Origin of the sequence: Brachybacterium hainanense (assembly GCF_042434575.1) — a bacterium.
Taxonomy (GTDB): Bacteria; Actinomycetota; Actinomycetes; order Actinomycetales; family Dermabacteraceae; genus Brachybacterium; species Brachybacterium hainanense.
On the sequence record NZ_JBHLSV010000005.1, the window covers coordinates 1 to 56078 of the forward strand.

51 protein-coding genes and 3 tRNA genes (1 of these 54 running past the window's edge) are annotated in these 56078 nt (G+C 72.2%); 20 read left to right on the top strand and 34 right to left on the bottom strand.

Annotated features, from left to right (window positions below; all coding sequences use genetic code 11):
* Positions 1 to 652 precede the first annotated feature (652 nt).
* From ACFFF6_RS04995 to ACFFF6_RS05015, 5 genes are read left to right on the top strand one after another with little or no spacing between them, the layout of a single operon-like run.
* The gene (locus ACFFF6_RS04995) at positions 653 to 2209 is read left to right on the top strand and encodes a cytochrome ubiquinol oxidase subunit I (RefSeq protein WP_376978790.1); all 1557 of its coding nucleotides are present in this window, start codon (positions 653 to 655) and stop codon (positions 2207 to 2209) included.
* Between the two features lie 15 nt (positions 2210 to 2224).
* Entirely contained in the window at positions 2225 to 3307 is a 1083-nt protein-coding gene (cydB, locus tag ACFFF6_RS05000; protein ID WP_376978791.1) for a cytochrome d ubiquinol oxidase subunit II, read from the top strand.
* Between the two features lies 1 nt (position 3308).
* Positions 3309 to 4997: a thiol reductant ABC exporter subunit CydD gene (gene cydD / locus ACFFF6_RS05005; protein WP_376978793.1), complete on the top strand. Its 1689-nt coding sequence runs from the start codon at positions 3309 to 3311 to the stop codon at positions 4995 to 4997.
* Positions 4994 to 6703, top strand: a complete 1710-nt coding sequence (cydC, locus tag ACFFF6_RS05010; RefSeq protein ID WP_376978795.1) for a thiol reductant ABC exporter subunit CydC — start codon at positions 4994 to 4996, stop codon at positions 6701 to 6703. Before cydD ends, cydC begins: the two co-directional genes overlap by 4 nt.
* Complete coding sequence (locus ACFFF6_RS05015; RefSeq protein WP_376978797.1) at positions 6700 to 7920, top strand: sensor histidine kinase; 1221 nt, start codon at positions 6700 to 6702, stop codon at positions 7918 to 7920. Before cydC ends, ACFFF6_RS05015 begins: the two co-directional genes overlap by 4 nt.
* A gap of 66 nt (positions 7921 to 7986) precedes the next feature.
* On the opposite strand, the gene ACFFF6_RS05020 is transcribed toward ACFFF6_RS05015, so the two are convergent.
* The 8 genes from ACFFF6_RS05020 to ACFFF6_RS05055 all read right to left on the bottom strand — a co-directional run bounded on the left by ACFFF6_RS05020 (position 7987) and on the right by ACFFF6_RS05055 (position 15658).
* The gene (locus ACFFF6_RS05020) at positions 7987 to 8574 is read right to left on the bottom strand and encodes a response regulator transcription factor (RefSeq protein WP_376979320.1); all 588 of its coding nucleotides are present in this window, start codon (positions 8572 to 8574) and stop codon (positions 7987 to 7989) included.
* Between the two features lie 196 nt (positions 8575 to 8770).
* Positions 8771 to 11116 (bottom strand): outer membrane protein assembly factor BamB family protein, encoded by a 2346-nt coding sequence (locus ACFFF6_RS05025; protein WP_376978798.1) that lies wholly within the window; start codon positions 11114 to 11116, stop codon positions 8771 to 8773.
* 122 nt (positions 11117 to 11238) lie between these two features.
* A complete protein-coding gene (mutM, locus tag ACFFF6_RS05030) occupies positions 11239 to 12222 on the bottom strand; it encodes a bifunctional DNA-formamidopyrimidine glycosylase/DNA-(apurinic or apyrimidinic site) lyase (RefSeq protein WP_376978800.1) in 984 nt (327 codons plus the stop codon).
* Positions 12223 to 12225: 3 nt separating this feature from the next.
* Positions 12226 to 12978 carry a ribonuclease III gene (gene rnc / locus ACFFF6_RS05035; protein WP_376978801.1) on the bottom strand — a complete coding sequence of 251 codons (753 nt, stop codon included), beginning with the start codon at positions 12976 to 12978 and terminating at the stop codon, positions 12226 to 12228.
* 1 nt (position 12979) lies between these two features.
* Complete coding sequence (locus ACFFF6_RS05040; protein ID WP_376978802.1) at positions 12980 to 13552, bottom strand: YceD family protein; 573 nt, start codon at positions 13550 to 13552, stop codon at positions 12980 to 12982.
* A 64-nt stretch (positions 13553 to 13616) separates the two neighbouring features.
* Positions 13617 to 14108 carry a pantetheine-phosphate adenylyltransferase gene (gene coaD / locus ACFFF6_RS05045; protein WP_376978804.1) on the bottom strand — a complete coding sequence of 164 codons (492 nt, stop codon included), beginning with the start codon at positions 14106 to 14108 and terminating at the stop codon, positions 13617 to 13619.
* A gap of 9 nt (positions 14109 to 14117) precedes the next feature.
* Positions 14118 to 14783 (bottom strand): GNAT family N-acetyltransferase, encoded by a 666-nt coding sequence (locus ACFFF6_RS05050; RefSeq protein WP_376978805.1) that lies wholly within the window; start codon positions 14781 to 14783, stop codon positions 14118 to 14120.
* Positions 14780 to 15658 carry an AraC family transcriptional regulator gene (locus ACFFF6_RS05055; protein WP_376978806.1) on the bottom strand — a complete coding sequence of 293 codons (879 nt, stop codon included), beginning with the start codon at positions 15656 to 15658 and terminating at the stop codon, positions 14780 to 14782. Before ACFFF6_RS05055 ends, ACFFF6_RS05050 begins: the two co-directional genes overlap by 4 nt.
* An 18-nt stretch (positions 15659 to 15676) precedes the next feature.
* Here ACFFF6_RS05055 and ACFFF6_RS05060 point away from each other — a divergent pair, with 18 nt between their 5' ends.
* Positions 15677 to 16084 carry a VOC family protein gene (locus tag ACFFF6_RS05060; protein ID WP_376978807.1) on the top strand — a complete coding sequence of 136 codons (408 nt, stop codon included), beginning with the start codon at positions 15677 to 15679 and terminating at the stop codon, positions 16082 to 16084.
* A gap of 12 nt (positions 16085 to 16096) precedes the next feature.
* Here the strand turns inward: ACFFF6_RS05060 and rsmD are convergent, their stop codons facing one another.
* A complete protein-coding gene (gene rsmD, locus ACFFF6_RS05065; RefSeq protein WP_376978809.1) occupies positions 16097 to 16663 on the bottom strand; it encodes a 16S rRNA (guanine(966)-N(2))-methyltransferase RsmD in 567 nt (188 codons plus the stop codon).
* 1 nt (position 16664) lies between these two features.
* Positions 16665 to 18890 carry an ATP-dependent DNA helicase RecG gene (locus tag ACFFF6_RS05070; protein WP_376978810.1) on the bottom strand — a complete coding sequence of 742 codons (2226 nt, stop codon included), beginning with the start codon at positions 18888 to 18890 and terminating at the stop codon, positions 16665 to 16667.
* 271 nt (positions 18891 to 19161) lie between these two features.
* Between ACFFF6_RS05070 and rpmB the strand changes: the two genes are divergently transcribed.
* Both rpmB and ACFFF6_RS05080 read left to right on the top strand, forming a co-directional pair.
* Positions 19162 to 19356: a 50S ribosomal protein L28 gene (gene rpmB, locus ACFFF6_RS05075; protein ID WP_376978812.1), complete on the top strand. Its 195-nt coding sequence runs from the start codon at positions 19162 to 19164 to the stop codon at positions 19354 to 19356.
* A 153-nt stretch (positions 19357 to 19509) separates the two neighbouring features.
* Positions 19510 to 20559, top strand: a complete 1050-nt coding sequence (locus ACFFF6_RS05080) for a GNAT family N-acetyltransferase (protein WP_376978814.1) — start codon at positions 19510 to 19512, stop codon at positions 20557 to 20559.
* A gap of 15 nt (positions 20560 to 20574) precedes the next feature.
* Here ACFFF6_RS05080 and ACFFF6_RS05085 read toward each other — a convergent pair whose 3' ends face one another.
* The 3 genes from ACFFF6_RS05085 to thiL form a co-directional block, all read right to left on the bottom strand.
* On the bottom strand, positions 20575 to 21858 hold the full coding sequence (locus ACFFF6_RS05085; RefSeq protein WP_376978816.1) for a glycosyltransferase: 1284 nt from the start codon (positions 21856 to 21858) through the stop codon (positions 20575 to 20577).
* Positions 21859 to 21900: 42 nt separating this feature from the next.
* Positions 21901 to 22983 carry an NAD(P)-dependent alcohol dehydrogenase gene (locus tag ACFFF6_RS05090; protein WP_376978818.1) on the bottom strand — a complete coding sequence of 361 codons (1083 nt, stop codon included), beginning with the start codon at positions 22981 to 22983 and terminating at the stop codon, positions 21901 to 21903.
* Positions 22984 to 23198: 215 nt separating this feature from the next.
* Complete coding sequence (gene thiL / locus ACFFF6_RS05095) at positions 23199 to 24155, bottom strand: thiamine-phosphate kinase (protein ID WP_376978820.1); 957 nt, start codon at positions 24153 to 24155, stop codon at positions 23199 to 23201.
* Between the two features lie 49 nt (positions 24156 to 24204).
* On the opposite strand from thiL, the gene ACFFF6_RS05100 reads away from it, so the two are divergent.
* Both ACFFF6_RS05100 and ACFFF6_RS05105 read left to right on the top strand, forming a co-directional pair.
* Positions 24205 to 24729: a DUF3515 family protein gene (locus ACFFF6_RS05100; RefSeq protein ID WP_376978821.1), complete on the top strand. Its 525-nt coding sequence runs from the start codon at positions 24205 to 24207 to the stop codon at positions 24727 to 24729.
* Positions 24726 to 25439: a hypothetical protein gene (locus tag ACFFF6_RS05105; RefSeq protein WP_376978823.1), complete on the top strand. Its 714-nt coding sequence runs from the start codon at positions 24726 to 24728 to the stop codon at positions 25437 to 25439. Before ACFFF6_RS05100 ends, ACFFF6_RS05105 begins: the two co-directional genes overlap by 4 nt.
* 21 nt (positions 25440 to 25460) lie before the next feature.
* Here the strand turns inward: ACFFF6_RS05105 and ACFFF6_RS05110 are convergent, their stop codons facing one another.
* The 7 genes from ACFFF6_RS05110 to leuC all read right to left on the bottom strand — a co-directional run bounded on the left by ACFFF6_RS05110 (position 25461) and on the right by leuC (position 32489).
* Complete coding sequence (locus ACFFF6_RS05110; RefSeq protein WP_376978825.1) at positions 25461 to 26576, bottom strand: D-alanine--D-alanine ligase family protein; 1116 nt, start codon at positions 26574 to 26576, stop codon at positions 25461 to 25463.
* A 13-nt stretch (positions 26577 to 26589) separates the two neighbouring features.
* A complete protein-coding gene (locus tag ACFFF6_RS05115) occupies positions 26590 to 27600 on the bottom strand; it encodes an NAD(P)H-dependent glycerol-3-phosphate dehydrogenase (RefSeq protein ID WP_376978827.1) in 1011 nt (336 codons plus the stop codon).
* Positions 27597 to 28337: a lysophospholipid acyltransferase family protein gene (locus tag ACFFF6_RS05120; protein ID WP_376978829.1), complete on the bottom strand. Its 741-nt coding sequence runs from the start codon at positions 28335 to 28337 to the stop codon at positions 27597 to 27599. The genes ACFFF6_RS05115 and ACFFF6_RS05120 overlap by 4 nt, the downstream gene beginning before the upstream one ends.
* A gap of 2 nt (positions 28338 to 28339) precedes the next feature.
* Positions 28340 to 28960 carry a DUF2867 domain-containing protein gene (locus ACFFF6_RS05125; RefSeq protein ID WP_376978831.1) on the bottom strand — a complete coding sequence of 207 codons (621 nt, stop codon included), beginning with the start codon at positions 28958 to 28960 and terminating at the stop codon, positions 28340 to 28342.
* 5 nt (positions 28961 to 28965) lie between these two features.
* On the bottom strand, positions 28966 to 30282 hold the full coding sequence (gene murA / locus ACFFF6_RS05130) for a UDP-N-acetylglucosamine 1-carboxyvinyltransferase (protein ID WP_376978833.1): 1317 nt from the start codon (positions 30280 to 30282) through the stop codon (positions 28966 to 28968).
* Between the two features lie 164 nt (positions 30283 to 30446).
* Positions 30447 to 31052 carry a 3-isopropylmalate dehydratase small subunit gene (gene leuD, locus ACFFF6_RS05135; protein ID WP_376978835.1) on the bottom strand — a complete coding sequence of 202 codons (606 nt, stop codon included), beginning with the start codon at positions 31050 to 31052 and terminating at the stop codon, positions 30447 to 30449.
* Between the two features lie 24 nt (positions 31053 to 31076).
* Positions 31077 to 32489, bottom strand: coding sequence for a 3-isopropylmalate dehydratase large subunit (gene leuC, locus ACFFF6_RS05140; protein WP_376978837.1), 1413 nt, complete (start codon positions 32487 to 32489; stop codon positions 31077 to 31079).
* Positions 32490 to 32688: 199 nt separating this feature from the next.
* Here leuC and ACFFF6_RS05145 point away from each other — a divergent pair, with 199 nt between their 5' ends.
* Both ACFFF6_RS05145 and cls read left to right on the top strand, forming a co-directional pair.
* Positions 32689 to 33441 carry an IclR family transcriptional regulator gene (locus ACFFF6_RS05145; RefSeq protein WP_376978839.1) on the top strand — a complete coding sequence of 251 codons (753 nt, stop codon included), beginning with the start codon at positions 32689 to 32691 and terminating at the stop codon, positions 33439 to 33441.
* 62 nt (positions 33442 to 33503) lie between these two features.
* Complete coding sequence (gene cls / locus ACFFF6_RS05150) at positions 33504 to 34937, top strand: cardiolipin synthase (RefSeq protein ID WP_376978841.1); 1434 nt, start codon at positions 33504 to 33506, stop codon at positions 34935 to 34937.
* Positions 34938 to 34996: 59 nt separating this feature from the next.
* Here the strand turns inward: cls and ACFFF6_RS05155 are convergent.
* The 5 genes from ACFFF6_RS05155 to ACFFF6_RS05175 form a co-directional block, all read right to left on the bottom strand.
* A tRNA-Glu gene (locus ACFFF6_RS05155) sits at positions 34997 to 35069 on the bottom strand.
* Positions 35070 to 35123: 54 nt separating this feature from the next.
* Positions 35124 to 35196 (bottom strand) — tRNA-Glu (locus ACFFF6_RS05160).
* A 43-nt stretch (positions 35197 to 35239) separates the two neighbouring features.
* Positions 35240 to 35311, bottom strand: a tRNA-Gln gene (locus ACFFF6_RS05165).
* Positions 35312 to 35632: 321 nt separating this feature from the next.
* Positions 35633 to 37156, bottom strand: a complete 1524-nt coding sequence (gene gltX, locus ACFFF6_RS05170) for a glutamate--tRNA ligase (RefSeq protein WP_376978842.1) — start codon at positions 37154 to 37156, stop codon at positions 35633 to 35635.
* Between the two features lie 55 nt (positions 37157 to 37211).
* Positions 37212 to 37988 carry a fumarylacetoacetate hydrolase family protein gene (locus ACFFF6_RS05175; RefSeq protein ID WP_376978844.1) on the bottom strand — a complete coding sequence of 259 codons (777 nt, stop codon included), beginning with the start codon at positions 37986 to 37988 and terminating at the stop codon, positions 37212 to 37214.
* A 137-nt stretch (positions 37989 to 38125) separates the two neighbouring features.
* Between ACFFF6_RS05175 and ACFFF6_RS05180 the strand changes: the two genes are divergently transcribed.
* The 5 genes from ACFFF6_RS05180 (at position 38126) to ACFFF6_RS05200 (ending at position 43419) form a co-directional block, all read left to right on the top strand.
* Positions 38126 to 38359: a hypothetical protein gene (locus ACFFF6_RS05180; RefSeq protein WP_376978846.1), complete on the top strand. Its 234-nt coding sequence runs from the start codon at positions 38126 to 38128 to the stop codon at positions 38357 to 38359.
* 56 nt (positions 38360 to 38415) lie between these two features.
* On the top strand, positions 38416 to 39381 hold the full coding sequence (locus tag ACFFF6_RS05185; RefSeq protein WP_376978848.1) for a 3-methyladenine DNA glycosylase: 966 nt from the start codon (positions 38416 to 38418) through the stop codon (positions 39379 to 39381).
* A 363-nt stretch (positions 39382 to 39744) separates the two neighbouring features.
* Positions 39745 to 40260: a hypothetical protein gene (locus ACFFF6_RS05190; protein WP_376978850.1), complete on the top strand. Its 516-nt coding sequence runs from the start codon at positions 39745 to 39747 to the stop codon at positions 40258 to 40260.
* Between the two features lie 40 nt (positions 40261 to 40300).
* Positions 40301 to 40816: a hypothetical protein gene (locus ACFFF6_RS05195; protein WP_376978852.1), complete on the top strand. Its 516-nt coding sequence runs from the start codon at positions 40301 to 40303 to the stop codon at positions 40814 to 40816.
* Between the two features lie 38 nt (positions 40817 to 40854).
* On the top strand, positions 40855 to 43419 hold the full coding sequence (locus ACFFF6_RS05200) for a DEAD/DEAH box helicase (RefSeq protein WP_376978853.1): 2565 nt from the start codon (positions 40855 to 40857) through the stop codon (positions 43417 to 43419).
* A 42-nt stretch (positions 43420 to 43461) separates the two neighbouring features.
* On the opposite strand, the gene ACFFF6_RS05205 is transcribed toward ACFFF6_RS05200, so the two are convergent.
* Entirely contained in the window at positions 43462 to 44025 is a 564-nt protein-coding gene (locus tag ACFFF6_RS05205; protein ID WP_376978854.1) for a glycine cleavage system transcriptional repressor, read from the bottom strand.
* Positions 44026 to 44127: 102 nt separating this feature from the next.
* Between ACFFF6_RS05205 and ACFFF6_RS05210 the strand changes: the two genes are divergently transcribed.
* Positions 44128 to 44445 carry a putative quinol monooxygenase gene (locus ACFFF6_RS05210; protein WP_376978856.1) on the top strand — a complete coding sequence of 106 codons (318 nt, stop codon included), beginning with the start codon at positions 44128 to 44130 and terminating at the stop codon, positions 44443 to 44445.
* A 541-nt stretch (positions 44446 to 44986) separates the two neighbouring features.
* On the opposite strand, the gene cimA is transcribed toward ACFFF6_RS05210, so the two are convergent.
* The 5 genes from cimA to ACFFF6_RS05235 all read right to left on the bottom strand — a co-directional run bounded on the left by cimA (position 44987) and on the right by ACFFF6_RS05235 (position 51617).
* Positions 44987 to 46621, bottom strand: a complete 1635-nt coding sequence (cimA, locus tag ACFFF6_RS05215; protein WP_376978858.1) for a citramalate synthase — start codon at positions 46619 to 46621, stop codon at positions 44987 to 44989.
* A 28-nt stretch (positions 46622 to 46649) separates the two neighbouring features.
* Entirely contained in the window at positions 46650 to 47744 is a 1095-nt protein-coding gene (locus ACFFF6_RS05220) for a branched-chain amino acid aminotransferase (protein ID WP_376978859.1), read from the bottom strand.
* Between the two features lie 135 nt (positions 47745 to 47879).
* On the bottom strand, positions 47880 to 48941 hold the full coding sequence (locus tag ACFFF6_RS05225) for a 3-isopropylmalate dehydrogenase (protein WP_376978861.1): 1062 nt from the start codon (positions 48939 to 48941) through the stop codon (positions 47880 to 47882).
* Positions 48942 to 48961: 20 nt separating this feature from the next.
* Positions 48962 to 50566, bottom strand: coding sequence for a phosphoglycerate dehydrogenase (serA, locus tag ACFFF6_RS05230; RefSeq protein ID WP_376978863.1), 1605 nt, complete (start codon positions 50564 to 50566; stop codon positions 48962 to 48964).
* A gap of 91 nt (positions 50567 to 50657) precedes the next feature.
* A complete protein-coding gene (locus ACFFF6_RS05235) occupies positions 50658 to 51617 on the bottom strand; it encodes a TetR/AcrR family transcriptional regulator (RefSeq protein WP_376978865.1) in 960 nt (319 codons plus the stop codon).
* Between the two features lie 147 nt (positions 51618 to 51764).
* Between ACFFF6_RS05235 and ACFFF6_RS05240 the strand changes: the two genes are divergently transcribed.
* Both ACFFF6_RS05240 and ACFFF6_RS05245 read left to right on the top strand, forming a co-directional pair.
* Entirely contained in the window at positions 51765 to 52634 is an 870-nt protein-coding gene (locus ACFFF6_RS05240) for an ABC transporter ATP-binding protein (RefSeq protein ID WP_376978867.1), read from the top strand.
* On the top strand, positions 52631 to 53422 hold the full coding sequence (locus tag ACFFF6_RS05245; RefSeq protein ID WP_376978869.1) for an ABC transporter permease: 792 nt from the start codon (positions 52631 to 52633) through the stop codon (positions 53420 to 53422). Before ACFFF6_RS05240 ends, ACFFF6_RS05245 begins: the two co-directional genes overlap by 4 nt.
* Before the next feature lie 66 nt (positions 53423 to 53488).
* Here ACFFF6_RS05245 and ilvC read toward each other — a convergent pair whose 3' ends face one another.
* From ilvC to ACFFF6_RS05260, 3 genes are all read right to left on the bottom strand, one after another.
* A complete protein-coding gene (gene ilvC / locus ACFFF6_RS05250; protein ID WP_376978871.1) occupies positions 53489 to 54520 on the bottom strand; it encodes a ketol-acid reductoisomerase in 1032 nt (343 codons plus the stop codon).
* A 134-nt stretch (positions 54521 to 54654) separates the two neighbouring features.
* Complete coding sequence (ilvN, locus tag ACFFF6_RS05255) at positions 54655 to 55188, bottom strand: acetolactate synthase small subunit (protein WP_376978872.1); 534 nt, start codon at positions 55186 to 55188, stop codon at positions 54655 to 54657.
* A 2-nt stretch (positions 55189 to 55190) separates the two neighbouring features.
* A protein-coding gene (locus tag ACFFF6_RS05260) for an acetolactate synthase large subunit (protein WP_376978874.1) crosses the window boundary here: on the bottom strand, positions 55191 to 56078 show its 3' portion. It continues 870 nt past the right edge of the window; 888 of the gene's 1758 nt are visible here — the last part of the coding sequence; its start codon lies off the right edge, out of view; the stop codon is at positions 55191 to 55193.

The window sequence follows — 56078 nt, forward strand, 5'->3', positions numbered from 1 at the left end:
GCGGCGACGCTCGTGAGCGGGGCGCGGGGAGCGGTCTCCTCCGCGGGGGCGGCGGGGGCGGGGGCCCCGGCCGGGGCTCCGGCCCGGCGGCGGGTCCTGCGCCGCGGTGCGGTGCTCTCCTCCGAACCGGTGTCCGCAGAATCGGGGGTGCTGGTGCTCTCAGCCATAGGGGCTGCTCCTTCTGCGGAACCCAGCGCACCCTGCTCCCGCGTGTCATCGTCCCTGGGGACGGAAGTCGTCTGCCCTCGCCGTCGCGCTGCTCCCCGGTCATCCGGGAAGCGCAGCGATGCTGTCTGCTCGAAGCCGTCTCGGTCGCGAATGACGCGCAGCCGGTGCTCGGCGGGACAGCGCCGGGAGGTTCCTCCGCCCGGTACGGGGTGGAGAAGCGCTGTCGACAGTATCGCACAGCCCCGCCCCGGGAGCGCAGGAACGCCCCGGCTCCGCGCGCCCCGCCGCACGGCGCGCCGTCCGCGGGAGACGGCGCTCCCGCACGCCCTCGCCCCGGGAGGGCAGCGACACCCGCATGTGACGCGCCCTACAGTGGAGACTGCGCGGTGGGTCCTCCCCGTCCGGCACGGGACCTTGGTCCCCGATCCCGGGCTCGCCGGAGGCCTACGTTCTTCCCAGCGCCCCGATCTCTGGAGGAAGTCCCGTGGAAGCCCTGGACCTGGCCCGGTGGCAGTTCGGCATCACCACCGTCTACCACTTCATCTTCGTACCGCTGACGATCGGCATGTCCCTGCTCGTCGCGATCCTGCAGACGCTCGCGCATCGGGCGAAGGACGTGGAGCGGCGGGACGCATGGACGCGGCTGACGAAGTTCTTCGGCGCGCTGCTCATCATCAACTTCGGCATCGGCATCGCCACCGGCATCGTGCAGGAGTTCCAGTTCGGCATGAACTGGTCCGAGTACGCCCGCTACGTCGGCGACGTGTTCGGGGCGCCGCTCGCCCTCGAGGGCCTTGCCGCCTTCTTCCTCGAGTCCGTGTTCCTGGGGCTGTGGATCTTCGGCTGGGACCGTCTGCCGGCGCGGATCCACCTCGCCTGCATCTGGGCCGTCGCGATCGGCACGACCCTGTCGGCCTACTTCATCATCGCCGCGAACTCGTTCATGCAGCATCCCGTCGGGGCGATGCTGAACGAGCAGACCGGCCGAGCCGAGCTGGACCCCTCCCAGGGCTCCCTGTGGGCGGTGCTCACGAACATCACGACCCTCGCCGCCTTCCCGCACGTCATCGCGGGCGCCTGGCTCGTCGCCGCCGCGTTCCTCACGGGCGTCTGCGCCTGGCACATGGTCCGCCACCACAACACGGCCCGCGAGAAGGGCCTGGAGACCCCCGAGGGCGCCGCTCATGACCGTCAGGCCCGCGTGATCTTCCGTCCCGCCCTGCGGCTCGGCGTGGTCGCGATGTTCGTCTCCGGCCTGATCCTCGCGGTCACCGGCGACCTCCAGGCCCAGATCATGTTCCAGCAGCAGCCGATGAAGATGGCCTCCGCCGAGGCGCTGTGCGAGACGGAGACCGGCGCGGCCTTCTCGGTCCTCACCGTCGGCGGACCGGACGCCTTCGCCCAGGACTGCTCCAACGTCACCCACCTCATCGAGATCCCCTACCTCACCTCCTTCCTCGCCACGCACACCTTCGACGCCGAGCTGCAGGGCGTCGACGACCTCAACGCCCAGTACAAGGAGCAGTTCGGCGACACGGTCACCGACATCCACGGACAGCAGCACGAGGCCGACTACCGCCCGAACCTCTTCGTCACCTACTGGTCCTTCCGGCTCATGATCGGCCTGGCGGCCTTCAGCGCGATCCTCGCCTTCTGGGCGCTGTGGATCACCCGCGGCCGCGGCGAGAACGCCCGCACCAGCGGCTCCCGCCTGTTCGCCTGGTTCGCGGTCCTGTCGATCCCCATGCCGTTCTTCGCCAACTCCGCCGGCTGGGTGTTCACCGAGATGGGCCGCCAGCCCTGGGTCGTGGTCCCCAACCCCGACGACCCGACGGTGCGGCTGATGACCATGCAGGGCGTCTCCGCGCACCCGCCGTGGATGGTCGTCACCTCGCTGGTCGTCTTCACCCTCCTGTACGGGGCGCTGGCCGTGGTCTGGTTCCACCTCATGCGGACGCATGCGCTGAGGGGAATCCCGCTGCCCCGGCGCGACGAGGAGACCGACGAGCTCGACACCCCCGCCCTGACCTTCGGCTACTGAGGAAGGACCCGCGACATGGACGCCCTCACCGATCCCACCGGTCTGCAGACCCTCTGGTTCCTGCTCATCGCCGTGCTCTTCACCGGCTACTTCGTGCTCGAAGGCTTCGACTTCGGGGTCGAGATGAACGTGCTCGCGCTGGGCCGCGGCGACGAGCGGCGGCGCGGCACGATCCTGACCACCATCGGCCCCGTCTGGGACGGCAACGAGGTCTGGCTGCTCGTGGGCGGCGGCGCCATGTTCGCGGCCTTCCCCGAGTGGTACGCGAGCCTGTTCAGCGGCTTCTACCTGCCGCTGCTCCTCATCCTCGTCGCGCTGATCGTGCGGGTGTGCGCTTTCAAGTACCGCGAGAAGAGCGAGAACCCGCGCTGGAAGCAGACCTGGGACGCCGTGCATGTGGTCGGCGGCCTGCTGCCCGCGTTGCTGTGGGGCGTCGCCTTCGCCAACATCGTCGCGGGCGTGGCCCTGGACGAGAACCGCTGGGTCACCTCCTCGCTGCTGGACCTCCTGAACCCCTTCGCGCTGCTGGGCGGCGTCGTGTTCGTGCTGCTGTTCTGGCTGCACGGCACCGTCTACCTGACGCTGCGCACCGAGGGCCCGCTGCGCGAGGATGCCCACCGCCTCGCCGCCCGCCTGATCTGGCCGACGATCCTCGCCGGCGCCGCCTTCCTGCTGTGGCACCAGCTGGCCCACTCCGGCCGGGCGCTGACCTGGATCCCTCTGGTCCTCGCGGCCCTCGCCCTGGTCGCCGTGGTCCCCGCGGTGCGAGCGCGCCGGGACGGCCTCGCCTTCGCTGCGACCGCCGCCGCGATCACCCTGGCCTCCGCGCAGCTGTTCGGCGGCCTGTTCCCGAACGTGCTGCCGGCCAGCAACGACCCGGCGCTCTCCCTGACCGTCATGAACGCGGCCTCGAGCGAGCACACCCTGCTGATCATGACCGTCGCGACGCTCATCCTGCTGCCCCTCGTCCTCGCCTACCAGGCCTGGTCCTACTGGGTGTTCCGGCATCGGATCACCGGGGAGGACTCCCCCGCCCCCGGCGCCGGGCTGGTCCGCGGCGCCCGCGACCGGTACCGCGCCGCCTTCGAGCAGGACTGACATGACCCGACGGGAGCGCCGCGGCCCGCTGGACGCCCGCCTGGCCGTCCAGGTCCGGGCCGCCCGGGGCCATCTGGTCCTCTCCACGATGCTCGGGCTCGTGCAGACCGCCTGCGTGATCGCGACGGCGCTGACGCTCGCGCGCCTCGGCGCGGACCTGCTCGTGAAGCGGATCCCACCCACCGACTCCCCCACCCTGCTCGCGATCCTCACGCTCGCCCTCGTGCTGCGGGCCGCGGCCGTCCTCGTCCAGCAGCGCACGGGCCATCGGGCGGCGACCCGCACGATCGCGGAGCTGCGCTCGCGCCTCGTCGCCCACGGGTCCCGGCTCGGGCCGCGGGCCGGGGCCGGCCGCTCCGCAGACCTCGCAGCGCTCGCGACCACCGGCATCGAGGCGCTGCGCCCGTACCTCGTGGGCTATGTGCCCCAGCTCCTGCTCGCCGCGACCCTCACCCCGCTGTGCCTGCTCGTCATCGGCTGGCTCGACCTGACCAGCGCGGTCATCGCCGTGGTGACGCTGCCCCTGGTGCCGGTCTTCATGGTGCTCATCGGCCGTCTCACGGAGGGCCGCTCCCAGCGGCGGCTCGCGGACATGCGAGCGCTGTGGACGCAGCTGCTGGACCTCGTCGAGGGGCTGCCCACCCTGCGCGCCCTGGGCCGCGAGAAGGGCCCGGAGCGGTCGGTGCAGGAGATCGGTCGGCGCCACCACGCCTCGACCATGGGCTCCCTGCGCTACGCCTTCCTGTCCTCCATGGTCCTCGAGCTGCTGGCGACGCTGTGCGTGGCGCTCGTCGCGGTGAGCATCGGCATGCGCCTCGTCTACGGGCAGATGGACCTCGCCCCCGCCCTCGCCGTGCTCATCCTCGCCCCCGAGGTGTACCTGCCGCTGCGCAACGTGGGCCAGCAGTTCCATGCCTCGACCGACGGCCTCGCCGCGGCCGATGCGACCTTCTCCGTCCTCGCCGAGCCCCTCCCGCCGTCCGGCACGGCCCCGGCGCCGGACCTCTCGCGCACCGCGCTGGTCGCCACCGGGATCGGCGTGGCCTCGCGCACCGGCGGCGATGCCCCGCACCGGGCCGAGCTGTGGATCGAGCCCGGCCGCATCACCGCCCTCACCGGTCCCAGCGGTGCCGGCAAGACCACCCTCGTCCTGGTGGCGCTGGGCCTGCTGGTCCCCGACCGCGGCGAGGTCACGCTCCGGGCGCCGGGCACCGCCCCGATCCGGCTCGCCGAGGTCGACCCCGCGACCCTGTGGAGCCAGGTGGCCTATCTCCCCCAGCGCCCGGTCCTGTCCCCGGGGACGATCCGCTCGACCCTGCTCGCCGCACGCCCGGACGCCCGGGAGGAGGAGGTCGCCGCGGCCACGGCGGCCGTCGGCCTCGCCCCGGTGATCGCCGCCCGGGGCTGGGACGCGGAGATCGGCCGCTCCGGGCAGGGGCTGTCCCTCGGGGAGCGGCAGCGCCTGGCGCTGGCCCGGGCCCTCCTGTCCCCCGCGCCGCTCGTCGTCCTCGACGAGCCGACCGCCCATCTGGACGGAGCCGCCGAGCAGATGATCCTGCGCACCCTCGAGCGCTTCCGCGCACAGGGCCGGACCGTCCTCCTCGTCGCCCACCGCGAGGAGCTGATCGAGCTGGCCGACGCCGTCTGCGAGGTCCGGTCCGAGATCCGCGAGGAGGTTCCCGCCCGATGAGCACCCCCTCCCCGCTCGTCCGGATCATGCCGCTGCTGGAGATCCCCCGCGGCCGGCTGCTCGCCGCCGTGCTCGCCGCCGCGACCACGCTCGGCTCCGCCTTCGCTCTCGCGGCTGTGTCCGCATGGCTCGTCACCACGGCCTGGACGATGCCGGCCGTGCTCGACCTGACCGTGGCCGTGGTCGGGGTACGGGCCCTGGGCGTGAGCCGCGGCGTGTTCCGCTGGCTGGACCGCATGCTCACCCACGATGTCGCGCTGCGCGGCGTCGTGGACCTGCGCACGAACCTGTTCACGGCGCTCGCCTCCCGCCCGGCCGATGCGATCAGCCGCATGCGCCGCGGCGAGCTGCTCTCCCGCCTGGGCGATGACGCCCAGGAGATGGCGGACCACGTGATCAGCGCCGTCGTCCCCGCGCTCGTCGCCGTCGTCATGGCCGTCGCGGTGGTCGCGACGATCCTGCCGCTGTCGGTCCCGGCGGCGCTGGCGATGCTGCTCTCCCTCGCGCTCGCGAGCCTACTCGCGCCCTGGGCGGCGCAGCGGGCGGCCCGCACGACCCAGCAGGTGCTGCTCGGGGCGCGCGGCGAGCTGTCCGCGGCGACCCTCGAGACCCTGGACGACGCGACCGCCCTGCGAGTCGCCGGCCGTCTCGAGGAGTCCGAGCGGCGTCTCGCGCAGGCGCAGGCGGCGCATGACGCAGCCCTGGACCGGGCCGCCTGGCCGGCGGCGATCGCGGGTGCGGCCGTGCCGCTGGCGATGATCCCCGCCGTGCTGGGCTCGCTGCTCGCGGCGGGTGGGATCTGGCTCGCGGGAGGGGCGAGCGCCGGGGTGATCGGCATGCTCGTGCTGCTGCCGCTGTCGAGCTTCGAGGCGGCGACGGCGCTTCCCGCCGCGGCGGCTCAGCGCGCCCGCTCCCGAGCGGCCGCGGAGAGGCTCGTGGGGGCCATCGGCTCCGAGCCCGCGGCATCGACCGTCCCGGCGGCGCCGCGGGACGCCCGCACGGACGCTCCCCCGCTGCAGGTCCGCGACCTCGACGCGGGCTGGATGCCGGGCGGCGCCGGGGTCCGGGGTCTCGAGCTGGAGCTCCCGCCCGGGACGCGACTGGCGATCACGGGCACCTCGGGCATCGGCAAGTCGACGCTGCTGCTGACCCTCGCCGGACTGCTGGCACCGCTGCGCGGGGAGGTGCTCGCCGGTGGCGCCGCACCGGATCCGCGCACGGGCGAGGTGCTCCTGTTCGCGGAGGACACCCACGTGTTCGCGACGAGCGTGCGGGAGAACATGAAGGTGGTGCGCGGCGACCTGAGCGATGCGGAGATCCTCGGGGCGCTCGCCGCGGTGGGGCTCGAGTCGTGGGCGGCCGGTCTCCCGCAGGGACTCACCACGATGCTCGGACCCGATGGAGCCACCGTCTCGGGCGGCGAGCGGCGGCGGCTCCTGCTGGCCCGCGCCCTGCTGCGCGCCGCCCCCGTCAGCCTGCTGGACGAGCCGACGGAGCATCTGGATGCCGTCCTCGGGGACGATCTGCTGCGCCGGCTGCTGGATCCCGATGCCGCCGGCGGCCCGCTGCTGCCGCGGGATCGTACCGTGGTGGTCGTGACCCATCGTCCCGACGCGATCCCCGCCTCCGCCGCTCGTCTCGAGCTCGCCGCCGACGGCTCCTGGACCTTCCTGCCCGGGCGCACTGCCGAGGGGGCGCGCGCATGAGCCTGCCGCTCTCGCCGCCGCTGCCGCATCGCCTGCCGCAGGACCGGGTGCGACTGCAGGACCTCGCCGTGCAGGTCCTCGCCGCCGAGGACGTCGAGGACGCCCTCGCGCTGCTCGTCGACACGGTGCGCGAGGACCTCGGCGCCGTCTCGACCGCGCTGGTCCTGCCGCTGGGCGAGGGACGCTGGTCCTACGAGCTGGTCACCGGTCCGGTGAGCCCGTACCTCCTGGGCCGCGAGGTCGACCTCGCGGCCCCGCTCGGGCGGGCGCTGATCGCCGCGGACGGCTCGGCGATGGAGCATCTCGCCTCGATCCGTCTCGAGCTGCGCGCGATCGGGGCCGCCGTCGGCGGTGACCGGGTGGGCGACGGCGGCGTGGGGCAGGACACCGGGGACGGGCGCCGCACGGTCCCGGCCGCGGTGTCCCTCGTGCGCGGCGGCGCCCACGGGATCGGCGCGCTGATCGCCTTCACCCCCGCCTGCGGGGTGCCGATGCGCTCCGACTGCCGGGAGCGGCTGGATGCTGTCGCGGCGCTGCTGGGGCTGACCCTGGACGGTATGGGCGGCAGCGGCGAGACGCTCGAGGACGAGCGCCGGCGGATCGCCCGGGACCTCCACGACCTCGCGATCCAGGAGCTGTTCGCCGTCGGCATGGAGCTCGAGTCCCTGACCCGGGCGCTCACGAGCGAGGTGCCCGCGCCCTCCGATGCCCGGCTGCGCGCCGGGGTGGAGGCCTCGGTGCGCGGGGTCGAGAACGCGGTCGCGCAGATCCGTCAGGTCGTGCAGTCGCTGCGCCGCGAGCGCGAGGAGGCCACCCTCACCGAGCGGCTGCGGCATGAGACAGGGCTCGCCGCGGCGGGGCTGGGGTTCCTGCCGACGCTGAGCCTGCCGACGCCGCCGGCGGACATCGACGCCGAGGTCGACGACACCATCGCCGAGGACGTCGTCGCCGTGGTGCGCGAGTGCCTCGCCAACGCCGCGCGCCACGCGCAGGCGAGCGCGGTCGCGGTGAGCATCACCGTCTTCTGGGAGGGGGTGGACCGCGTGCTGCAGGTCGCCGTCTCCGACAACGGCCGGGGAATCGACCCCGCCGTCTCCCGTCGCAGCGGCCTGGCGAACATGGCCAGCCGCGCCCGCCGCCATTCCGGCTGGGTGGACGCGCTCGAGCTCGAGAAGGGGACGATGATCAGCTGGCGGGTGACCCTGCCGCCGACCTGAGCGCTCCGCTCCGCCCAGGGGGCGCCGGGGGCGACGATGTCGTTCCCGGGGCAGACCGGGGCTCGCTCACTTCCAGCCGGCGCGGCGCCGGGCCGCCTCCATGGCGGCGACCTGAGTGCGGCGCTGGAAGCCGAGGGTCTGCAGGATGACGGTGACCCGGTTCTTGACGGTCTTCTCCGCGATGCCGAGCTGCTCGGCGATCTCGCGGTTGGAATGCCCGTCGCCGATGAGGGTGACGATGCGGCGGTCCGTCGCGGACAGCTCCGGCCCCTCCTCGTCGTGGCCGGCGGGCCAGATGGAGCGGCCCGCGTGGACGGCGAGCACGCCCTCGACGATGTCGCGGCTGCGGGCGGACTTCAGCATCATGCCGCGGGCCCCGGCCTCCCGGGACTCGGTGACGGCGGAGTCGTCGTCGAAGCTGGTCAGCACGAGGACCGTCTGCTCGGGGTCGAGCTCGCGGGCGCGGCGCATGACGTCGATGCCCGTGCCGTCCGGCAGCTGCAGGTCCACGACGAGGACATCGGGACGCACCGCCGGGAGGCGGCGGAGCGCCTCCGCGACGGTGCCGGCCTCGCCGACGACGTGCAGATGCTCCTGCGCCTCGATCACGGCGACGATCCCGCGACGGACCACCTCATGGTCGTCGACGAGCATCACGGTGATCGGCGCGGCTGCGGCCGGACCGGCCGCCGGGGCGGGGGGCGTGGACACGAGGGGCACCTCCGGGCGTGGGTCTCGCCGCGGATGCGGCATCTCGACATCCCCATTATCCCGGACCGTCCTGGTGCCTCCGGCACGCGGGCGGGCGCGGCCGCGCAGGATCGCATCGCAGGTGCCCGGCCCCGAGCCGCTACCGGGCCGCGAGAAGCTCCTCGACGATGCGGGTGGCCTCGGCCGTCGACTGCTCGAGCGCGCGGGACGCGGCCTCGGGTGAGGCCTCCTCCGGGTGGGTGCTCACCTGGGCGATGACGACGACGTCGCCCGACCGCGCGACGACTCGGACGGCCCCGTCCCACGAACCGGGCGAGCGCACGAGATGCGCCTCGTCGGCGCCGTCGATCTCCAGCGGCTCCCCCTGGGAGGCGCCGTAGACCGCGGCGGCTCGATCGGCGGCGGTGATGCCGCTGAGCGGCCCCGGCCCGGCCTCGTACGCCGCGGCGTAGACGTATCCCCCGACGGCGGCCTGGTCGTCCCCCTGCCACAGGCAGGCGGATGCGCGCGGATCGGTGCCGGAGGCGAGCGGGTCCGGCGAGTCGTCGATGCCCTCGACCGTGACCGTCCCGCACACGTCCGGCACGCCGATCGGATCCTCCACGGCGGGTGCATCGAGCGGGTCGGCGTCCGCGGCGACGATCACGTCGCCGGCCGCCTGGATCGCGATCTGCTCCAGGCGGGCCCCGGAGATCGGCAGCGCGCTCTCCGGCGCCGGGGTGAAGATTGTGGGCGTCTCCCCGCTGCCGACGCTGATGGCGACGAGGAGATTCCCCTCGCGCACGACGAGCTCGACGCCGGCGGAGGACACGGGCGGAGCGTAGAGCTCACCGTGCGCCGGCGCCCCGACGGTCTCGGAGGTCAGCGCGATCGCCTCGTCCCCGAGCCCGGCCACATCGGAGTAGCCTCCCGCGGCGCGCACTCCGTCGAGGGCGGACTGGGCCTGTTCGGCCCCTGATCGGAGCTCGCCCTCCTGGCCTGTCACCGGGTCCGTCGTCCCGGGGGCGTAGGCGGTCGCCGCCGCGGAGAGGTAGACGCCGCCACCCTCCCATGCGCAGCCGAGCGGAGCGGGCCGGTCGGCGGCCTCGCCGATCCCGAGCTCGCGAAGGGTGCTCGGCTCCACCTGCGCGCACAGATCGACCGTGGGATCCGAGCGGACGTCGCCGTCGGCCCAGGCGATCGGCTCGGGCGCCCCCTTCGGCTCGGGAGGCTCGACGTCGGTTCCCTGCGTGGGCAGCCGGTACGCCGTCGTGATCGCCCCCTGCAGGTCCGAGTCGTCTCCGGGATCCGCCCACCCGTGCACGAGGAGCAGATCGCCGACCTTCGCGAACTCCAGCACCTGGTCGTCGATCCAGCCCGCCGACTCCAGCTCGCCGCCCGGCGCACGGTGCATCACCCAGTAGGCGTAGCCGCCGCTCGAGTCGGTGTCGATCGTGCGGCCGACGTAGGTGCCCGTCTCGTCGACGCCGATCAGCTCATCGCCCGCGGCGTGCCAGACGAAGGTCTCCTCGCCGCTCGCGCGCTCCCAGGCCCGCACGCTCGATCCGTACGTGCCACCGGTCCCGCCGATCAGGTTCTCGTAGCTTCCGACGATCTCGTCCCCGCTGGTCAGGGCGATGGGGAAGTCCCCGGCGTGGATCGCCGACAGAGGGCGGCCGATCACGGCACCGATCTCGCCCGTGGCGACATCGACCTCCCGGATACCGGCGACGCCGTCGACGGTCATGTCGAGCACGAGCGGATCGCGCGAGCGCACGCCCTCGATGTCGACGGCGGCGCCGGGCGTGCGCCAGACCTCGTCCCCGGTGTCCGCGTCGAAGGCCGCGAGGGAGTCGGCGCCGGGCACGATGATGAGCTCGCCGGTGGTGATCGCGCTCGTCCCGGGATCCAGCTCGTCGCCGCAGGGCGAATCCGGGAGATGCCCGAGCGCCTCGCCGGTCGCGGCGTCGAGCCGGAGGATCCCACAGGCGGTCGGAACGGTCACCGTGCTGTCGGTGGCCCCCACGCTCATCGGGCCGAGGCCGCCCCGGTGCATCGGGGCATCGATCCGCTGGGTCCACAGCGTCTCGCCGGTGTCGGCCGACAGCGCCGAGGCGGTGTCGCAGGTCATCGACTCGCCCTCGCCGCTCTGCCAGGCGACCAGGACGCCCGATGGGGAGGGCTCGGACAGCCCGCAGAGCAGGTTCGTCCCGGTCTTCCAGAGCGTCGTGCCGGAGGTGAGGTCCACGGCCTGCACCCCGGTCGTCATGCCGTCGCCGTGGTACGTCGCGAAGTACCGGTCCCCGGAGGTCACGCTGGTGTTCTCCGGCGTTCCCGCTCCGTCCAGGGCGATGAGCGGCACCTCGCCCTCGACGGTCCAGGCGACCTCCAGCAGCGGGAGGTCGTCGCGCGGGTCGGGCGTGAACACGGAGGCGACCACGGAGCAGCTGCTGAGCACGAGCGCCATGAGGCTCGTCGCGGCCGCCAGGCGCAGGTGCTTCGTCACAGGTACCCCGATCCTCGGTGGCGGTGGGCGTCCAGAATGCCACACGCGATCCTGCGGGCGGCCCTGGGAGCCACCTCGGCGCGAGCGCCGCGGCGCGCATCGAGCCCGGCATGCCCCTGGGCCTAGCGTCTGCGCTGGCAGACCGGGCAGAAATGGCTCGATCGGTTCATGAAGGACTCCCGGCGGATCGCCGTGCCGCACCGCGCGCACGGCTCGCCCTCGCGGCCGTAGGCGGCGAGCGAGCGGGCGAAGTACCCGCTGCGACCGGCGACGTTGACGTAGAGGTCATCGAAGCTCGTCCCACCCACGGCGAGGGCGCGGCGCATCACGGCGGAGGTCTCCTCGAGGAGGGTGCGGACCCGTGGCCGGGTGAGCCTCTCGCCGGGGGTGTCGTAGCGTATCCGCGCGGCCCACAGGCCCTCGTCGGCGTAGATGTTGCCGATCCCGGAGACGACAGCCTGGTTCAGCAGCAGGGACTTCACGCTCGCGCTGCGGCGGCGGATGCTCGCCCCGATCGCTTCGAGGTCCGCTGCGGGGTCCAGCAGGTCCCGGGCGATGTGCGCGGCGTCCTCGGGCAGCAGGGCGTCGTCGCCTCCCTGGCCGGCCACCGCGCCGTCACCGGTCGGGACGAGCGGCGAGGTCCACAGCCCGCCGAAGATCCGCTGGTCGATGAAGTCGACGTCCGTGCCGTCGCTCAGGTGCAGGGTGAGGCGGCGATGGCGCAGAGGGTCCGATCGCGGCCCCGTCGACGCGGCGATCGCCGCCATCGGGCCGTCGACGGGCCCAGGGGGCAGATCCTGGACCGGATCCGGGCCCGCCGGGTCGAGGCCGCGCACGCGCAGCTGCCCGCTCATGCCCAGATGCGTCATGAGTGCCACGCCCGGATCGCCGCCGTCGGGCGCTCCCAGGCGCCACCACAGGAACTTGCCGCGGCGGACCAGGCCCGTGACGCGCGTTCCGCGCAGCTGATCGACGAGGTCGCGCGGACCGCCCGCATGGCGGCGGACGGTCCGCGGCTCGAGGATCTCCACGTCCTGGATCGTCCGGTCGATCACGTGCGGCAGCAGTCCGCGCCGGACCACCTCGACCTCGGGCAGCTCCGGCACCGCTCAGCCCTGGGGCAGCAGGGGCTCGTCGCGCCCGGCGAGGATGCTGCGCACCGCGTGCTGGGCCGCCGCGAGCTCGGCGTCCTTCTTGGAGCCGCCCTCCCCCGTGGCCGTCACGACCCCGGCGACCGTGACGGTCGCCGTGAACAGGCGCTGATGCTCGGGCCCCGTCTCGGTGATCGCGTAGCTGGGCACGAGGCCCGTCTCCGCGGCGATCTCCTGCAGCCGGGTCTTGAAGTCGTATCCGGCCTCGAGGATCTCGTCGGACTCCAGCAGGGGACGCAGCAGCTCGAGCACGAAGCGGCGCGAGACGGACTGCCCGCAGGCCAGGTGCACCGCGCCGATGACGGCCTCGGTCGTGTCGGCGAGGATGGAGGCCTTGTCCCGTCCTCCCGAGAGGTCCTCGCCCCGGCCCAGCTTCACATAGGCGCCCAGCTCGATGCGCCGCGCCACCAGGGCGAGGGCTCGGGTGTTCACGGTCGCGGCGCGGCGCCGGGCCAGGTCCCCTTCGGGCAGCGACGGATGGCTGGTGTACAGCTCCTCCGTCGCGGCGAGCTGCAGCACCGCATCGCCGAGGAACTCGAGCCGCTCGTTGTGCGTGGTGAGGTCGTTCTCGTAGGCGAAGGAGCGGTGGATCAGCGCGAGGTCCAGCAGCCCCGATGCGCGCAGGTCCGCCGCCTGGGCGCCGTCCAGCGGAAGGCTCTGCAGCAGGGCCTCCGGCTCCCGGGCCGGGGTGGAGCGACGCTTGCGGGCCATCTCAGGCGTTCCCGTCCTCGGCCGCGTCCTCATCGGCAGGGAACATGCCCTGCAGTGCGGCGAAGCGCGGATCGATCACGTCATGGTGATGCTCCGGGTCCTCCTCCATGCGGATGCCGCACTGCGGGCAGAGGCCCTGGCAGTCCGGCGAGCACAGCGGACGCTCCGAGGCGTTCACGGCGATCGTGTCATGGACCAGGCCGGCGAGGTCGATGCTGTCGCCCTCGAGGGTGACGATGTCATCGGGATCGGCATCGGCCGGGACCTTCTCCGGGTACGTGAACAGCTCGTCGATGCGAGCGTCGACATCCTCCTCGACCGGGTCGAGGCACCGGGAGCACTCCCCGGTCAGATGCGCCTGCACGGTGCCGGAGACGTACAGCCCTTCGATCACCGACTCGATCTCTCCGCGCAGCGCGATCGGCTCGTCGGCAGGGACGCGCATGGCGAGCGTCCCCTCCTCGCCGCTCGCGATGACGGTGCGCTCGAAGCTGCGGTGCGCGCCGGGGCGGCCGATGAGATCGACGACCTCGAGACGGAGGTCGGACGCAGGGGCGGCGGGGGTGGGGCTCATGATGTGCTCCTGTTCGTCAGTCGGTCATGATCGCGGCGCAGCTCGGCGGCTTCGCGGCCGCACGTCAGGATACGGCGGCGCGGATCGCGCGGGCCGCAGGGGCGGGAAGCATGTCGTCCACGTCTCCTCCCAGCGCGAAGACCTCGCGCACCAGGCTCGAGGAGACGTGGGAGAGCCGGGCGTCGGTGAGCAGGAAGAGCGTGTCGATCCCTGCCAGATGCCGGTTCATGCGCGCCATCGGCTCCTCGTAGGCGAGGTCGAGCTGGGAGCGCAGCCCGCGCACCACGGCATGGGCGCCCACGTCGCGGCAGAAGTCCACGAGCAGACCGGCGGGCAGAGCCCGGGACTCGACCTGATCGGCGAGCTCCTCCTCCACGAGCGTCTCGTCGATCACCGCGCGGCGCTGCTCGAGGCTCAGCAGCCCCTTCTTGGCGGGATTGTGGGAGACGGCGACGACCACCCGGTGGCCGAGCCCGGCCGTGCGCCGGACGAGGTCGAGATGCCCCAGCGTGAAGGGGTCGAAGCTCCCGGGCAGGACGACGGTCGAGACGCTCATGCCGCCAGCCTAGTCCGATGCCGCAGCGCCGGGCTCCTGCACGGGGAGCCCATACGCAGGGGCCTCATGCGCGGCGGGATCGTAGTGCTCGCTCGCGAGCAGGGCGTACGTGAGGCCGTCCAGCCATCGGCCGCTGCGGTGGAGGGAGTCCTCGCGGAACAGCCCTTCGCGGCGCATGCCGATCTTCTCCATGATCCGCCAGGACGCGGTGTTCGCCGCGAAGCACGACGCTTCGACGCGACGCACGTCCAGCCCGTCGAAGGCGATCTCCAGCAGGGCGGCGGCGAACTCGGTCCCCAGTCCCTGGCCCTGGTGGGCGGGATCCAGCACCCAGCCGAGCTCCGCCTGGCGTCCGCGCGCCTGCGCCGCCACGTCCGCCTGCGCCCACGCGTCCTGCCGCGCGACCTTGCCGACGGCGATGATCTCGTCCTCGTGCAGACCCACGACGGCCTCCGTCAGCTGGGCGACCCAGCGCTCGTGGTGCTCCGCCTCGGAGCGCGGCAGCGCGGTCGTCCACTCCTGGACCTCGGGCAGGCGGTACCAGGTCCAGATCGCGGCGGCGTCCTCCTCCCGGCCGGGCCGGATCTCGAGGCGGTCCGTGCGCAGGGGCCAGCTCAGGTCGGCCAGGCCGGTCTGCTCCGGCGCGGGCTCGGCGTCGATCGGAGTGGAGCTCATGGTCCGAGGGTAGTGCCGCGGGGCCGGCGTGCGTAGCGGGACGGCGTCAGCCCGGTCAGGGCACGGAAGTCACGGATGAGGTGGGACTGGTCGAACCAGCCCAGGCGGTGCGCGAGCCCGGTGAGGTCCCCGGCCTCGCCGAGGTCGATCGCCTCGACCGCGTCCATCACCCGGGCACGAAGGATCATGCGCTTGGGGCCGATGCCGAGCTGCCGCGCGAACAGGCGCTGGAGGCTGCGGATGCTCAGGCCGGAACGGCTCTCGAGGACGGCAGGGCCCGTGACCTCCGGATCCTCGAGCAGGGCGAGGACCCGGTGCAGCTCCGAGAACCCCGGGGGATCCTCCGGCCCGCGGGAGCGGAGCCAGGCATCCAGGGCGGGGGCGTCCCTCTCAGCATCGGCGGCATCCGGTGCGGGGTCCGGCAGGTCCGCCCCGAACCAGTCCGCGGCCGGGATCGTGGCATCACGGATGCCCACCAGGTCCACCGGCGAGGCGTTCCGGGGCAGGAAGGCCGCGGCCCCGCCCAGCTGGAACTTGATCCCCAGCACCGAGCCCTCGCCGCGCAGGACGACGTCGAAGCGGCCGCGGGTGACCGGTCCTGTGATCCAGACCCCGGCGCCGTCCGTCCCGGCTCGGGAGACGTCTCCCCGCTCCACCGTGAGGTTGATGGCGGGGTCATCGAGCGTCGAGACGGGGAAGACCTCGTCCTCCGCGAGGCTCCAGCGGACCGACCAGTAGCGCTCGACCCATCGGCGCAGCTCGGGGGCCGGCTCGGCGAAGCCGTACCGCGCGCGGGTCACGAGCTCCTCCGGACGCAGCACGTGCCCGTACATGTGGGAGGCTGTCGCTTTTCTCCAATCGGTCCTCGCGTCCATGGGGGCAGTCTGGCAGGCATGAGCACAGCACCTGCCCCCGACACGACCCCTTCCGATGACGGCTCCGTCGCCCGCCTCGCGATGGTGACCCTCGACGCCGCCGAGACCGCACCGATGGCCGCGTTCTGGCATGGCGTGCTGGGCTGGCCGATCACGTACTCGGATGAGAACTACGCGATGCTGAGCGGGCCCGCGAGCGCGCTCGGCATCGGGCGGATCCCCGACTACCAGGCGCCCAGCTGGCCCGACGACGGCCACAAGCAGTTCCACCTGGACCTGGCGGTGGAGGATCTCGAGGAGGCCGCGGCGCGCTGCGTCGCCCTCGGCGCCCGGCGACCCGCCGAGCAGCCCGGGGAGACCTGGATCGTGCTGCTGGATCCGGCCGGGCATCCCTTCTGCCTCACCGACGCCTCCGCCTGGGGCTGAGCCCGGCTGCGGTCAGGACGGCCCGCCGTACTGCAGGACCGTCTCCCCGTAGCTCTTCGTGCCGTCGTCGGTCCACCCTTCCGGCCAGGCGAGGGAGCGGCTGCGGCTCGAGCGCTCGATCACCGCGAGGGCGTCCTCGGCGAGCGCGGGGCGCAGCTGCACGAGGAGCTGTTCGAGCGTCTCGGTCGGCACGTCGTAGGGCGGGTCGAGGAACACGAGGGTGAACGGCTCCGCGGGCGGATGGGCGGCCAGCTGCGCCGCCGTCTGCTCGGCACGGCCCGCGCGGATCTCGCAGCGCCCGGCGATGCCGAGCCCCGCCGCCGTGGCGCGCAGCTGCCGCGCGGTGGGGGCGTGCATCTCCACGAGCAGGGCGCTCTCCGCCCCGCGGGAGACGGCTTCGAAGGCGAGCGCCCCGGTCCCGGCGAACAGGTCCAGCACGCGGGCGCCGACCAGTGCGTCCCAGCCGTCCAGGCGCGAGAACAGGGCTTCGCGGACACGGTCGCTCGTGGGGCGGGTCCCCTTCCCGGGCGGGCCGGGGATGGGGCGGCCTCCGAGGGTCCCGGCGATGATACGGGGCACCTCAGCTCCTCTCGACGTCGGGGTCGGCCTCGGCCAGGCGCTGCGCGATCGCGCGGGCGAGGCCCGGGTCGTGGTCCAGCTGCGGGTCGACCGCGATGATCTCGAGGGCGATCTGCCGGGCGTGGTCGATCAGCTCGGCATGCTGGGACAGGCGCAGGTATCGCATCGTCCGGCCCAGGCCGGACTGCTCGTCGCCGATGAGGTCGCCGCTTCCGCGATGGCGCAGGTCCAGCTCGGCGAGGGCGAAGCCGTCTTGCGTCCGCGCGACCTGCTGGAGGTGCGCGGTCCGGGGTGATCCGGGATCGGCGCGCGTGGCGAAGAACGCGATCCCGGGGTGCATGCCGCGACCCACCCGACCTCGCAGCTGATGCAGCTGCGAGACGCCGAAGTGCTCGGCGTCCAGGACGATCATGACGGAGGCGTTGGGCACGTCCACCCCCACCTCGATCACGGTCGTCGAGACCAGGATGTCGAGCTCCCGGTCCAGGAACGCCTGCATCGCCTGCTGCTTCTCCTCGGCCCCCAGGCGCCCGTGGAGCACGCCGATGCGCGCGGACGCGAGCTCGGGCCGGCGTCGCAGGCGCTCGGCGACCTGATGCACGCCCCGCGGCGGGAAGTCCGGGAATCCGAGGTCCTCCTCGCGCCGGTCCCCGTCCCAGAGGTCCGGGGGCGGCGGGGCCGGCTCCTGCTCGTCCTCGTCGATATGGGGGCACACGACGAAGACCTGGCGCCCGGCCTCGATCTCCTCCGCGGCGCGGTGCCACATGCGGCGCTCCCACCTCTCGAGGATCTCCGGCACCTCGTAGGAGGTGATGCCGGGACGACCGGGAGGGACGTCCCTCAGGGAGAGCACGTCGAGGTCGCCGAACTCGGCGAGCGCCTTCGTGCGCGGGATCGGCGTCGCAGTCATGACGATCACGTGGGGGCTGCCGCCCTCGGGGCCCTTGGCGCGCAGGCGGCGGCGATGGTCGACGCCGAAGCGCTGCTGCTCGTCGATGATGACGAGCGCGAGGGAGGCGAACTCGACCTGCTCATGCAGCAGCGCGTGGGTGCCGATCACGATCCCGGCGGCGCCGCTGGTGATGTCGAGCATCGTGCGGCGGCGCTCGGCGGTGCTGCTGGACCCGGTGAGCAGGCGCACGCTCGTGGCCTCCGGGTGGCCGTCGAGCCGTCCGGCCCGGCCCAGCTCGCCCAGCAGCGTCTCGATCGATCGGTGGTGCTGCTCGGCGAGGACCTCTGTGGGGGCGAGCAGCACGGCCTGGTGCCCGGCGTCGACGGCGCGGACCATCGCCCGGAGCGCGACGACGGTCTTGCCGGAGCCGACCTCTCCCTGCAGCAGGACGTTGGTGGGGTAGCTGCGCGAGAGGTGCTCGCCCAGCTCCTCCCCCACCTCGATCTGGCCGGGGGTGAGGTCGAAGGGCAGGCGGCCGTCGAGGAGCGCGGCCAGGCGTCCTCCGCCGGGCAGCGGAGGCGCCGGGGTGTGCGCGTCCCGGGCCCGCCGCTGCGCGAAGATTGTCTGCAGGATCAGCGCCTCCTCGAACAGGAGGGTCGCCCGACCCTGCTCCGGGTCCTCGGGTCTGCGCGGCAGGTGGAGCCGTCGCAGCGCCTCCGCGAGGGGCAGCAGGTCCTCCGTCCGGCGGATCCGGTCCGGGATCGCGGGGACCAGCAGGTCCGCATGCTCGACGGCGGTGCGGAAGACGTCCTGCATCGCGGCCTGGGACGCCTTCTTCCGCAGCGGATAGATCGGGCGGGGGGCCATCGCGTCCTCGAGGGAGATGCCCTCCTCGTCGATCAGCTCGTAGGCGGGGTGGACGATCTGGGCGCCGTCGCCGTGATCGGACCGGCGCCCGGAGCGCTGGTGGCTGACCACTCCCTTGACGAGGATCCGGCGGCCCGGCCGCAGGCGGCCCTCGTGCCAGGCGACCAGGTGGTCCTTGGCGAGGAAGAAGGTGAGGGCCAGCGAATCGGTGCCGTCGGAGATGACGGCCTCGAGGATGCTGCCGGCGCGGGTCCGCATGCGCCGATGCCGTGCGTCCTGGACCGTCGCGATCACGCTCACGTCCTCGCCCTCGTGGAGCGTGGAGATCGCGCGCAGCGGACCGGGGACGACGTAGCGCCGCGGCAGGATGCGCAGGAGATCGTCGAGATCTCGCGGCTCGAGCTTCCGGGCGACCGTGACCTGCTTGCCGGTCAGGAAGGCCTCGAGCTCCAGGCGCGGTGCGTCCACGGGCGGTCCTCTCCTGCTGCGGCGCCGGGGCGGCGCGGTCGATCGCGTATCCTCGAACGTGCCTGCTCAGCGGCGGGGACGTCGGCTCTATCGTGCCATCTGCAGCGGGTGCTGTGTCTGAATCCACAGGCCGTGTCCACACGCCGCGCTTCGCTTCTCCGGCCCCGAGGGATATAGTTTCGGGGTTGCCTTGCGCGCCTGCTGGGCAGGCAGCCCCTTTGCCGTCCGGCGACGAGGCACCCCCGACGATTCGATTTCTCAGGAGACAACAGTGGCTTCCACGTGTGACATCTGCGCCAAGGGCCCGAGCTTCGGCAAGAGCGTGTCCCACTCGCACCGCCGCACCTCGCGCCGCTGGAACCCCAACATCCAGTCCGTGCGCACCGTGGTCAACGGCACCAGCAAGCGGGTCAACGTCTGCACCTCGTGCCTGAAGGCCGGCAAGGTCGCCAAGCTCGGCGCCTGATCCCTGCCGTTCCCCCGCATTCGCGAGACGCCCTCGTCCTTCGGGACGGGGGCGTTCTGCGTGCTCGGGTGATATCCGCGATCGTGGAGACGGCGCATGGAAGGCTGGGCCCGCCGCGCCTCTGCTCCGACTTCTCCCCCGCGAGGACCGATGATGCCCCACGAGACCCCCGACCCCGCAGCCGCCCGACGCTTCCGCCGGGCGACCGCCGAGGATGCCGCCCGCGACGGGCATCGCTTCACCTGGCTGAAGCCCGACGGATGGCGGCCCGGCGGCGTCTCCCTCGTGCTCGAGAACCCGGACGGCCCCGCGGGACGGAGCGTGATCGGGGTGGGACGCGCGGTGCCGAATGCGGTGCACCCGGGCCGGGATCTGGTCGAGGTGGAGGTCGACGAGGCTCATCGGCGACGGGGCCACGGGACAGCGCTGATCCACGAACTCGGCACATACATGAGAAATCCACTGTCCACCAAGGCGGAGCAGGACACAGAGCGGCACGCCTTCCTCATGTCCCTCGGCGCGTACCCGTACCAGGTGCTCCCCTACCTGGTCGTCGACCTCCAGCATCCAGGGGTCGGCGACTGGTGCGCGCAGATCCGAGCCGAGCATGCCGGTCCGGAGGAGGACCGTACCGGGGATTCCTCGCCGGGCACGCGCCGTGATCAGGCGTCCACGGCCGGCGACGGAGGAACGGCAGGCGAGGCGTCGCCCGCCGTCGTCCGCCCCTGGACCGCGGTGGATCGCGAGCAGCTGATCGAGGCCATGACCGACCGCTACGCCTGGCAGCACGCGAGCTGGTCCCCGACCGCGCCGCGAGAGGTCCTGCGCCAGGAGGTCGGAGCAGACTTCGTGGCGCGCACGCACGAGAACGGGTCCTTCGTCGTCGAGCGCGGCAGCCGGATCACGGCGATCGCAGACCTCTACGAGGCCCCGGTCCCCGGCACGCGTGCAGAAGCCGCGGTCGAGGCAGTCGACCCCGCCGCGCCCTGGGCCCGCGCGGACACGGCGCTCGTACTGGGCGCCCTGCTGGAGCATCTGCGCGAGCAGCGCGTCGCCGAGGTCGACCTCGACAACCACCCGACGGACCCGCATGCCGCCCCGCTGCTGGCGACCCTCCCCCGGATCGAGACGGGGACGATGGATCTGCTCGAGATCCCGACCGGGCTGACCGGACGCCTGCGGGAGCTCGGCCTCGGGCGCTGAGCTGGGGTGCGCGGCTCAGGCCCGGATCCGGCGCGGGCCGCGCTCCTCGAGCAGCTCCTCGCACAGCTCCGCGGCCCGACCGGGGCCTCCGGCTGCGGCCATGGAGCCGGCCACACGCTGAGCCGCCTGCCGCAGGTCCCCGTCCCGGAGCATCTCGCCCACGGCGCGGTCGAGCGCCGCCGGGCTCGCCCGTCCGGGCCGAAGCCGCCGGCCCGCGCCCGAGGAGGCGACGTTCCCGGCACCGACCCACTTCTCCACGGAAGAGGGCACCGCGAGCACGGGGACGCCGTGAGACAGAGCGGCCATCATCCCGCCGTACCCGCCGTTGGTGACGAACAGGTCGGTGCGCGGGAGCAGCAGGTCCTGCGGGACCCAGCCGGCGTCGATCACATCGGCGGGCAATCTCCCGGCACGGTGGCGTCCGCCGATCACGAGCTGCACCGGCCGGTCGCGGAGGGCCTGCACGGTCCGGGCCACGAGCGAGCTCCCGTCCCGGCCGAGGGTCCCCTCGCTCACATGGACGAGAGGCAGGCACGGGTCCAGCGCCGCGAACCAGTCCGGCGCGACCGCGGCGCCCCGCGATCCCGCTGCGAGGTCCCCGACGAAGTGCACGGCAGGCGGAAGATCGGGTCGGAACGGCTCGACCTCGGCCGTGCCCTGGGCGAGGATCAGGTCCCGGGACCATGCGCCGTGCAGGCCGCCCCGGTCCGTGCGCGCGATCCCCACGGCGGAGCGCGCCTCGTCGTGCAGCCTCCGGAAGGCCGCATCGACGGTCCGATCCAGGAGCAGGCGCAGCGCCGCGTCCCGCCCGCGCCCCAGCACGGTGCGCCCCGGGGCGAAGGGAGCACCTGGGGGCGGCAGATACCGGCTCGGCAGGGCCAGCGGCGAGAGGGACGCGGTCGCATAGGGCACGCCGGAGAGCTCGTGGAACAGCTCGGCCCCGAAGCAGGTGCCCTCCGCGATCACGGCGTCCAGCGGATCCTGCTCATGGGCCGCGAGCATGTCCTGCGCCTGCCCGGGGGCGATGCCGAAGAACAGCTCGCGGAAGTCGACGAGCAGCGCGCGGGGCCCGCGGGCGCGGGCCATCGCGGGGAAGGTCTCCTCCGGGGCCGTGTCGTCGAAGTCGGTCGCGGCCCGGTACGGGAGGTGCTCGGCCCCGGCCTCGCGGACCGCTTCCGCATAGCGCGCCCCGGTGTGCACCACGACCTCGTGCCCCCGGCCCAGCAGAGCACGGGCCAGGCCCAGCATCGGGCGGACGTGTCCGGCGAACGGGGTGGCCGCCAGCAGGGACCGCGACATGTCTGCTCCTTCGACGACGAGGGCCTCCAGGGACCTCAGGTCTCAGACGGCCGCGGCATCGACCTCGGCGAACGTCGCGGTGTCGATGACGACGCGGAAGAACACCTCGCCGGAGACGACCCGGTCGTAGGCCGCATCGACCTCGGAGACGCCGATCGTCTCGATCTGCGCGGCGATGCCGTGCTCGGCGCAGAAGTCCAGCATCTCCTGGGTCTCCTTGATGCCGCCGATGTTCGAGCCCGCGAGCACCTTCGACCCGCCGATCAGCGCGCCGAAGCCGATGCTCTGCTTCTCCGGCGGGAGGCCGACGACCGCGAGCACACCGCGGGGCGCGAGCAGTCCCAGGTAGGCATCGACCTCGATGTCCGCGCTGATGGTGTTGAGGATCAGGTCGAACTCGCCGCGGTGCTCGGCGAAGAAGCCGTCCTCGGTGGTGGCGAGGACCCGGTTGGCGCCGAGGTCGATCGCGAGCTGCTCCTTCTTGCGGGAGCGGGAGAGGACGGTGACATCGGCCCCCATCGCCGCGGCGATCTGCACGCCCATGTGACCCAGCCCGCCCAGGCCCAGCACGGCGACCTTCTTGGGACGACCGTCGACGCTCTCTCCCGCGCCCCAGCGGGCGAGCGGGGCGTACGTGGTGATGCCGGCGCACAGCAGGGGCGCGGCCACGTCGAAGTCGAGGGCGTCGGGGATCCGGCAGACCATGCGGTCCTTGACGACGACCTTCTCGGCGTAGCCGCCCTGGGTGATGGTGCCGTCGACATCGGTCGCGTTGTAGGTGCCGACGTTCCCACCGGTGCACTCCTGCTCCTGGTCGGAGCGGCATGCCTCGCAGCTGCCGCACGAGTCGACGAGGCAGCCCACGCCCACGCGGTCCCCGACCTTCCAGGCGGTGACGTCGCTGCCGACCGCGGAGACGACGCCCGCGATCTCATGGCCGACGGTCAGCGGGAAATGCGCCTCGCCCCATTCATTGCGGATCGTGTGGATGTCGCTGTGGCAAATGCCGGCGGCCTTGATGTCGATGACGACGTCGTCGGGCCGCGGGTCGCGGCGCTCGATCTCGGCGATGCGGAACGGCTGATCGGGCCCGGTCTTCTGCAGGGCCTTGACGGTGAAGCTCATGGGAACGCCTTCCGGTGCTCGGTGCGGGAATGCGACAAGCCTAGTAGGTCTGCGGCGTGGATCCGCCCGGCGAGCTGCGCCGGATGTGCGAGCAGGCGTGCACCCCGGAGTCCTGGCCGGAGACTTCTGGAGCCTGGGCGCCGGAAAGCGCCATCTTCTCCGCCCCTCGTCGCTCTCGCTCCAGAAGTCTGCGACCCCCGCTGGAGCGGAGCCGATCAGACGAAGTGCTCCCATCCCTGCCCGCTGATGGTGGCGCCGTCCAGCAGGAGGACGCCGTCGCCGTCCTCGGGCCGCCTCTCCTCGACGCGGCCGATGGGCCGGAACCCCTCCGGGACCCCGCCGGGCCCGAAGGCGGCCAGCATGGCGTGCTCCTCTGCGCTGTGCAGCACGTAGTCCCACGGATCGGCCGCGAGCGCATGGGCGGCCGGCGCGAGAGCAGTCGCATCGGCCGCGAGCAGTGCACGGGAGAGGTCGATCCGCACCCCGCTCGCCGCGGCGAGGCGCCCGCCGTCCCGGACGAGGCCGTCGGACAGGTCCATCATGGCGTGCGCGCCTCGTCCGGCTCCCCAGCCCAGCGACAGGTCCGGTGCGGGAGCGTTGTGCCACGCCACGTGCTCGCCGCTGAGATCGCCGGCGAGCAGCTGGGCGAGACCGGCGGCGCTGCGGCCCAGCAGCGGAGCACCGATGGCGAGCACGTCCCCCGGCCGTGCACCCCCGCGGGTGATCGGCTCCTCGTCCTCGCCGAGGGCGCCGACGGCGGTGACGGCGATGCTCAGCTGATCGGCACGGCCCAGATCGCCGCCGACGACGCTGACCCCGTGCTCGGCGCATCGATCTGCGAGGCCGCGGCTGATGCCCTCGAGGACGGCGAGCTGGGTGGACGGTGGCGCGCTGAGCGCGACGACGACCGCGATGGGGCGCGCACCCATCGCCGCGACGTCCGCGAGGTTCTGCACCGCCGCCTTCGCGCCGATGCTCTCCGGGCTCGTCGCCGGAAGCAGGAAGTCCGCCCCTTCGACGAGGGCATCGGTGGTGATGACCAGGCGAGAGCTGGGCAGCCGCACCACGGCGGCATCGTCCCCGGGGCCGAGCTCGACCTCGGGTCCGGCCGCGAAGTGCGGCAGGATCGCGGCGAGCAGACCGGATTCGTGCAGGTGGGCGATGGAGGGCATGGGAGAAGTCTGCCCCATCGACCTCAGCCTGGCCCGGTACGCTTCCCTCGTGCACCTGCGTCCTCTTCTGCCCCCCGCCTCCCGGGGCTCCCTGGGGTCCCTGCTGGTCCTGGTCTCCCTCGCCGGCTGCGGCACGACGACCGTGCCTCCCGGGCCCGATGCCGCGGATCCCGTCTGCGCGAGCATCATCGCGACCGCGCCGAAGGAGATCCTCGGGCATGCGCGGCAGGAGACCAACAGCCAAGGGACCCTCGTCTGGGGCGAGGGCGAGGACGCGATCGTGCTGCGCTGCGGCGTCGAGCCCCCCGGGCCGACCACGCAGCAGTGCACGACCCTCGCCGATGCCGCGGGGGCGGAGGTCGACTGGATCGTCACGACGAGCGACGATGAGGACCCGGAGGACCCGTCCGCGATGGTGCTGTTCACGACCTACGGCCGCACCCCCGCGGTCGACATCTCCGTCCCCCGCTCCGCGGCCCCCGAGCAGCCCTCCGCGGTACCGCTCGAGTTCACGCGTCCCATCGCGGCGATCCCGGCGACCACGCGCTGCATCGGCCCCGGGGACGCGGCATGAGCACGAGCGCCCAGCCCGAGCCCGGCCCGGCCAACCGCGCGGGTGCGTGCCTGGTCGCGCTGTGCATCGTGCTCGTCCTCGCGGTCGCGGGCCTGGTGGTGACCGGGGCGATGCTGTGGTCCTCGGTGCGGGAGCGCGCAGCGCAGGAGACCGCCGAGGTCCCGTCCGCGACGGCCGCCCCGGCCACGACGACCTCTCCCCCGGCGACCCGCGCCCCGGCCGCGGAGACCACCGCCGAGACCGCAGCGGAGAGCGCGACGCCCGCGCCGCAGACGCCCAGCTCTCCCACCGCGACGCCCGCAGCGGACGAGGAGACGACGGCGGCGCCCGAGGAGGAGACGACGCCCCTTCCGGAGGGGACCGTCGACTTCGAGGTCACCGGCTCCGACAGCGCCCGCAGCCTCGACCTGGGCTTCGGTCCGTACAGCTCGGAGAACGGCACGCTCGTGGTGGTATGGGCGGACATGACCAACGAGGCCGACGCCCCGCTCGAGCCGGGGGCGGACCAGTTCTTCGCCTACGACTCCGCAGGGAACCGGCACAGCCTCGCCGTGCTGTCGTACTCGACCGGGGAGGAGGGCTTCGCCCCCGGCGTGACCGTGGAGCTCCGACTGGTCTTCGACGTCGCCGAGGACGTCGAGATCACGGAGGTGGCCTTCGTCCATCCGACCCTCACCGACGGTGAGGAGCAGCGGGCGGCCGTTCCCTGAGCAGCGACGCCGGAGAGGAGATCAGCGCAGGCCGACCCGGCGCGTGCGCGCCAGCTCCAGCAGATCCGTGATGAGCGCCGTGTAGTCCAGGCCCATGTTCCGCCAGAGCACGGGGAACATGGAGAAGGGCGTGAAGCCGGGCATGGTGTTGACTTCGTTGACGAGGACCGTGCCGTCCTCGGTGACGAACACGTCGACCCGGGCGAGGCCCTCCAGCCGCAGCACCGCGAAGGCGCGCGCGGCCACGTCCCGGACCTCCTCGAGCAGGGCGTCGCTGAGCTGCGCCGGCACCTGGATCTCGACGGTGCCCTTGCCGAAGTACTTCGACTCGTAGTCGTAGAAGTCGAGGTCCTCGCCGATCCGCACCTCTCCGGGGATCGTGGTGCGCGGCTCCTCGCCCGGCCCCGCCTGCAGCACGCCGCATTCGACCTCCCGGCCCGGCACGCCCTCCTCGATGAGGATCCGCGGATCCTCGGCGAGCGCGGTCTTGATCGCGTGCTCGAGCTCGGAGGGGTCGCTGACCTTTGTCACCCCGAGCGATGAGCCGGCGCGCGCGGGCTTGACGAACCAGGGCAGCGCGAGGCTCGAGGCGACGGTCCTCTCCACGTGCGGAGCCTCCCGGGCCCAGCGCTCCTCCGTGATCGTGAGCCCCCGGGCGGTGGCGATCCCGGCACGGGCCAGCGCCGCCTTGGTCGCCCCCTTGTCCATGCACAGGGCGGAGGCGAGCACGCCGCTTCCGACGTAGGGGATGTCCAGCAGCTCGAGGGCGCCCTGGACCGTGCCGTCCTCGCCGTAGGGACCGTGCAGGAGCGGAAGGACGACGTCGACCTCGGCGAGGGGCTCGACGCAGCCGTCGCGGATCACGCGCAGGGCGGCCTTCTCCCCCGGGCCCACCGCCCGCGAGGGCAGCAGAACCTCGGGTCCGTCGTCTCCGACCTCGGGGGCGAGCCCGCCCACCATCGTCCAGGCCTCGGCGTCGTCGGAGACATGGACCCAGCGCCCTGCCCGGGTGATCCCGATGGCGATGACGTCATAGCGGGTGCGGTCGATCGCGCCGAGGATGCCGCCGGCGGTGACGCAGGAGATCCCGTGCTCGCCGCTGCGGCCCCCGAAGAGGAGGGCGATGGTCGTGGTCATGGGATGAGCGTAGTCACTCCGGCCGGACGGGACGCGCGAGCAACGCCGCTGTGACATCCTCGATACGTGCTCCGCGGTCCGCGACCGCGACGACGGAGCGGGTGATGGGCATGTCCACGCCCAGCCGCCGCGCGATGACGTCGACGGCGCGGGCGGTCTCCACACCTTCCGCGGTGCGGCCCACCGCGGCCGCGGCCTGCTCGATGTCCAGGCCCCTGCCCAGCGCCGCCCCGAGGGAATGGTTGCGCGACAGCGGGGAGGCGCAGGTCGCGACGAGATCCCCCATGCCCGCGAGGCCCGCGAAGGTCGCCGGGTCGCCGCCCAGGGCCGTGCCCAGCCGGCTCATCTCCGCGAGGCCCCGAGTGATCAGGCTCGCCCGCGTGTTGTCGCCGTATCCGAGCCCGGCCGCCGCGCCCACCGCGATCGCGACGATGTTCTTCACGGCCCCGGCGACCTCGACACCCACCAGATCCGCGGAGGTGTAGGCGCGCAGGCTCGGCCCCTGGCACCAGCGCGCGACGGCCTGGACCACGTCCGGGTCGGTGCCGGCGACGACGCTCCCGCAGGGCTGGCCCTCGGCGATCTCGGCGGCGAGGTTCGGCCCGGACAGGACCGTGACCAGGCCCGGGGCGATGCCGCCGGCGTCCACGAGCACCTCGCTCATGCGCCGGTCGGTGCCGCGCTCGATGCCCTTGGCGAGGGAGACGACCGGCACCGGCGGAAGGCTCCCGCCCATGCCGGGGGCCGCGCGCCATGCGGCCAGGCTCTCCCGCAGACGCTGTGCAGGGACCGCGATGACCAGGGCCGATGCCCCCTCCACGGCCTCGGCGATGCGGCTGGTGGCCGTGATCGCGGCGGGCAGCTCGCGTTCGCCCAGGTAGTCGCGGCAGCGGTGCTCCTCGCGGATCTCGCGCGCGAGCTCCTCGCGGCGGGCCCACAGGGTCACCTCGTGCCCGGCGCGGGCCAGCAGCAGGGCGAAGGTGCTGCCCCACGAACCGGCTCCCAGCACGGCGAATCGAGTCATGCCCATCCCTCCTCGGGTCGATGGCTGTCCTGGCGCGGATCATGCACGGCCGAGGGCGGCGTCTCTCCCCGGATCTCCGCGAGCATCTCGGTGATCGCGCCCATCACCGCGGCCATGAGGCGGGCGGCCGCCTGCGTCTCGGTCTCGCCCTCCCGCCGTGCGGGGACGATCGGCGATCCGACGCGGAGCGTGAGCTGTGCACGCGGGATCGGGGTGGGCAGCACCGCTCCGACCGGCCAGAGGGCCGCCGAGCCCCAGCAGGCGATCGGCAGCAGCGGAGCACCGGTGCGCAGGGCCAGCCGGGCCGCGCCGAGCCGGGGACGCATCGGCCAGCCGTGCGGGTCCCGTGTGTAGGTCCCCTCGGGGAACACCATGATCAGCTCTCCGCGCTGCAGCGCTCGCTCGGCGGCGTCGAGGGCGCGGGCCGTGCGGGCGGTGCCGCGGGCGACCGGGATCTGCCCGGAGGCCCGCAGCAGGCCTCCCAGGACGGGCACCCGGAACAGGGACTCCTTGGCCAGGAACCGCGGTGCCGCGCCGGAGGCCTGCAGGAGATGGCCGTAGGCGATCGCGTCGAAGGGGCCGCTGTGGTTGCCGCAGGCGATCACCGCTCCCCGGGGAGGGAGGTTCTCCGTGCCCAGCCAGGTGCGACGCGCCAGGAGCCGGGCCAGGGGCCGCAGCAGGATCTGGGCGACCGAGATGACGGCCCCGGAGCGACGCTCGGGGGCGCGCCGGGGCACGCTCAGGCTCCTGCGGGGTCGCCGGGTCCGCGGCCGATGGCCCGCTGGGCCCCGCGGGTGATCTTGCGGGCGGCCTGACCGCCGATCGAGCGGGCTCCGCCGCCCGCGACGGCGCGGCGGCGCACGGTGGTCGCCGCCCGCCGGGCGAGGGTGTTCACAGCGGCGGCGTGCATGAGACGGCGCGGGGCGAAGGCGAGGCGTCCGCGCAGGGAGCGGTACTTCACCGCGGTCGTCACCTGCAGCAGCTCCCCGCCGGGGAGCAGCGCCACGCCGATCCGCAGCGACAGGTTCTCGTCGTCGTCCTTGATGAGGGCCTCGCCGCCGCGGACCTCGTCGGTCACGTACTCCTTCTGCGGGGGCGGGACCATGTCGAACAGGCGCACGGCCTCGTCGCGCAGCGCGAGCAGGCCCCGCTTGCCCAGCGGGGTGTTCTCGTGGGAGAAGATCGCCTCGGCCCACACCCGGGGATCCGGCTCCTCGACCCCGCGGGTGGGGACGATGACGACGTCGCAGTAGTCCGGCACCGGGATGTCGCGCAGCGCGATCGAGGAGGCGGCGCCGCGCATGTCCCCCGGATCCGTGTGCTCCATGGTCGGCTCGATGCTCCGATCCGTGTCGCTCATGACGCTCATTCCTCCCAGAAGTCGGCGCCGAGGGCCGACAGCTTGTCGCGGAAGCTCTCGTAGCCGCGGTCGATCAGATCGATGCCCCGGATCGTGGAGACGCCCTCGGCGCCGAGCGCGGCGATCAGGTAGGAGAAGCCTCCGCGCAGATCCGGCACGGTGATGTCCGCGCCGTGCAGCGCCTTGGGCCCGGAGATGACAGCCGAGTGGTTGTAGTTGCTGCGGCCGAAGCGGCAGCTGGAGCCGCCCAGGCACTCGCGGTAGACCTGGATCTTCGCCCCCATGTGGTTGAGCGCCCCGGTGAACCCGAGCCGGTTCTCGTACACCGTCTCGTGGACGATGGAGATGCCCTCGGCCTGGGTGAGCGCCACCACGAGCGGCTGCTGCCAGTCGGTCATGAGCCCGGGATGGACATCGGTCTCCACGGCGATCGACCGCAGCGGCGTGCCAGGGTGGAAGAAGCGGATGCCCTCCTCGGTGATCTCCATGCCGCCGCCGATCTTGCGGAACACGTTCAGGAAGGTCGCCATCGGCTTCTGCTGGGCGCCGCGCACCATCACCGAGCCGGAGGTGACGAGGGCCGCGCACGCCCAGCTGGCGGCCTCGATGCGGTCCGGGATCGCGACGTGGTCGAAGCCGCCCAGGCGGTCGACGCCCTCGATCGTGATGGTGCGGTCCGTCTGCAGGGAGATGATCGCGCCCATCTTCTGCAGCACGGCGATGAGGTCCTCGATCTCCGGCTCGACGGCGGCGTTCGTCAGCTCGGTGACGCCCTCGGCGCGCACGGCCGTCAGCAGCACCTGCTCGGTCGCGCCCACGCTCGGGTACTCGAGGTGGATCCGGGTTCCGCGCAGACCGTCGGGAGCGGTGATGTAGATGCCCATCTCGCGCTTGTCGACATGAGCGCCGAACTTCCGCAGGACGTCGAGGTGGTAGTTGATGGGCCGGTCGCCGATCCGGCAGCCGCCCAGGTCCGGGATGATCGCCTCGCCCAGCCGGTGCAGCAGCGGACCGCAGAAGAGGATCGGGATCCGGGAGCTGCCGGCGTGGGCGTCGATGTCCACGACGTGCGCCTTCTCCACGTTCGAGGGGTCGAAGCGGATGGTCCCCGCCGCGACGTCCCGGTCGACCTGGACTCCGTGGATGCGCAGGAGCTCGGACACGATCGCGACATCGCGGATGTCCGGGACGGAGCGCAGGACGCTGGGCTCCTCGCCCAGCAGGGCGGCGACCATCGCCTTGGAGACGAGGTTCTTCGCGCCGCGGACGGTGATCTCGCCGTCCAGGGGGCGCCCCCCGCGCACATGGAATGTGTGGGTCATATCGTCCTTGGGATCAGCTCATGTCCCCGGGCAGATCCCGGCGACGACCGCCTCACCATACCGGAGCGGCGGGCGCCGTCGCTGGGTGCCGGGACGGTTCCCGGGTCCTGTCGCGACGGCGCCCGCGGCTGTGGCCGGGGGTTCCCGCAGGGGCGGGCCGGGGGTCAGCCGGCGGTCCGCACCGGCAGGGTGCGGGGCATCCAGGAGGGGCGCGAGGCCTCGAAGGCCTCGATGTCCTCGAGGTGGCGCAGCGTCAGGCCGATGTCGTCCAGGCCCTCCATGAGCCGCCAGCGGGTGTAGGCGTCGATGTCGAAGCGGAAGGTCGCATCGGCCGCGTGGACCTGCTGCTCGACGAGGTCGACGGTCACCTGCGCTCCCGGCTCCTCCTCGAGGATCTTCCACAGCTGCTCGATGTCGTCCTGGCTCAGCTCGGCGGCCACGAGCCCCTGCTTGCCGGCGTTGCCGCGGAAGATGTCCGCGAAGCGGCTCGAGAGGACGGCCCGGAAGCCGTAGTCCCGCAGGGCCCAGACGGCGTGCTCGCGGGAGGAGCCCGTGCCGAAGTCGGAGCCTGCCACGAGCACGGAGCCCGAGCGGTAGGCGTCCTGGTTGAGGATGAACTCCGGATCCTTGCGCCAGGCGGCGAAGAGGCCGTCGTCGAATCCGGTCTTGGTCACCCGCTTGAGGTAGACCGCGGGGATGATCTGGTCGGTGTCGACGTTGCTGCGACGCAGCGGGACGCCGATCCCGGTGTGGGTGCTGAACTTGTCCATGGGATTCTCCGTGTCCGTGCGCGATCAGGCGAGGGGGGCGAGGTCGCCGGGCGAGCTGAGCGTGCCGCGCACGGCGGTCGCGGCGGCGACCACCGGCGAGACCAGGTGGGTGCGTCCGCCCTTGCCCTGGCGGCCCTCGAAGTTGCGGTTCGACGTCGAGGCGCAGCGCTCCCCCGGGGCCAGCTGGTCCGGGTTCATGCCCAGGCACATCGAGCAGCCCGCCTCGCGCCATTCGGCGCCGAAGGCGAGGACCTCGCGGTGCAGGCCCTCCTGCTCGGCCTGCAGCTTGACCCGGGCCGAGCCCGGGACCACCAGGACCCTGACGCCCGGGTCCTTCTCCCGTCCGCGGATCACGTCGACGAAGGCCCGCAGGTCCTCGATGCGGGAGTTGGTGCACGAGCCCATGAAGACGGTGTCCACGCGGATGTCCTTGAGCGGCGTGCCCGGCACCAGGTCCATGTACTCGAGCGCTCGCTGGGTCGCGACGCGGGAGGTGTCGTCGGTGAAGTCCTCGGGGGCGGGAACCGCGGCGCTCAGCGGCAGGCCCTGACCGGGGTTGGTGCCCCAGGTGACGAAGGGCTCGAGCTCGTCGGCGTCGATGACGACCTCGGCGTCGAAGGTCGCGTCGTCATCGCTGCGCAGGGTCTTCCAGTAGGCGACCGCCTCGTCCCAGTCCGCGCCCTGCGGGGCGTGGGGGCGGCCCTGCACGTAGTCGAAGGTCGTCTGGTCGGGGGCGATCATGCCCGCCCGGGCGCCGGCCTCGATCGACATGTTGCAGATCGTCATCCGGCCCTCCATCGAGAGGGAGCGGATGGCCTCGCCGCGGTACTCGAGCACATAGCCGGCGCCGCCGCCGGTCCCGATCTTCGCGATGACCGCGAGGATGATGTCCTTCGCGGTGACGCCGGGGCGGAGCGTTCCGTCCACCGTGATGGCCATCGTCCGGAAGGGCTTGAGCGGGAGCGTCTGCGTCGCCATGACGTGCTCGACCTCGGAGGTGCCGATGCCGAAGGCGAGGGCGCCGAAGGCGCCGTGGGTCGAGGTGTGGGAGTCGCCGCAGACCACGGTGATGCCCGGCATGGTCAGGCCCAGCTGCGGCCCGACCACATGGACGATGCCCTGATCCTTGTCGCCCAGGGAATGGATGCGCACGCCGAACTCCTCCGCGTTGCGGCGCAGGGTCTCGATCTGCGTGCGGCTGGTGATGTCCGCGATCGGCTTGTCGATGTCGATCGTGGGGGTGTTGTGGTCCTCCGTGGCGATCGTCTGGTCCAGACGGCGCAGCGGGCGGCCCTCCTGCCGGAGGCCGTCGAAGGCCTGCGGGCTCGTCACCTCGTGCAGGAGCTGGAGGTCGATGTAGAGGAGATCGGGCTCGCCGTTCTCCCCGCGGCGCACCACGTGGTCGTTCCACACCTTCTCTGCGAGGGTCCCCGCCATCTGCTTCTTCCTTTCCTCGCGTCCTGAGACGCGTCCTCCCGCCGCCCGAGCCGGTGCGCGGAAGGGGGTCTGTCACTGGGGCTCCGTCCGCCGTGCACGCCCTTGTGGGGCTCCGCGACGCGACGTCGTGGTGCAATCCTCAGGCGGTCCGTAGCCCCCCGCACTTGCGTCTCACGGTCTAAGACGGCAATATCGGAGCATGGACACACACGTGACGGAGGACGCCGGCAGCGGCGTGGGCGTGCTCGACAAGGCCGCCATCGTGCTCGGTGCCCTCGAGGCCGGGCCCGCGACGCTCGCCCAGCTGGTGCAGCTGACCGAGCTCGCCCGGCCCACGGCGCACCGCCTCGCGGTCGCCCTCGAGCACCATCGGCTGGTCGCCCGCGACATGCAGGGCCGCTTCGTGCTGGGCCCGCGCCTGGGCGAGCTCGCCGCCGCCGCCGGCGAGGACCGCCTCCTCGCGGCGGCCGGACCCGTGCTGGGCGCCCTGCGCGACCACACCGGGGAATCCGCCCAGCTGTACCGCCGCCAGGGCGACCACCGGGTGTGCGTGGCCGCCGCGGAGCGTCCCATCGGGCTGAGGGACTCCGTCCCGCTCGGGGCGACGATCACCATGAAGGCGGGATCGGCGGCGCAGATCCTGCTGGCCTGGGAGGAGCCGGACCGGCTCCACCGCGGGCTGCACGGCGCCCGCTTCACCGCGACCATGCTCTCCGCCGTGCGGCGCCGGGGCTGGGCGCAGTCGATCGGCGAGCGGGAGCCGGGCGTCGGCTCCGTGAGCGCCCCCGTGCGCGGCCCCAACGGCCGGGTCGTCGCCGCGCTCAGCGTCTCGGGGCCGCTGGACCGGATCACCCGCCAGCCCGGGCGCCTCCACGCCGCCGCCGTCATCAGCTCCGCCAACCACCTCTCCGATGTCCTGCGCCGCGCGAGCACGGAGGTTCTCGGCGAGTAGCCGCGGCCCGTGCAGGAGCCGGATCGGCCGCCGGGCCGCGCCGGGTCTGCGAAGATCAGCCCATGAGCATCTGGCTGATCATCGACATCCTCGTGGTCCTCTACTGGATCGGCGTCGCCACGCTGATCATCAGCGAGGACCGCGAGCCCACCGCCTCCCTCGCCTGGCTGCTCGTGCTGTTCGCGCTCCCGTTCGTCGGGCTCGTCGTCTATTTCTTCCTGGGCCGGAACTGGCCCGCCATCACGCAGCGCTCCCGAGCTCGCCACCGGCTGATCGCCCTCGTCTCCGCGTTCATGCCGCAGGTGCGGGCTCCCCATGAGGCGTCCACGTCCGCGTTCCGCGCCGCGCCGCCCACGGACGCCGTCGGTCGCACGAGCGAGCTCATCACGCACGTCGCCGCCGCTCCTCCGATGCCGGTGCGCAGCTGCGAGATCTTCGAGGACGGCGCCGAGTACTTCGACGTGCTCATCGCCGATATCGCCGGCGCGCAGCGGTTCGTCCATATGAGCTATTTCATCTGGGGACACGACGAGCTCACCGCCCGCATCACCGCAGCACTCCTGGACAGGCTCCAGGCGGGGGTCGAGGTGAGGATTCTCAACGACTTCATCGGCTGCTTCCCGTATTCCTCGGCGGAGATGACGCGGCTGCGCGAGGCCGGCGCGCACATCGGCAGCGACATGAAGGGCCTGGCGCGGCTGAACTACCGCAACCACCGCAAGATCACGGTCATCGACGGGGACCTGGGGCACACCGGCGGCTTCAACATCGGCCAGGAGTACATCGACGGCGGCTCGCGCTTCCCGGCCTGGCGGGACACAGGGCTGCGTCTGACGGGCCCCGGAGTCGCGGATCTCGAGAAGCTCTTCGACATGCGCTGGTACGAGGTCTTCGGGGAGGACCTGTTCCGTCCCGAGTACTACCCGGATCCGGACGCTCCCGGGGGCGAGATCATGGTGCAGACCGTCCACCACGGCCACGACGATCCGTGGCATTCGGCCACGCGCGCGCACCAGGTGGCCATCAGCGGCGCGAGCGAGCGGGTCCTGCTGCAGTCGCCGTACTTCGTGCCGGACCCCTCGACGATGGACGTCCTGGTCAATGCCGCAGCCAGCGGGGTGCGGGTCGACCTCATGACCACGACCTACCTGGACAAGCGGATCCCCTGGTACGCGGCGGAGACGTACTTCCGGCGGTTCCTCCAGGCTGGTGGGCGCATCTGGATGTGGGAGAAGGGCTTCTTCCACACGAAATCGCTCACGGTCGACGGGATCGCGTGCTCGATCGGCACCCTGAACCTCGACATGCGCAGCCTGCGCCTGCACAAGGAGCTCATGGTGTGGATCTACGACGAGCAGATCGTCGCCCACCATGAGCGGATCTTCGAGAGGGACCGGGAGGCCTGCCGGGAGCTGACCCTCGCGGAGGTCGAGGGCTGGGGCTGGCCGCGCCGGTTCCGCAACTCCGCGGCACGGCTGGTGTCCAACCTGCTGTGAGCGCCCCGGCGACAGAAGCAGGAAGGACCGGCACCCGATGGGTGCCGGTCCTTGATATGTACCCCGTACCGGATTTGAACCGGTGTTACCGCCGTGAGAGGGCGACGTCCTGGGCCGCTAGACGAACGGGGCGGACGCACGGACCCCGGAGGGACCGCACTGATCAGCTCCCGGAGGAGCTGCTCGTACCCCGTACCGGATTTGAACCGGTGTTACCGCCGTGAGAGGGCGACGTCCTGGGCCGCTAGACGAACGGGGCGCGGGCCGATCGTTTCCGCCGGAGAACGACGGAACGAACTGCGCTGGGCTACCTGGACTCGAACCAAGAACAACTGAACCAGAATCAGCCGTGTTGCCAATTACACCATAGCCCATGGTGAGCCACGGACCCGGGGCCCGTCCCCTCGGAGCCTCGCTCCTCAGGTCCGCACTTCCATGCCGTGACGAGTTAGAACTCTATCCGGTCCGGGCGGGAACATCAAAGCGAGAGGGCCCTTTTGCGCTGTGAGGCTCCACACGAGCCCGTGACCGGCGCGCCTGTCGACCCTGCGCGGACCTGTGGGGCATGACGGGCCGCCGACCCGCCCGACCGCCCCGGCTCCGACCGGCACGGCCGCATCGACACCCGATGCGCCGAGGGCTCCGACGACGTGGCGTCGGAGCCCTCGAACACCTGCGAGGCGTCCTGTGCGGCCTCAGGCGGCGGCGAGGCGCTCGCGCAGGGAGCGCAGACGCACGAGGCTGGAGCCGCGGCCCAGCAGCTCCATGGACTCGAACAGCGGCGGGGAGATGCGACGACCGGAGATCGCGCTGCGCAGCGGCCCGAAGGCGAGGCGCGGCTTGATGCCCATGTCCTCGACGATCGCCGTGCGCAGCGCGTCCTCGAGGGCCGCGGCGGTGAAGGAGCCCTCCCCCAGCGCCTCGACCTCGGCGATGGCGCGGTCCAGCACGGCGACCGGATCCTCGCCCAGCTTCTTCAGGGCGTCGTCCTGGACCACGAGGTCGGCATCGGCGGTGAACAGGAAGCCGAGCAGGTCCGGTGCCTCGCCGAGGAGGTTCATGCGGGTCTGCACCAGCGGCGTGGCCGCGGCCAGCAGGCGGTGCTGCTCCTCGGTGATCGGGTCGGCCACGAGGCCGGCGGCCTGCAGGTAGGGCACGAGGCGCTCGACGAGCTCCGCCTCGGGCAGCAGGCGGACGTGGTCGCCGTTGATGGAGGTCGCCTTCTTGATGTCCACGCGCGCCGGGTTGGGGTTCACGTCGGCCACGTCGAAGCGCTCGATCATCTGCTCGCGCGAGAAGATGTCCTGATCGGCGCTGTACCCCCAGCCCAGCAGGGCGAGGTAGTTGACCATGCCCTCCGGAAGGAAGCCCTGCTCCCGATAGAGGAAGAGGTTGGACTCCGGGTCGCGCTTGGAGAGCTTCTTGTTGCCCTCGCCCATCACGTAGGGCAGGTGCCCGAACAGCGGCACCTGCGTCGCGACGCCCACGTCCACCAGCGCGCGGTAGAGCGCCACCTGGCGCGGGGTGGAGGAGAGCAGATCCTCGCCGCGCAGCACGTGGGTGATGTTCATGAGGGCATCGTCCACGGGATTGACCAGGGTGTACAGCGGCTGCCCGTTGGCCCGGACGACCACGTAGTCCGGCGTGGAGCCGGCCTTGAAGGTGATCTCGCCGCGCACCAGGTCCGTGAAGGTGATGTCCTCGTCGGGCATGCGCAGGCGCCAGGTGGGCTCGCGGCCCTCCGCTCGGAAGGCCTGCTTCTGCTCCTCGGAGAGGGTGCGGTCGTAGCCGTCGTAGCCCAGCTGGGCGTCGTTCCCGGCGGCGCGGTGGCGCTCGGCGATCTCCTCCGCGGTGGAGAAGGACTCGTAGATGTGGCCCGCGGCCTTGAGCTTCTCGATGACGCCCTGGTAGATCTCCCCGCGCTGGGACTGACGGTAGGGCCCGTGGGGGCCGCCCACCTCGACACCCTCGTCCCAGTCGATGCCCAGCCAGCGCATCGACTCCAGCAGCTGGTGGTAGGACTCCTCGCTGTCCCGCGCCGCGTCGGTGTCCTCGATGCGGAAGATCAGCTTCCCGCCGGTGTGGCGGGCGTAGGCCCAGTTGAACAGGGCGGTGCGCACCATGCCCACGTGCGGGGTGCCGGTGGGACTCGGGCAGAACCGGACCCGCACCTCGGCGGGTGCGGCGGCGGACGGGGTGGACGCGGCGGGGATGCTCACGCGGCTTCTCTCTTCGATGACGGGATGAATGGGTGCGGGGCAGGGCTCGGCGCGGTCAGCGCCGCACGATCGGATTGGACAGGGTGCCGATGCCCTCGATGGTGACGAACACCTGGCTGCCCTCGGCGACGGTGCGCACGCCCGCGGGGGTGCCGGTCAGCACCACGTCGCCGGGAAGCAGGGTGACCACGCGGGAGATCTCGGCGATCAGCTCGGGCACGGAGCGGAGCATGTCCGCGGTGGTGCCGTCCTGGGCGACCTCGTCGTCCACGACGGAGCCGATGCGCGCCGCGGCCGGGTCGAAGTCGGTCTCGATCCACGGACCCAGCGGGCAGGAGGTGTCGAAGGCCTTGGCGCGGAACCACTGCTTCTCCGCGCGCTGGACGTCGCGCGCGGTGAAGTCGTTGGCGCAGGTGTACCCCAGGATCACCTGGGGCGCCTGCTCGGGGTCGATGTCCTTGGCGATGGTCTTGACGACCACGGCGAGCTCCGCCTCGAGGCTGACCTCGTCGCTGTAGGAGGGCAGGACCACCGGGTCTCCGGGACCGATCACGGCCGTGTTGGGCTTGAGGAACAGCAGCGGCTGCTCGGGGACCTCGTTGCCGAGCTCGGCGGCGTGCGCCGCATAGTTGCGCCCCACGCACACGACCTTCGAGCGAGGGATGACGGGCGCCAGCAGGCGGACGTCGGCGAGCGGGGTGATCTTCCCGGTGGGGCGGATCTCGGTGTACAGGGGGTCCCCGGTGAGGCCGTAGACCATGTCCGTGCCGTCCTTGTCCTGGACGATGCCGTACATGGGGTCCTCGCCGGTGGTGTATCGGACGATGCGCATGCGCTCCAGTCTAGGCCGCGACCTCCCATCCCGGAGCGCGTCAACCCCCGTTGACACACTGTCGTCGGACCCCTAGGCTGTCAATGATGGTTGACGCGCGGGGCGACCCCCGTGCACCGATCCCGGGAGGGGAGCCGATGAGGACCGCGCTGCAGCAGGACGAGGACCCGCCGAGCGGACCGCTGGCCGAGCTGGTCGCGCTGTCGCAGCGGCGCGCGACCCTCGAGAGCGAGCTCGAGCAGGAGCAGACGGTGCTCGTGCGCCGCGCCCGCACCGCAGGCGCCCCCTGGGCCGCGATCGCCGCCGCCCTGGGGGTCTCCCGACAAGCCGTGCACAAGAAGTACGGCGGGTCCCGCTTCAGCCGCGGCTGATCGGCCGCGATCCACCTCACGTCGCCGGTCGCCGCCTCGCCTGCCAGACTTGGGCCATGCCCTCGCCCGTCCCCGAGCCCCGCCGCGTCCTGGACGCGCCGACTGCCGCCGCCGCGCGCGCGGCGCACGAGGCGCGGGCCGATGCTCTCACCGCGGGACATCGCGCCCGGCGAGCGGCGGGACGGAAGCATCCCGTCGAGGACTTCCTGTTCACCTACTACCCCTTCAGCGCCTCGCGCCTGCGCCGCTGGCACCCGGGATGGGAGCTCGCCTACGACGCCGCCGCGGATCCGCGTCCGCACGCCGGCGATCAGCCGGTGGGCGACATCCGCCCCGGCGGCGAGCGCAGCTGGTACGCCGACGCCCCGTCGCACCACGCCGCGGGAACGGTGCTGCGTCGAGCCGACGTCGCGCGCTACCTCGCGGAGCGGGCCGATGCGCTGGACTTCATGGCCCGCCTGCTGCGCTCCTCCTCGCTCGCCCGGCGCACGCCGAACTTCTCCTGCTTCGGCCTGCACGAGTGGGCGATGGTCTACCGCCTCGCCCCCGGGCGGCAGCGCCACGAGGACCTGCCGCTGCGACTGGGGCAGGAGGCGACCGATGCCGTCGTCGAGGGCGAGCGCCTGGTCTGCTCGCACGTGGACGCCTTCCGCTTCTTCACGCCGGAGGCCGTGCCCCGCAACTCGATGACGCCGAGCCGCGCCACGCAGGTGCAGCGGGACAATCCGGCCTGCCTGCACGTGGGGATGGACCTGTACAAGTGGGCCATGAAGCTCGTGCCCCTGGTCCCCTCCGAGCTCGTGCTGGACTGCTTCGAGCACGCCCGGGACACGCGCGTGCTGGACATGGAGGCGAGCCCCTACGACGTGCGGCCGCTGGGCTACGGGGTGGTGCCGATCGAGACCGCGGACGGGAAGGCCGAGTACCAGCGGCGCCAGCGCGAGCTCGCCGTGCGCGCCGATGCGCTGCGCGAGCGGATCCTCTCCCGCATCGAGCCGCTCGCCTCCCTCGCGGCGGGGTGAGCGGAGGGGCCGGTGCCGCACTCCCCCGGTCCCGCCGTCCCGCATCGGCCGCGGGTGCTGCGCACGATCCCGCCGCGCCCCGCGCGCTCGTCTCTGCGAGAGGCCGACAGTGAGGAACGCGCTCGTGAACGCACACGCCGTGACGAAGGATCGACGCACCCTGCTCGCGGCCGGCCGTTCCTGGACGACGCGGCGGAGGGCATCTGACCCACCGCCTCGGTTCCGCGACGACGCACCGCTCTCCAGGACATCCTGTCGCGGATCCCGTCGTTCAGGGTCCCCGCGGTGCCCTCGATGACCTCCTGCGCACCGGACGGGACGAGGTTCTCGACGACGACCTGCTGGGAATCGAGGATGGGGTCGATGATCGGCACGGCATCGCGGATGGTGTCCGATGCCCAGCCGAACCCGTCCTCGGCGAAGGTCGCCCCCCGAATCCGTCACATCGGAGATCGCGGAGCTCCCCGTGACCTGCTCGAACGCCCACCCGGGCGCATCCAGCAGGAGCCTGCTCGTCGACCCGCCTCCCGGCCCGCCCGCGATCGTGGAGACCTGGGCGAGACCGGTCAGCTCCGACCATGCCAGATCCAGGCTCCCGGTGACGAGCCCGACCGCCTCGCCGCCTTCTACGTCATCATGATGCTCGTGATCCTGGCTCTGCACCTGCTGGCGATGATCGCCGGACTGCTGCTGGCGCTGCTGGTCCCCGAGCGGCCGCACGTGCTGCGGCCCGCGATCACCACTGCGCGATTCGCCCTGAGCAGGGGCGAGTCCACCTCCGACCACGGCCCCGACCTCCTCCAGCCGGCCCGGCCCGCCCGGGCGGCGATCGATGTGCACCGGCGCTGGCTGCGCGGGGACCTCTCGGTGCGCGGATGAGGCAGCGGCGATCGGACAGGACAGCGCTACCGTAGGGGCGATGATGCACGAACAGGACGGATCCGTCCTCTATGCGGCGCGTGTCCGGCCCATGGCACGGAGGATGTACGACGGTGCGGCGGCGGTGATCGGTCTGCTGACGTGCCTTCCGTGGATCATCGTGATCGTCCTCGGCGACCCGATCCACCTGCTCCTCCCGGCGCTGCTCACCCCCGTCCTCGTGGCGGTCATCGCGGTGCTCCTCCTCCTCGCGCGTCGCAGCTTCGTCGTCACGACCCGCGGGATCTGGATCACCGGGGTGCTGGGCCGGCGCTGGATCCCCTGGGAGCAGGTGCGGGCGATCGAGGTCGAGACGGCCTCCCTTCGGCTCGGCGGCGCTGCGGTCCTCCTGCGCGACGGACGACGCGCAGGGTCCCTGATCACCGCCTCGAACGCGGCCTGGCTCCGGGGCGAGGACCGGATCGCTCCCGGCGCCGCGCAGCTCGACACCTCGCGCCCCGTCCGGGAGGCGCGTGCGGCGCACGCCGCTCACCTGCGCGACCGCGCCGCTCGCTGAGGGGCCGCGGGCCCCCGCCACCTGGCAGACTGGGACCCATGCCTGCCCTCTCCCCGTTCCTTCCCGAGCCCGACGCCGATCAGTCCCCGGACGCGATCATCGACGCCTTCATCGCGGCGCAGGCGGAGCTGGGGCGCAGCCTCTACCCCCACCAGGAGGAGGCGCTGCTGGCGATCGCGGCCGGCGACCACGTGATCGCAGCGACGCCCACGGGATCCGGGAAGACCACGATCGCCTACGCCGCCCTGTTCGCGGCGCTCGCCCGCGGTCAGCGCGCCTACTACACGGCCCCGATCAAAGCGCTGGTCAGCGAGAAGTTCTTCGAGATAGTCGCCATGTTCGGAGCGCAGAGCGTCGGCATGATGACCGGGGACGCCTCCGTCAACCACGACGCGCCGATCATCGTCTGCACCGCGGAGATCCTCGCCCAGCATGCGCTGCGGGAGGGCCCCACGAGCGAGGTGGGCCTCGCCGTGATGGACGAGTTCCACTTCTACGGCGACTCGCAGCGCGGCTGGGCATGGCAGGTTCCGCTCATCGAGCTGCCGCGCACCCAGTTCGTGCTCATGAGCGCGACCCTCGGCGACGTCTCCTTCTTCGAGGAGGATCTCGAGGAGCGCACGGGACGGCCGGTGAGCACGATCGCCGATGCCCCTCGCCCGGTCCCGCTGGACTTCCGCTGGTCGGAGGTCGACCTCGAGGACACCCTGCAGGAGATCCTCACCGATCGCGATGCTCCCGTGTACATCGTCCACTTCACCCAGAAGGAGGCGCTCGAGCACGCTCAGGCCCTGCAGGGACGGAAGATCCTCACGGCCGCGGAGAAGGAGCAGATCCGCGAGCTGATCGGCGACTTCCGCTTCTCCAAGGGCTTCGGGGCGGTGCTCTCGCGCCTGGTCCGGGAGGGCATCGGCGTCCACCACGCGGGCATGCTCCCCAAGTACCGGCGGCTCGTGGAACGCCTGGCGCAATCGGGCCTGCTGAAGATCGTCTGCGGCACCGACACCCTCGGTGTCGGCATCAACGTGCCCATCCGCACCGTGCTGCTGACAGGGCTCGCGAAGTTCGACGGACGCCGATCGCGGCTGCTGAACTCCCGCGAGTTCCACCAGATCGCGGGCCGCGCGGGCCGGGCCGGGTACGACACCGTCGGACACGTGGTCGTGCAGGCACCGCCGTGGACGGTCGAGTTCGTCAAGGAGCAGGCCAAGGCCGCCGCCCGGGCGAAGTCCGGTGCCACGCCCAACAACGCCAAGAAGCGGAAGAAGGAGCCGAAGCCGAAGATCCCCGACGGCGCGATCAGCTGGTCGGAGGCGAACCTCGCCAAGCTCGTCGAGAACGCCCCCGAGGCGCTGCGGCCGCATCTGCGGATCACGGCCTCGATGGAGCTCGCGCTCATCGCCCGACCCGGCGACGCCGTCGCCGCGGCCCGGCATCTGATCATGACCAGCCATCAGACGCGCACGCAGAAGCGGAAGCTCGTGAAGGACGCCGTGGAGATCTTCCGCGGCCTCGTCGAGGCGGAGATCGTCGAGGTCCGCGACGAGGCCGACCATCTGGGGCGCCGGATCGGACTGGTCGAGGACCTGCAGCTCGACTTCACCATGAACCAGCCGCTCGCCCCCTTCGCGATCGCGATGATCGACTCCCTCGACGAGGACTCGGACTCGCTCGCGGCGGACACCGTCTCCATCATCGAGGCGATCCTCGAGGACCCGATGCAGGTCCTGCTCGCGCAGCAGAACGCCGCGCGCGGCGAGCTCCTCGCGGAGCTCAAGGCCGACGGCGTCGAGTACACCGAGCGCATGCAGCAGCTCGAGGAGGTCACCTGGCCGAAGCCGCTCGAGGAGGACCTCGAGGCGGCGCTCGCGATCTACCGGCGCAAGAACCCCTGGGTCCGCGAGAGCGACCTCTCCCCCAAGTCGATCGTCCGGGAGATCTACGAGACCGGGCAGACCTTCAGCGAGTTCGTGCAGCGCTACGGGCTCGCCCGCTCCGAGGGCATCGTCCTGCGCTACCTGTCCGATGCGTACAAGGCCATGAGCCGCACGATCCCGCAGGATCTGCGGACCGAGCAGCTCGACGACGTCATCGAATGGCTCGGCGTGCTGGTGCGCGGCATCGACTCGTCGCTGCTGGACGAATGGGAGGCGCTCACGCATCCCGAGGACGGGGAGCCCGATGCCGCCTCCGAGGTCCGTCCGTCCACGCCCCGCGGTCTGTCCGCGCAGACCAAGGTCCTGCGGACGATGGTGCGGGCCGCCCTGTGGCAGCGCGTGGAGCACTTCGCGTTCGAGCGGGAGACGCGGCTCGCAGAGCTCGACGGCGCCTCGGGCTGGGATCGGAAACGCTGGGCGGAGGCGATGGACGCCTACTACGACACGTACGACGAGGTCGGGATCGACGGTCCGGCCCGGTCCCCGAAGCTGCTGCAGATCGCCGAGGAGTCCCGGCTGTGGCGGATCCGCCAGGTGCTGGATGATCCCGAGGGCAACCACGACTGGGCGATCGAGGCGGAGCTCGACCTCGAGGCCACCGACGAGGCCGGGGAGCCGGTCCTCGCGATCACGAAGGTCGGGGAGATCGGCGGGTTCCGGGACTGAGACGCTCCCGCCGGCGGGGCGCCGGGGCGCGCCGCCGGTCCCTCAGCCCTGCTCGTCGAGGTCGAGGTCGACCATGAGCTCGTCCGCGATCGGCTCGAGCGCGGCGCGCACGACCTCGACCTCGAGCCCGGCGGGAACGGTGACCAGAGCCTCCGCCTCGAAGAGCACGCCGCCGCCCTCGGGGGCCGCCCGGGTCCAGGAGCGGAAGGTGCCGATGCTGACCCGCTGCTGGGCGAGCGCGGTCGAGACCTGCCGGACGGTCCCGGGGCGGTCCAGCCCCACGAGATGGACCCTGACCTCGTGGCCCGCGGCCGAGGAGACCGGGGACGGAGCGGCCTTCCGAGGCTCGACGGCGCCGGACCGGTCCTGCGCCGCGGTCACCTCGACGTGCAGCCCCACCTCGCCGAGCAGTCCCGCACAGGACTCCTCGAAGGCGGACAGCTGCGCGGAGGGCAGCTCCACGAGGACGATGCCGGCGAACTTCCCGGCCAGCCGGGTGAACTGGCTGTCCAACCAGTTTCCGCCATGGGACTCGAGCGTCCGCGAGAGCGCCGACACCAGTCCTTCCCGGTCGTCGCCGATCACGGTGAGCACGCAGTGAGCCATGACGCCACAGTAGTGCAGTGCGACGGCGGCGGGCGCCGGATCTGAGATCCTGGTGGGGTCCCCCGGCCTGTCGAGAGCAGGCCCCGTCCCGCGAGGAGCCGCATGTACGTCATCGTCGTCAAGTACGCCGTCAAGCCCGAGAGCGCCGAGATCTTCCCCGAGGTCGTGCGCGAGTTCACGGAGGCGACCCGGGCCGAGGACGGGAACCTGTTCTTCGAATGGTCGCGCAGCCTCGAGGATCCCTGCGAGTACGTGCTCGTCGAGGCCTTCACCGACGAGGGCGCCGCTCCTCACGTGAACAGCGATCACTTCCCCCGGGGGCTGGAGGCCATGCGCCCGCACCTCGTGTCCACGCCGAGGATCATCTCCCGCCAGGTCGAGGGCGAGGGCTGGGACGAGATGGGCGAGCTGAAGATCTGAGCCGCGTCCGTCGGCCCGCGCCGTCCGTGGAGCCCTGCGGTCCGCGGCAACGGCGGGGCCCGACGGCTGACCGGATCCGCGCCACCTCCGGACAGCTCTGCCACATACCCGGTCACCCGCCGGCGCGTCGCACCCGATCTGCCACATCCCCGGTCACCCGCCGCGTCCTTCGTCCGATCTGACACGAATCCGGTCACCCGCCAGGGCCGCAAGCCCCACCCGACATGACGCCGGACGCCAGAAGAGACCGCTGACCGGATCCGTGGCACATCCCCACCGATCTGATACAGAACCGGTCACCCGCCCGGGCTGCAGCCCGATCTGACTCAAATCCGGTCACACACCCGGACCGACGCCGCCGCCCGGCACGACGCCGGACGCCAGACAGGAGCGCTGACCGGATCTGCGACACATCCCCGGCGGGTCTGACGCGGAACCGGTCAGCCGCCTGGGCCGCAGCCCGATCTGACGCAGAACCGGTCACCCGCGGCGTTCCGGGGTCGATCTGACACGGACTCGAGCATCCGTCGGGACGTCCTGCTCAGACCCCGGCCTTGTGGAAGCCATAGGTGTAGGCGTCGGTGATCGCCTCCCAGGATGCCTCGATGAGGTTCGGGCCCACGCCCACAGTCTGGAAGGTGAGGCCCAGTCCGGCCGTGCGCACGAGCACGCGAGTGGTCGCATCGGTCCCCCGGTGGGCATCCAGGATGCGCACCTTGAAGTCGCGCAGCTCGAAGTCGTCGATCTGCGGGTACGGGCCCCGCAGCGCGGCGCGCAGCGCCAGATCCAGGGCGTTGACGGGACCGTTGCCCTCGGCGATCGCGACGGTGCGGGCGTCGTGCCCGAGCGGGCCGCCGCCGCCGAGCTTCACGGTCGCCTCGGTCTCGAGGGTGCCGTCGCGCAGCTGATGGGAGGTCGCCCGCCAGGACTCGACCTCGAAGTAGTGCGGGGAGCGGCCCAGCTCATGCAGCACGAGCAGCTCGAAGGAGGCATCGGCCGCCTCGTACGAGTACCCGGCGGCCTCGCGCTGCTTGACGCGAGCGGCGAGCCGGGCCAGCGTGTCCTGCTCTCCCGTCAGGTCGAAGCCCAGCTCCCGACCCTTGAGCTCGATCGAGGCGCGACCGGCCATCTCGGAGATGATCATGCGCATGTCATTGCCGACCTCGCGCGGATCCATGTGCTGGTAGAGATCGGGGTCCACGCGGATCGCGCTCGCGTGCAGCCCCGCCTTGTGCGCGAAGGCGCTCGCCCCCACGTACGGTGCCCGCGGGGAGACCGGGAGGTTGACGATCTCGCCGATGGCGGTGGCGATCCGGGTCGCCTCCGCGAGGGCATCCGCGGGGACGAGGTCGATTCCCATCTTGAGCTGCAGGTCCGCGAGCATCGTGACGAGGTCGGCGTTGCCGGTGCGCTCCCCGTAACCGTTGACGCATCCCTGGACATGGGTGATGCCGCCGCGCACGGCGGTCAGCGCGTTGGCGACCGCGCAGCCGGAGTCGTTGTGGGTGTGCACGCCCAGCCGGCGCCCGTCCCCGGGAGCCATGCCGGCAGCCTCGAGCCGGGACGTCAGGTCCGCGACGACCTCTGCGACGAGGTGCGGGAGCATGCCGCCGTTGGTGTCGCAGAGCACGACGACCGCGGCGCCCGCCTCGAAGGCGGCGAGGACGACGCCGGTGGTGTGCGCGGGGTCGGCGAGGAACCCGTCGAAGAAGTGCTCGGCGTCGACGAACACCTCCCGGCCCAGCCCGACGAGGTGCGCGACGGTGTCGCGGACCATGGCGAGGTTCTCCTCCGCGGTGGTCCGCAGCGCCCCGGTGACATGGCGCAGATCCGACTTCGCCACGAGCGTGACCGTGGGGGCCTCCGAGTCGACGAGGGCGCGCACCTGCTCGTCCTGCTCGACGGGAATCCCGGCGCGGCGGGTCGCCCCGAAGGCCGCCAGGCGCGCACGCCCCAGCTCGAGCTCCCCGGCCGCGGCGCGGCGGAAGAACTCGGTGTCCTTGGGGACGGCGCCGGGCCAGCCGCCCTCGATGTAGGTGACGCCGAGCTCGTCGAGGAGACGGGCGACCGCGAGCTTGTCGGAGACGGAGAGCGTCAGGCCCTCCTGCTGGGACCCGTCGCGCAGGGTGGTGTCGTACAGGTCGAAGGCGTGCGGCGCGGGATGCGGGGCGGGCATCCGAACCTCCTGGATCTCGGGACGCGGCTCAGACGAGCCGGGTCAGCCAGCCGTAGCGGTCCTCGACGCGGCCGTACTGGATGCCGGTGAGCTCCTCGCGCAGGGAGAGCGTGAGCTCGCCGGAGCCGCCGTCGCGGACGGTCCAGGTGCCGTCCGCGGAGCGGAACTCGCCGATGGGGGTGATGACCGCGGCCGTGCCGCACGCGAACATCTCGACGATCTCGCCGGAGGCGACCCGCTCGAGCAGCTCGGCGGCGATCAGGCGCTCCTCGCTGACCTGGTAGCCGCGGTCCGCGGCGAGGCGCAGGATCGAGTCGCGGGTGACGCCCTCGAGGATCGAGCCGCTGAGGACCGGGGTCTCGACCCGGCCGTCCTTGGTCACCGCGAACACGTTCATGCCGGAGAGCTCGTCGATCGCGGTGTGCGACTCGGAATCGAGGAACAGGACCTCGTCGGCTCCGTGCTGGGCGGCCTCGCGCTTGCCCAGGAGGGAGGAGGCGTAGTTGCCGCCGCACTTGGCGGCGCCCGTTCCCCCGGCGCCGGCGCGCGCGAAGGTGTCGGTGATCCACACGACCAGCGGCTGCACGCCGCGCGGGAAGTAGTTCCCGGCGGGCGAGGCGATCACGTAGTAGTCGACGGTCTGGGCGGCCCGCACGCCGAGGAACTCCTCGGAGGCGAACATGAACGGGCGCAGGTACAGGGAGGCCTCATCGCCGTCGACCGCCGGCACCCACGGCTCATCGGCCGCGACCAGGGCCTTCACCGAGGCCAGGAAGTCCTCCGTCGACAGCTCCGGGAGGGCGAGGCGGCGGGCGGAGCGCTGCAGGCGCTCGGCGTTCTTCTCCGGGCGGAACGTCCACACCGAGCCGTCGGCGTGCCGGAACGCCTTCATGCCCTCGAAGATCTCCTGCGCGTAGTGCAGCACGGCCGCGGCCGGGGAGAGGCTCAGCGGACCGAAGGGGATCAGCTCCCCCTCGGCCCAGCCCGACTCGCTCGTCCATCGGGTGTGGGCCATGAAGTCCGTGAAGTGCTGGCCGAAGCCGGGATCTGCCAGGATCGCGGCACGCTCCTCCGGCGAGACGCGACGGGCGGCATCGGCGAGCGGGAACGTGAGCGCGGTCATGGGGTCTCCTCCGGTGGGGGCGTGCGAGGACGAAGCGTCAGGTGAAGCGGGGACCAGGGCAGGTCCGGGGCGACAGCGCCCCGCACCTGTCCCGAAAGGCGGGAGCGGGGTGCTCCCCGCTCCCGCCGGTTCGGCTCAGGCCGATCGTACGGCGGACACGAGGGCGTCGCCGATCTCGCTCGTGGAGCGGGCACCGAGCCCGGACCGGGCGGCCAGGTCGGCGTCGACGGCCGCACGCACGCGCGCCGCCGCCTCGGCATGGCCGAGGTGGTCCAGCAGCAGCGCGACGGACAGCACGGTCGCCGTCGGGTCCGCGAGGCCCTTCCCGGCGATGTCCGGGGCGGAGCCGTGGACGGGCTCGAACATGGACGGGAACGCGCCGGTCGGGTTGATGTTCGCGCTCGCGGCCAGGCCGATCCCTCCGCCGATCGCGGCGGCGAGGTCGGTGAGGATGTCGCCGAACAGGTTGTCCGTGACGATCACGTCGTAGCGGGACGGGTCGGTGACCAGGTAGATGGTGGCGGCGTCGACGTGGGCGTAGTCGACGGCGACCTCCGGGAACTCGGCCCCGACGCGCTCGACGATGCGGCGCCACAGGTGGCCCGCGTGGACGAGGACGTTGTGCTTGTGCACGAGGGTGAGCTTCTTCCGGCGGCGCTGCGCCTGTGCGAAGGCGTAGCGGACCACGCGCTCGACGCCGACGGCGGTGTTCAGCGACACCTCGGTGGCGACCTCGAGGTCGGTGCCGACCCGCATGGCCCCGCCGTTGCCGACGTAGGGTCCCTCGGTGCCCTCGCGGACGACGAGGAAGTCGACCTCGCCGGGATCCGCGAGCGGGGAGGCGACGCCGGGCACGAGACGGGTCGGGCGCAGGTTCACGAAGTGGTCGAAGCCGAAGCGGAGCTTCAGCAGCAGACCGCGCTCCAGGACGCCGGAGGGCACGTCGGGGTCGCCGACGGCGCCCAGCAGGATCGCCTCGTGCCGGGCGAGGGCGCTCATGTCCTCGTCGGTGAGGGTCTCGCCGGTGCGGTGCCAGCGGCCCGCCCCGAGGTCGTACCCGGTCGTGCGGACCTCGACGCCGGAACCCTCGAGGGCCGCCTCGAGGGCGCGGATGCCCTGCGGGACGACCTCATGGCCGATCCCGTCGCCCTCGATGACGGCGAGGTCCAGGACGGTGCTGTCGGTGGTGGTGCTCATCGTGCGATGCCTTCCGATGCTCAGTAGCTGACGTCGACGGCGCGGCAGGACACGGCGCCGATCTCGCGGCCGATGGACTCCGCGAGCCCGGCCGGCACGGCCTCGTCGAGGTTCAGCACGACGAGCGCCTCGGATCCGGAGCCGCCCTCGCGGGAGACCTGCATGCCGGCGATGTTCACGCCCGCCTCCCCGAGGAGCTGGCCGTAGCGGCCCACGAGCCCGGGCCGGTCCTCGTAGCGGATGACCAGGAGGTGGTCGGACAGCGGCGTGTCCAGGGCATGTCCGCCGAGCTCGACGAGCTTGTGCACCTGGCTGACTCCGGAGAGGGTGCCCGAGACCGAGATGATCTGTCCGTCGCGGAGCGTGCCGCGGACCTGGACGACGTTGCGGAAGGTCTCGGAGGCCTCCTCGGTCACGAGGTCGACCCGGATGCCGCGGTCCTGCGCGAGGACCGGCGCGTTCACGTAGCTGACCTGGTCGGTGACGATGCTGCGGAAGATGCCGCGCAGGGCGGACAGCTTGATCGCGGTGACGTCCTTGGAGGCGATCTCGCCGCGGACGACGATCTCGACGAGCTCGGGGCCCGAGTCGCTGAGGGCGGTGAAGATCTGCCCCAGTCGGTCGGCCAGGGCGATCCCGGGCCGCACCTGGTCGTCGATCGCGCCGCCGGCGACGTTGACCGCATCCGGCACGAGCTCCCCGGCCAGCGCCAGACGCACCGAGCGGGCGACGGCGATCCCGGCCTTCTCCTGGGCCTCCGCGGTCGAGGCACCCAGATGCGGGGTGAGGGTGACGTTCTCGAGCTCGAGCAGCTTCGCGGCGCTCGGCGAGGAGGCGGGCGGCTCGGAGGTGTACACGTCCAGGCCCGCGCCCGCGATCCTCCCGCTCACGAGAGCCTCGTAGAGGGCGTCCTCGTCGATCAGACCGCCGCGGGCGGCGTTGACGATGTGCAGGCCCGGCTTGGCGAGAGCGAACTGCTCGGCGCCGATGAGCCCGGTGGTCTCCGGGGTCTTGGGCATGTGGACCGTGATCACGTCCGCCTCGCGCATGAGCTCGTCGAGCTCGACGACGCGAGCGCCGAGCTCCGCGGCACGGGTGTGGTTGACGTAGGGGTCGTAGGCGAGCAGGTGCACGCCGAAGGGGCGCAGGCGCTCGGCGACCAGCTGGCCGATGCGGCCGAAGCCGACGACGCCGACGGTCTTGTCCAGCAGCTCGACGCCGCTGAGCTGCTTGCGCTCCCAGCGTCCGTCCTTGACGGAGGCGTCGGCGCGGGCGACGTTGCGCAGGGAGGCGAGGATCAGGGTGACCGCGAGCTCCGCCGCGGAGACGATGTTGGAGGTGGGGGCGTTGATGACCATGGTCCCGTGCGCCGTGGCCGCGGGGACGTCGACGTTGTCGAGTCCCACTCCCGCGCGTGCGACGACGCTCAGCTTCTTCGCGGCGGCGAAGACCTCGGCGTCCACGGACGTCGCCGAGCGCACCAGGAGGGCGTCGGCCTCGGCCACCGCCTCGAGCAGCGCAGGGCGGTCGGTGCCGTCGACATGGCGGATGTCGACGCCGGTGCCGAGCACGTCGACGGTGGCGGGTGAGAGCTCCTCGGCGAGGAGAACGACGGGACGCGTCACAGGTGTTACCTCCGGGTGGGATGCGGCTCGCGGAAGCCGTCTCGGTGTCCGTGACAAGAATACGTCCGTGTCCGATATGCGGGAACGCGGGTCAGGATCCGAGACCGTCTCCGGCCCGAGCGGCTCTCCGTGCCGCCGCCTTCGCCGCTGCCCGCGCATCGTCCCGGAGGCGTCGCGCCCGCTCCTCGCGCTTCTCGAGCTCGCGGACGCGGCGCTGCGTCGCCTTGCGCAGGGCGGTGACCGCGGCGAGCTCCTCCTGCGCAGCTGTGAGGCGTGCGTCGGGGTCATCATCCGGAGCGGGCGGAGTCGGCTCGGTCCCGTCCTCGCCGAAGACGGCTGCGATCCCGGGCATGAGGATCTGCAGGGCGACGCCCAGATCGTCATCCTCCCCGGCCTCCGCACCGGAGTCGCCGAAGAAGACGTCGGACTCGATGACCGCCCGGGCATCGGGGAACCGGCCCTGGGCCACGATCTCGCGCAGCAGGCGCCGGGTGGGCTCGTCCACCCCGCCTTCCTCCGCGGCGACGTCGCGGCTGAGGCCGGCGAAGCCGCGCACCTGCACGGAGACCGCCATGAGCACGCCGAGCTTCGCCTCCGGCGAGGCGGGCAGGGTGCGCAGAGCTCGCATCCCCTGGTCCACGGCGCGCAGCTGGCCGGGCATGAGGAGGGTCTCCTGCGAGAGCGGCAGGTCCAGCGCCCAGGGGTGGCGTGCGTATCCGGCGGCGATGGTGCGGGCCCATTGCTCGAGACCGATCCGCCAGTCCCCGTCCTCGATCGCCCACTCCTCGCCGACCACGGCGTCGAGCATGAGCTGGTGGAGGTCGTCCTTGGAGGACACGTAGCGGTACAGGGCCATGGTGGTGAAGCCGAAGGCGCGGGCGACGCGCTGCATCGTCACGGCTCCGAGGCCCTCGGCATCGGCGATCGCGGTCGCCGCCTCCACGATCCGCTCATGGCTGAGCTCTCGGCGCGGGCCGCGCTGGGGAGCGGCCGCGACCCCCCAGGCCATGGCGACCAGGCGCGACGCCTCACCCTGAGCCTCCTGCCGCATGCGCGCCCCTTCCGTGACGGTGTCCCGCGCGACAGCGTACGGCATACGCAGTGGGCGTTGCGCGACCGCCGACGCGCATGCATACTGTGTACGTCGCATACGGTGTGCGGCATACACAGATAGTTGGACGGGAACGAGGGAACGGCCGTGGACGGCGCGATCGAGATCGACGACATCACCAAGAGCTATGCGGATCCCGTGCTGCGCGGGGTCGACCTGAGCCACGAGAGCGGCGTGCTCGCCCTGCTGGGAGCGAACGGCGCCGGCAAGACCACGCTCATCTCCATCCTCACCACCCTGGTCCGGCCCGACGGCGGCAGCGCGCGGATCGGCGGGGTCGACGTGGTCCGCGAGCCGGCCGCGACCCGCAGGCTGTTCGCGGTCACCGGCCAGGAGACGACGCTCGACGACCTGCTCACAGGACGGGAGAACCTGGTCATGATCGGCCGTCTGCTGGGCCTGGGCCGCGCGGCAGGACGCCGCGCCGACGCCCTGCTCGAGCAGCTGGATCTCGCCGCGGCCGGCCGGCGGCGGGTCGCGACGTACTCCGGCGGCATGCGGCGGCGGCTGGACCTCGCCGCGTCGCTGCTCTCGCGTCCGGCCGTGCTGTTCCTCGACGAACCGACGACCGGTCTGGATCCGGTGAGCCGGCGTCGCGTCTGGGAGGACGTGCGCGCCCTCGCCGCCGCCGGCACGACCGTCCTGCTGACCACGCAGACGCTCGATGAGGCGGAGGCGCTCGCCGACCGCATCGCGATCCTGCGGGACGGCCGGATCGTCGCCGACGGCACCGCCGAGGAGCTCACCGCCGGCGTGGGCGGACAGCGTCTGGTCCTGCAGGACGCGGCGGGTGCGGAGGTGCGGGGCATCGACACCGACGGCACGGCCGCCTCCCTCGCACGCGCCCTGTCGCAGATCCGGCCGGAGGAGCAGGACCTCGGCGTCGCCCTGCGCTCCCCCACTCTCGACGACGCCTTCCTCGCCCTCGCCCACGAGACCCCGGAGGTGGCCGCATGATCGCCCTCGACTCCCCCGCCGCGCCGCACCTGCGCGGCACCGGCCCGCTGCGCTCGAGCGCCGTGCTCATCGGCCGCAGCCTGCGCCACAGCCTGCGCGACGGCGAGGGCCTGGTGATGGCCGTGGCGCTGCCGGTGATGATGCTGCTGCTGTTCACGTACGTCTTCGGCGGGGCGATCCTCGAGGAGGGCTATCTCGACTTCGTCGTGCCCGGAGTGGTCCTCACCTGCGCGGGATTCGGGGCCTCCTCCGTGGCGGTGGCCGTGAACCGGGACCTGCGCCTGGGGGCGATGCGCCGCTTCCGCACCCTGCCCATCGTCTCCTCGACGGTTCTGGTCGGGCATGTGGTCGCGAGCGTGCTGCGCAATCTGCTGGCCACCGCCGTGGTCATCGCCGTCGCCCTTGCGCTGGGCTTCCGCCCCACCGCCGGCCCCGGGCGCTGGGTCCTCGTCCTGGTGCTGGTGTCGCTGTGGATCCTCGCGATCACGGCGCTGTTCGCCGGGATCGGCATGATCGCCGGCAGCCCCGAGGCCGCCAGCGGCTACGGCTTCGTGCTGCTGTTCCTGCCGTACCTCTCGAGCGCCTTCGTCCCCACGGACACCATGCCCGCCTGGCTGCGCCCGATCGCCGAGCACCAGCCGATGGGGCCCCTCGTGGACGCGCTGCGCACCCTGCTGATCGGTACGGAGGAGGCGCACCTCCTGACCCCCGTGATCTGGAGCCTGGGCATCACCGCGGCCGCGGGACTGCTGATCGTCCGGGTGCTGCGCCGCAGCCAGGACCGCTGACCTCACGACGACGGGGCCCGGCGCCGATAGCTCGGCGCCGGGCCCCGTCCTGGGCTTCCCGGAGGATCAGCGCGCGGCGCTGCCCTCGGTGTAGTCCTCGTCGATCGGCTGGGCGCTCCAGGAGAACATCTTGCGCAGGTCCTTGCCCACGGTCTCGATCGGGTGCGAGGCCTCCTTGGCACGCAGCTCCTGGAACTCGGCCGCGCCGTTGTCCTGGTCCTCGATGAAGCGCTTGGCGAAGGCTCCGGACTGGATGTCGGCGAGGATCGCCTTCATGTTCGCCTTCGTCTCGTCGGTGACCACGCGCGGGCCGGAGACGTAGTCGCCGAACTCGGCGGTGTCGGAGATCGACCAGCGCTGCTTGGCGATGCCGCCCTCCCACATGAGGTCCACGATGAGCTTGAGCTCGTGCAGCACCTCGAAGTAGGCGATCTCCGGCTGGTAGCCGGCCTCGCTGAGGGTCTCGAAGCCGGCCTGCACCAGGTGGCTCATGCCTCCGCACAGGACCGCCTGCTCGCCGAAGAGGTCGGTCTCCGTCTCCTCGGTGAAGGTCGTCTTGATGACGCCCGCCCGCGTGCCGCCGATGCCCTTGGCGTAGGACAGGGCGAGGTCCCAGGCCTGGCCGGTCGCGTCCTGCTCGACGGCGACGATGTCCGGGATGCCACGGCCGGCGACGAACTCGCGGCGCACGGTGTGGCCCGGGGCCTTGGGGGCGATCAGGAGGACGTCGACGCCGGCAGGGGCCTCGATGTAGCCGAAGCGGATGTTGAAGCCGTGCGCGAAGGCGAGGGCCTTGCCCTCGGTCAGGTGCGGCAGGATCGAGTCGGCGTAGACCTTCCGCTGGTCCTGGTCCGGGGTGAGGATCATGATGAGATCCGCCCACTCGGAGACCTCGGCGACGGTGCCCACGCCCAGGCCCTGCTCCTCCGCCTTGGCACGGGACTTCGAGCCCTCGCGCAGGCCCACGCGGACCTCGACGCCGCTGTCGCGCAGGTTCAGCGCATGGGCATGGCCCTGCGAGCCGAAGCCGATGATCGCGACCTTCTTGCCCTGGATCAGGGAGAGGTCGGCATTGTCGTCGTAGAACATCTCAGCCACGAATGAGCTCCTTCGTCTGTGTCTGTGGGGGCACCGCACGGCGATGCCTGCAGCAGGATCGATCCTATCGTCCTGCGTCTTACGTTCTGAGAGGGTGTCTCCTCATACGAGACTCTCTCGGTCCGTCCTCGGGGTCAGGACAGGAAGGCGCGGTCGGTGATGGACCGTCCGCCCCGGGCGATCGCCACGGCGCCCGACTTCACGATCTCGCGGATGCCGAAGGGCTCGAGCATCGAGAGCATGGCCTGGATCTTGTCGTCCACGCCGGTGGCCTCGATCGTGACCGCGTCCGGGGACGCGTCCACGACCTTCGCCCGGAACATCTGGACGATCTCGAGCACCGAGGTGCGGGTGCTGTTGTCGGTGCGGACCTTCACGAGGATCAGCTCGCGCTGGACGGCCTGACGGTCCTCGAGCTGCACGATCTTGAGCACGTTGACCAGCTTGTTCAGCTGCTTCGTGATCTGCTCGAGAGGATGCTCGGCCACATCGACCACGACCGTGATCCGAGAGACCTCCGGATGCTCGGTCGGGCCGACCGCGAGCGAGGCGATGTTGTACCCGCGCCGGGCGAAGAGGGCGGCGACCCGCACCAGGACGCCCGGCTTGTTCTCGACGAGGACGGAGAGGGTCTGGGTGGTCTCCGGGTTCGTGCTGCTGGTGTCCATGCTCAGATGTCCCTCTCCCACTCGGGGCTCATGCCCTGGGCGATCTGGATCTCGTCGTTGGAGACGCCGGCGGGCACCATCGGCCACACCATCGCGTCCGCGCTGACCGTGAAGTCGACGACGACCGGACGGTCGTCGATGGCCATGGCCTCCTCGATGGTCGCATCGATGTCCTCGTCCCGCTCGCAACGCAGGCCGGCGCAGCCGTAGGCATCGGCGAGCTTGACGAAGTCGGGCACGCGGATCGAGCCGTGACCGGTGTTGAGGTCCGTGTTCGAGTAGCGCTTGTCGTAGAACAGGTTCTGCCACTGGCGGACCATGCCGAGGCTCGAGTTGTTGATGACCGCGACCTTGATCGGGATGTTGTTGATGACGCAGGTCGCGAGCTCCTGATTGGTCATCTGGAAGCATCCGTCGCCGTCGATCGCCCACACCGTCCGGTCGGGCTGGCCGACCTTGGCGCCCATCGCGGCGGGGACCGCGTATCCCATCGTGCCCAGCCCCCCGGAGTTGATCCAGGTCAGCGGGTTCTCGAAGTTCAGGAACTGGCTCGACCACATCTGGTGCTGGCCCACGCCCGCGACGAAGACCGAGTCCGGACCGGAGATCGCGCCGATCCGCGAGATGACCTTCTGCGGGGCGGTGAGGCCGTCCGCGGTCTCGGTCCAGCCCAGCGGGTAGGTCTCCCGCAGCATCCGCAGCATGTTCCACCAGGCCTCGTAGTCCCGGGGGTCCGATTCCGCAATGCGGCGACGCAGCTCCCGTCCGAGGGCCGAGGCGACCTCGCGGGCCTCCCCGACGATCGGCACATCGGCCTCGAGGTTCTTCGAGATCTCCGCGGGGTCGACGTCGGCATGGATGATCTTCGCGCTGGGGGCGAAGGAGTCCAG

Coding starts and splice junctions, on each gene's coding strand:
- ACFFF6_RS05040 (WP_376978802.1), bottom strand. CDS start 13,552: ATGAGCCCCACCCCCGCCGCCCCTGCGTCCGACCTCCGTCTCGAGGTC.
- ilvN (WP_376978872.1), bottom strand. CDS start 55,188: ATGGACACCAGCAGCACGAACCCGGAGACCACCCAGACCCTCTCCGTC.
- cydC (WP_376978795.1), top strand. CDS start 4,994: ATGAGCACCCCCTCCCCGCTCGTCCGGATCATGCCGCTGCTGGAGATC.
- ACFFF6_RS05055 (WP_376978806.1), bottom strand. CDS start 15,658: ATGGACGCGAGGACCGATTGGAGAAAAGCGACAGCCTCCCACATGTAC.
- ACFFF6_RS05195 (WP_376978852.1), top strand. CDS start 40,301: ATGATGCACGAACAGGACGGATCCGTCCTCTATGCGGCGCGTGTCCGG.
- ACFFF6_RS05180 (WP_376978846.1), top strand. CDS start 38,126: ATGAGGACCGCGCTGCAGCAGGACGAGGACCCGCCGAGCGGACCGCTG.
- ACFFF6_RS05200 (WP_376978853.1), top strand. CDS start 40,855: ATGCCTGCCCTCTCCCCGTTCCTTCCCGAGCCCGACGCCGATCAGTCC.
- ACFFF6_RS05185 (WP_376978848.1), top strand. CDS start 38,416: ATGCCCTCGCCCGTCCCCGAGCCCCGCCGCGTCCTGGACGCGCCGACT.
- ACFFF6_RS05220 (WP_376978859.1), bottom strand. CDS start 47,744: ATGACCGCGCTCACGTTCCCGCTCGCCGATGCCGCCCGTCGCGTCTCG.
- ACFFF6_RS05225 (WP_376978861.1), bottom strand. CDS start 48,941: ATGAGCACCACCACCGACAGCACCGTCCTGGACCTCGCCGTCATCGAG.
- ACFFF6_RS05145 (WP_376978839.1), top strand. CDS start 32,689: ATGGACACACACGTGACGGAGGACGCCGGCAGCGGCGTGGGCGTGCTC.
- ACFFF6_RS05105 (WP_376978823.1), top strand. CDS start 24,726: ATGAGCACGAGCGCCCAGCCCGAGCCCGGCCCGGCCAACCGCGCGGGT.
- ACFFF6_RS05235 (WP_376978865.1), bottom strand. CDS start 51,617: ATGCGGCAGGAGGCTCAGGGTGAGGCGTCGCGCCTGGTCGCCATGGCC.
- leuC (WP_376978837.1), bottom strand. CDS start 32,489: ATGGCGGGGACCCTCGCAGAGAAGGTGTGGAACGACCACGTGGTGCGC.
- ACFFF6_RS05110 (WP_376978825.1), bottom strand. CDS start 26,576: ATGACCACGACCATCGCCCTCCTCTTCGGGGGCCGCAGCGGCGAGCAC.
- ACFFF6_RS05115 (WP_376978827.1), bottom strand. CDS start 27,600: ATGACTCGATTCGCCGTGCTGGGAGCCGGTTCGTGGGGCAGCACCTTC.
- ACFFF6_RS05060 (WP_376978807.1), top strand. CDS start 15,677: ATGAGCACAGCACCTGCCCCCGACACGACCCCTTCCGATGACGGCTCC.
- ACFFF6_RS05090 (WP_376978818.1), bottom strand. CDS start 22,983: ATGAGCTTCACCGTCAAGGCCCTGCAGAAGACCGGGCCCGATCAGCCG.
- ACFFF6_RS05175 (WP_376978844.1), bottom strand. CDS start 37,988: ATGCGCATCGTCCGATACACCACCGGCGAGGACCCCATGTACGGCATC.
- rnc (WP_376978801.1), bottom strand. CDS start 12,978: ATGGCCCGCAAGCGTCGCTCCACCCCGGCCCGGGAGCCGGAGGCCCTG.
- ACFFF6_RS05050 (WP_376978805.1), bottom strand. CDS start 14,783: ATGAGCTCCACTCCGATCGACGCCGAGCCCGCGCCGGAGCAGACCGGC.
- ACFFF6_RS05210 (WP_376978856.1), top strand. CDS start 44,128: ATGTACGTCATCGTCGTCAAGTACGCCGTCAAGCCCGAGAGCGCCGAG.
- cydD (WP_376978793.1), top strand. CDS start 3,309: ATGACCCGACGGGAGCGCCGCGGCCCGCTGGACGCCCGCCTGGCCGTC.
- ACFFF6_RS05080 (WP_376978814.1), top strand. CDS start 19,510: ATGCCCCACGAGACCCCCGACCCCGCAGCCGCCCGACGCTTCCGCCGG.
- ACFFF6_RS05245 (WP_376978869.1), top strand. CDS start 52,631: ATGATCGCCCTCGACTCCCCCGCCGCGCCGCACCTGCGCGGCACCGGC.
- murA (WP_376978833.1), bottom strand. CDS start 30,282: ATGACCCACACATTCCATGTGCGCGGGGGGCGCCCCCTGGACGGCGAG.
- coaD (WP_376978804.1), bottom strand. CDS start 14,108: ATGAGCGTCTCGACCGTCGTCCTGCCCGGGAGCTTCGACCCCTTCACG.
- cydB (WP_376978791.1), top strand. CDS start 2,225: ATGGACGCCCTCACCGATCCCACCGGTCTGCAGACCCTCTGGTTCCTG.
- ACFFF6_RS05125 (WP_376978831.1), bottom strand. CDS start 28,960: ATGAGCGACACGGATCGGAGCATCGAGCCGACCATGGAGCACACGGAT.
- ACFFF6_RS05205 (WP_376978854.1), bottom strand. CDS start 44,025: ATGGCTCACTGCGTGCTCACCGTGATCGGCGACGACCGGGAAGGACTG.
- cimA (WP_376978858.1), bottom strand. CDS start 46,621: ATGCCCGCCCCGCATCCCGCGCCGCACGCCTTCGACCTGTACGACACC.
- ACFFF6_RS05015 (WP_376978797.1), top strand. CDS start 6,700: ATGAGCCTGCCGCTCTCGCCGCCGCTGCCGCATCGCCTGCCGCAGGAC.
- leuD (WP_376978835.1), bottom strand. CDS start 31,052: ATGGACAAGTTCAGCACCCACACCGGGATCGGCGTCCCGCTGCGTCGC.
- ACFFF6_RS05085 (WP_376978816.1), bottom strand. CDS start 21,858: ATGTCGCGGTCCCTGCTGGCGGCCACCCCGTTCGCCGGACACGTCCGC.
- ACFFF6_RS05020 (WP_376979320.1), bottom strand. CDS start 8,574: ATGCTCGTCGACGACCATGAGGTGGTCCGTCGCGGGATCGTCGCCGTG.
- thiL (WP_376978820.1), bottom strand. CDS start 24,155: ATGCCCTCCATCGCCCACCTGCACGAATCCGGTCTGCTCGCCGCGATC.
- ACFFF6_RS05190 (WP_376978850.1), top strand. CDS start 39,745: ATGATCGGCACGGCATCGCGGATGGTGTCCGATGCCCAGCCGAACCCG.
- cls (WP_376978841.1), top strand. CDS start 33,504: ATGAGCATCTGGCTGATCATCGACATCCTCGTGGTCCTCTACTGGATC.